The sequence below is a fragment of the Bradyrhizobium sp. C-145 genome (assembly GCF_023375135.1).
Lineage (GTDB): Bacteria > Pseudomonadota > Alphaproteobacteria > Rhizobiales > Xanthobacteraceae > Bradyrhizobium > Bradyrhizobium zhanjiangense.
In genome coordinates this window covers 7,011,792-7,069,462 of the sequence record NZ_CP088150.1, presented here as the reverse complement: position 1 = coordinate 7,069,462, position 57,671 = coordinate 7,011,792, and the positions used below count along the sequence as shown (strand labels likewise).

33 protein-coding genes and 5 pseudogenes (1 of these 38 only partly in view) are annotated in these 57,671 nt (G+C 58.6%); 28 read left to right on the top strand and 10 right to left on the bottom strand.

Annotated elements, in window-relative coordinates; translation table 11 throughout:
• From LRP30_RS33240 to LRP30_RS33205, 8 genes are all read left to right on the top strand, one after another.
• Positions 1-226 carry the final stretch of a S8 family serine peptidase gene (locus tag LRP30_RS33240; protein WP_249757535.1) on the top strand. Its footprint begins 2,972 nt before the window's first position, so the window shows 226 of its 3,198 coding nt (coding positions 2,973-3,198); the start codon falls outside the window, past its left edge; the stop codon is at positions 224-226.
• Entirely contained in the window at positions 226-1,380 is a 1,155-nt protein-coding gene (locus LRP30_RS33235) for a serine protease (RefSeq protein WP_249757534.1), read from the top strand. The genes LRP30_RS33240 and LRP30_RS33235 overlap by 1 nt, the downstream gene beginning before the upstream one ends.
• A gap of 123 nt (positions 1,381-1,503) precedes the next feature.
• The gene (locus tag LRP30_RS33230) at positions 1,504-2,073 is read left to right on the top strand and encodes a histidine phosphatase family protein (RefSeq protein ID WP_249757533.1); all 570 of its coding nucleotides are present in this window, start codon (positions 1,504-1,506) and stop codon (positions 2,071-2,073) included.
• 210 nt (positions 2,074-2,283) lie between these two features.
• Positions 2,284-3,279 (top strand): matrixin family metalloprotease, encoded by a 996-nt coding sequence (locus LRP30_RS33225; protein WP_249757532.1) that lies wholly within the window; start codon positions 2,284-2,286, stop codon positions 3,277-3,279.
• Positions 3,280-3,362: 83 nt separating this feature from the next.
• Positions 3,363-3,851: a hypothetical protein gene (locus LRP30_RS33220; RefSeq protein WP_249757531.1), complete on the top strand. Its 489-nt coding sequence runs from the start codon at positions 3,363-3,365 to the stop codon at positions 3,849-3,851.
• A 1,063-nt stretch (positions 3,852-4,914) separates the two neighbouring features.
• Entirely contained in the window at positions 4,915-5,523 is a 609-nt protein-coding gene (locus LRP30_RS33215) for a hypothetical protein (protein ID WP_249757530.1), read from the top strand.
• Between the two features lie 234 nt (positions 5,524-5,757).
• Positions 5,758-6,855: a hypothetical protein gene (locus tag LRP30_RS33210; protein WP_249757529.1), complete on the top strand. Its 1,098-nt coding sequence runs from the start codon at positions 5,758-5,760 to the stop codon at positions 6,853-6,855.
• 36 nt (positions 6,856-6,891) lie between these two features.
• A complete protein-coding gene (locus LRP30_RS33205; RefSeq protein ID WP_249757528.1) occupies positions 6,892-8,019 on the top strand; it encodes a protease-like activity factor CPAF in 1,128 nt (375 codons plus the stop codon).
• Positions 8,020-8,227: 208 nt separating this feature from the next.
• On the opposite strand, the gene LRP30_RS33200 is transcribed toward LRP30_RS33205, so the two are convergent.
• The 4 genes from LRP30_RS33200 to LRP30_RS33185 form a co-directional block, all read right to left on the bottom strand.
• Positions 8,228-8,881, bottom strand: coding sequence for a hypothetical protein (locus LRP30_RS33200; protein WP_249757527.1), 654 nt, complete (start codon positions 8,879-8,881; stop codon positions 8,228-8,230).
• Between the two features lie 23 nt (positions 8,882-8,904).
• Positions 8,905-10,596, bottom strand: coding sequence for a hypothetical protein (locus LRP30_RS33195; protein ID WP_249757526.1), 1,692 nt, complete (start codon positions 10,594-10,596; stop codon positions 8,905-8,907).
• Positions 10,597-10,824: 228 nt separating this feature from the next.
• Positions 10,825-17,487: a hypothetical protein gene (locus LRP30_RS33190; RefSeq protein ID WP_249757525.1), complete on the bottom strand. Its 6,663-nt coding sequence runs from the start codon at positions 17,485-17,487 to the stop codon at positions 10,825-10,827.
• 29 nt (positions 17,488-17,516) lie between these two features.
• Complete coding sequence (locus LRP30_RS33185; protein ID WP_249757524.1) at positions 17,517-24,629, bottom strand: hypothetical protein; 7,113 nt, start codon at positions 24,627-24,629, stop codon at positions 17,517-17,519.
• A gap of 157 nt (positions 24,630-24,786) precedes the next feature.
• On the opposite strand from LRP30_RS33185, the gene LRP30_RS33180 reads away from it, so the two are divergent.
• Positions 24,787-26,592 carry a S8 family serine peptidase gene (locus tag LRP30_RS33180; RefSeq protein WP_249757523.1) on the top strand — a complete coding sequence of 602 codons (1,806 nt, stop codon included), beginning with the start codon at positions 24,787-24,789 and terminating at the stop codon, positions 26,590-26,592.
• 411 nt (positions 26,593-27,003) lie between these two features.
• Complete coding sequence (locus tag LRP30_RS33175) at positions 27,004-27,276, top strand: hypothetical protein (RefSeq protein WP_249757522.1); 273 nt, start codon at positions 27,004-27,006, stop codon at positions 27,274-27,276.
• A gap of 2,007 nt (positions 27,277-29,283) precedes the next feature.
• Here LRP30_RS33175 and LRP30_RS33170 read toward each other — a convergent pair.
• Positions 29,284-29,379, bottom strand: a pseudogene (locus LRP30_RS33170) (IS5/IS1182 family transposase); the annotation flags it as partial.
• A gap of 1,059 nt (positions 29,380-30,438) precedes the next feature.
• Between LRP30_RS33170 and LRP30_RS33165 the strand changes: the two are divergent.
• The 12 genes and pseudogenes from LRP30_RS33165 to LRP30_RS33110 form a co-directional block, all read left to right on the top strand.
• Positions 30,439-31,051: pseudogene (locus LRP30_RS33165) on the top strand (IS3 family transposase); the annotation flags it as partial.
• A gap of 597 nt (positions 31,052-31,648) precedes the next feature.
• The gene (locus tag LRP30_RS33160; RefSeq protein ID WP_249757521.1) at positions 31,649-31,921 is read left to right on the top strand and encodes a hypothetical protein; all 273 of its coding nucleotides are present in this window, start codon (positions 31,649-31,651) and stop codon (positions 31,919-31,921) included.
• Positions 31,922-32,018: 97 nt separating this feature from the next.
• Positions 32,019-32,591 (top strand): hypothetical protein, encoded by a 573-nt coding sequence (locus LRP30_RS33155; protein WP_249757520.1) that lies wholly within the window; start codon positions 32,019-32,021, stop codon positions 32,589-32,591.
• An 83-nt stretch (positions 32,592-32,674) separates the two neighbouring features.
• Positions 32,675-33,154, top strand: a complete 480-nt coding sequence (locus LRP30_RS33150; protein WP_249757519.1) for a hypothetical protein — start codon at positions 32,675-32,677, stop codon at positions 33,152-33,154.
• Positions 33,155-33,401: 247 nt separating this feature from the next.
• The gene (locus LRP30_RS33145) at positions 33,402-33,809 is read left to right on the top strand and encodes a hypothetical protein (RefSeq protein WP_249757518.1); all 408 of its coding nucleotides are present in this window, start codon (positions 33,402-33,404) and stop codon (positions 33,807-33,809) included.
• 139 nt (positions 33,810-33,948) lie between these two features.
• Entirely contained in the window at positions 33,949-37,146 is a 3,198-nt protein-coding gene (locus LRP30_RS33140) for a hypothetical protein (RefSeq protein WP_249757517.1), read from the top strand.
• 43 nt (positions 37,147-37,189) lie between these two features.
• Complete coding sequence (locus LRP30_RS33135; protein WP_249757516.1) at positions 37,190-38,560, top strand: hypothetical protein; 1,371 nt, start codon at positions 37,190-37,192, stop codon at positions 38,558-38,560.
• A gap of 71 nt (positions 38,561-38,631) precedes the next feature.
• Positions 38,632-40,878: a di-heme-cytochrome C peroxidase gene (locus LRP30_RS33130; protein WP_249757515.1), complete on the top strand. Its 2,247-nt coding sequence runs from the start codon at positions 38,632-38,634 to the stop codon at positions 40,876-40,878.
• Positions 40,879-42,642: 1,764 nt separating this feature from the next.
• The gene (locus LRP30_RS33125) at positions 42,643-43,062 is read left to right on the top strand and encodes a hypothetical protein (RefSeq protein ID WP_249757514.1); all 420 of its coding nucleotides are present in this window, start codon (positions 42,643-42,645) and stop codon (positions 43,060-43,062) included.
• A gap of 80 nt (positions 43,063-43,142) precedes the next feature.
• The gene (locus LRP30_RS33120) at positions 43,143-43,718 is read left to right on the top strand and encodes a hypothetical protein (protein ID WP_249757513.1); all 576 of its coding nucleotides are present in this window, start codon (positions 43,143-43,145) and stop codon (positions 43,716-43,718) included.
• Between the two features lie 49 nt (positions 43,719-43,767).
• Positions 43,768-43,950 (top strand): hypothetical protein, encoded by a 183-nt coding sequence (locus LRP30_RS33115; RefSeq protein WP_249757512.1) that lies wholly within the window; start codon positions 43,768-43,770, stop codon positions 43,948-43,950.
• 949 nt (positions 43,951-44,899) lie between these two features.
• The gene (locus tag LRP30_RS33110; protein ID WP_249757511.1) at positions 44,900-45,808 is read left to right on the top strand and encodes a TauD/TfdA family dioxygenase; all 909 of its coding nucleotides are present in this window, start codon (positions 44,900-44,902) and stop codon (positions 45,806-45,808) included.
• An 860-nt stretch (positions 45,809-46,668) separates the two neighbouring features.
• On the opposite strand, the gene LRP30_RS33105 is transcribed toward LRP30_RS33110, so the two are convergent.
• Entirely contained in the window at positions 46,669-46,866 is a 198-nt protein-coding gene (locus LRP30_RS33105; protein WP_249757510.1) for a helix-turn-helix transcriptional regulator, read from the bottom strand.
• Positions 46,867-47,333: 467 nt separating this feature from the next.
• On the opposite strand from LRP30_RS33105, the gene LRP30_RS33100 reads away from it, so the two are divergent.
• The 3 genes from LRP30_RS33100 to LRP30_RS33090 all read left to right on the top strand — a co-directional run bounded on the left by LRP30_RS33100 (position 47,334) and on the right by LRP30_RS33090 (position 48,547).
• Complete coding sequence (locus LRP30_RS33100; protein ID WP_249757509.1) at positions 47,334-47,606, top strand: DUF2285 domain-containing protein; 273 nt, start codon at positions 47,334-47,336, stop codon at positions 47,604-47,606.
• 163 nt (positions 47,607-47,769) lie between these two features.
• The gene (locus LRP30_RS33095) at positions 47,770-47,964 is read left to right on the top strand and encodes a DUF6499 domain-containing protein (protein ID WP_128931960.1); all 195 of its coding nucleotides are present in this window, start codon (positions 47,770-47,772) and stop codon (positions 47,962-47,964) included.
• A 46-nt stretch (positions 47,965-48,010) separates the two neighbouring features.
• Positions 48,011-48,547: a DUF2285 domain-containing protein gene (locus tag LRP30_RS33090; protein ID WP_249757508.1), complete on the top strand. Its 537-nt coding sequence runs from the start codon at positions 48,011-48,013 to the stop codon at positions 48,545-48,547.
• Positions 48,548-48,789: 242 nt separating this feature from the next.
• Here LRP30_RS33090 and LRP30_RS33085 read toward each other — a convergent pair whose 3' ends face one another.
• Positions 48,790-49,725 (bottom strand): LysR family transcriptional regulator, encoded by a 936-nt coding sequence (locus LRP30_RS33085; RefSeq protein ID WP_249757507.1) that lies wholly within the window; start codon positions 49,723-49,725, stop codon positions 48,790-48,792.
• A 135-nt stretch (positions 49,726-49,860) separates the two neighbouring features.
• Complete coding sequence (locus LRP30_RS33080) at positions 49,861-50,142, bottom strand: helix-turn-helix transcriptional regulator (protein WP_249757506.1); 282 nt, start codon at positions 50,140-50,142, stop codon at positions 49,861-49,863.
• On the opposite strand from LRP30_RS33080, the gene LRP30_RS33075 reads away from it, so the two are divergent.
• Complete coding sequence (locus tag LRP30_RS33075) at positions 50,141-50,431, top strand: hypothetical protein (protein ID WP_249757505.1); 291 nt, start codon at positions 50,141-50,143, stop codon at positions 50,429-50,431. The genes LRP30_RS33080 and LRP30_RS33075 overlap by 2 nt on opposite strands.
• Positions 50,432-50,718: 287 nt before the next feature.
• On the opposite strand, the gene LRP30_RS33070 is transcribed toward LRP30_RS33075, so the two are convergent.
• A complete protein-coding gene (locus tag LRP30_RS33070) occupies positions 50,719-50,973 on the bottom strand; it encodes a hypothetical protein (protein ID WP_249757504.1) in 255 nt (84 codons plus the stop codon).
• A 498-nt stretch (positions 50,974-51,471) separates the two neighbouring features.
• On the opposite strand from LRP30_RS33070, the pseudogene LRP30_RS33065 reads away from it, so the two are divergent.
• Positions 51,472-52,297 (top strand): annotated as a pseudogene (locus tag LRP30_RS33065) (IS5 family transposase).
• Between the two features lie 1,158 nt (positions 52,298-53,455).
• On the opposite strand, the pseudogene LRP30_RS33060 reads toward LRP30_RS33065, so the two are convergent.
• A pseudogene (locus LRP30_RS33060) lies at positions 53,456-54,728 on the bottom strand (IS256 family transposase).
• A gap of 1,305 nt (positions 54,729-56,033) precedes the next feature.
• Between LRP30_RS33060 and LRP30_RS33055 the strand changes: the two are divergent.
• Positions 56,034-57,478, top strand: a pseudogene (locus tag LRP30_RS33055) (IS1182 family transposase).
• Positions 57,479-57,671: the final 193 nt, after the last annotated feature.

Here is a 57,671-nt window from a genome sequence, read left to right as displayed (position 1 = left end):
GCGCGCGAATGCCAATCCACGCGAGCTCACTATCTTTCACAAACGATCACCGGAAAATAGCAGAGCGTCTCTGTCGAAGGATGCGCGCGTGTTCGCCAAATATGGGACGCTCAGATTGGATGTCAGGGAAGAGCTCCCCAGTGGTGGTCTTGGACCGTTGGAGCAGGGGCGCGCGTTTGTGGTCAAGGATATTGTTCGATACGTCGCTCCGATGGTGAAGCGGTAGTGTCGCTGAAGACGGCCATTTGCAAGGAGGACGTTCTTGTCATGCGGACAGGCTGCGTCGCTGCCGTTTTGACGGTGATGCTTGGTTGTGAGGTCGTCGCCCAAACTGTCGAGGAAGGGCGCGCGCCGCTAATTGACGGCCAGTTACAAGACGTCAAGCGAGAGCTTTCGTCGTTGGATCGTACGCCTGACGGCAGAATAGCCGTCATGCAAGGACGCGCAACGGCCAGGACCATCAAGCTTCGCCTGGAACATATTCTCGGATCGAATGCTCCATCCGGCGTTGCCGTGGTCGTTCGTGACGCCGCCAACAACGAAGTGGTCCGATACACGGCCGGGAAACTGGCTGAGGAACGCTATGTGTGGACGCCAGAAATCAAGGGAAGGTCGGCATTGGTCGAAGTGACGGAATCGACAACGGCCGGAGCCGAATTCCGCGTCCTGATTGCTGCTATTGCATCTCACGTTCCGCCATCAAAACCGACGCTCAATATTGTCAGGGACTTCGACCTGGAAAATATCGAGTACATCCGCGCAAATCAGCCCGAAATTTTTGTTGCCAGTCGTCCTGTAGCAAAGATCTCGTTTGTGAGCAGCAAGGGGCCCGCAGCTTGCACGGGGTTTATGGTGAGCGACGATCGGATGCTCACCAACTATCACTGCATCGGTTCCGATGCGATTTGCAAGTCAGCGGACGTAATCTTCGGCTTCAACAAATCCGACTCTCCGCTCGGGGACGAGATGCAGAAATGCCTGCGACTCGTCGACAAGGACGAAGACCTTGACGCGGCCCTGATAGAGGTTGCCGGTTCGCCCGGCAAACGATGGGGCTCTCTTGCGCTCAGCGACGCCATTCCAATTCTCAAAGAGCCGGCTGTCGTGGTCCAGCACCCCGCAGGCTTTCCAAAATTTGTTTCACGCATAGACTGCGTTGTATCCACAATGCCGGCAGAGGGAGTGAAGGTGGGCGAGGAAAGCGACTTCGGTCACTCGTGCGACACCATGGATGGCAGCTCCGGATCTCCGGTGCTCAGGCGGGCAGATCTCAAGGTGATGGGTCTCCATCACTGGGGGTTTGTCGATCACGGGGGAAAGTGGAGTGCGGAGAACAGGGCGGTGCAAATACACTTCGTCAAGAAAAGATTTGGTCTTTAAGTTGGTTGAATCGACGCGCCTGGGAACCGTTTTGCGGCGAAGTTTTCAGCGGGCCGACGAGACGAAGAGAGCGGTGCGCTCGCCACGAGAGCAGCACTCTGGAGAGACAATGTGAAGCGAAGCATGCGCGTGAAGAGTTTCATTGTTTTGGCAGCGGCCAAGCTCTTGGCAGGATTTGCATCGCCCGCGCTCGCGCAACCGTCGACGGACCTCGCTCCGTTGGTCATTCTCGTCCGGCACGCGGAAAAGGCCTGCACGAACTCAGAGGATCCACCATTGTCACAAGCTGGTAAGAAACGCGCAGAGGCTCTTGCGGCTGCGCTCGCCAGCGCCGGGGTGAGGCACGTGATCACGACGGATTTTCGGCGTACGAGCGAGACCTCGAGACCTTTGGCGCAGGCGCTTGCGCTTCAACCCGTTGTCATAAATTTGAAGGACGGTCCGATCGATTTTCCTGCTCACATCCGGAGGGTTGTGGATGCCGCCCGCGCATCGAACGATGGTGCTGTGCTCATTGTGGAGCATACTGTCACAATTCCGGGCATTATTACCGGTCTAGGCGGACCTGAGATAGGAGTGATTTCGGAGTCCGAGTATTCCAACCTGTTTGTCCTTGTTGGAGGCCCCAAGGTACGGGTGGTTCGGTCTCACTACGGAGCGCCCGATCACAACTCGCAGCCGGACTGCAATTGAGCACTGCTTTGTCGTCGGACGGGCGGCATATTTAGCACCCATTTGCGTCTGGACTCGGACGAAGTGAGCGTTTCTTTGTGGGCTTGCCGTGCGTGGTGCGCTGCCTGGGCAACATGCGCCGAGAGCGCGCTGGCAGAACCTCAGTATTGTGATAGGATCATTAAGGTTGTTGTTGACCAGTTTTACGACTCGATTTTAGAGGAGCGCACCATGGTTGTTGGATTGTCTTTTTCATCAGTATTGCCCCAACGAGCTCGCTGGCTGCTAACCGCGACGGTGTTGGGTTTGGCCGTTTCGGTGATTGCTAGTTCCGATGCTCTTGCGCAGGACAGCACGCCGCCGTTCAGCCCCGACCAAGGCAAGCTCTTTTTGCGCAGTGCCGCCGAAAAGGCGAGAGTGAAGCAGAAGGAGGCCGCCAAGACGTTTGAGGAATTCAAAAAATCGGTCACCAAAGAGCCGTTTCAAAATGGGAAGTATATTGTGAACGGGGACACGCCCATTTCCACGGACAAAGGGCTCGAAGAGTTCTACAAGCAGAACATAGAGGTCCCAGGACATGCGACCACTGAGTTTGCCGTCATGACCATACTGGGAGTAGACGTCATTTGGAAATCGGTAGATAAGAAAGCACTCACATACTGCGTGAACAATGCTGCGGCTGATTCTGGCGGATTCGGAAACCGCTATAATACAGTTGTGAGCGCCATGGCCGATGCGACGCGAGCTTGGGAAGCAGTTGCCGACATCAAGTATGTGCACGTAAATGCAGAGGATTCAAACTGTACGCCGGCCAACTCAAACGTCAAATTTGATGTCAGGCCGGTCAATCTCAACCAATATTTGGCGCGCGCGTTTTTTCCGAACGAAGACCGCGTGACGAGCAATGTCCTCATTGATAACTCAGCATTCGAGCTTCCGGCTGGGGGAAAGCTCTCGCTAACGGGCATTCTCCGGCATGAGCTCGGACATACGTTGGGCGCACGGCACGAACAAACCCGGCCAGAGTCGGGAACTTGTTTTGAGGACAACGATTGGAGAGGTGTGACCGACTATGATGCCTTCTCGGTCATGCATTATCCTCAGTGTAACGGAAAGGGCGATTGGTCGCTAGTATTGACGGCCCAGGACAAGAATGGAATCGCCTGCCTGTACGGGCCGGCACCCGGATTCACGATAGACACGACTATCTGCAAACCGAAGCAGTAATCCAGCGACCTGTCGAATGATGCCGTTAGCAGCCTTGGTCAAAGCCTGGGCTGCTGGCGCTGAGGTTTACCCAAGGTACCACTATGAAAACGGCGTCTTTGCTGCTCTCGGGACTTGTTGGTTTATCGTTCCCCTGGCAACTCGGCCACGCCTACAAGACGATTGAGACTGCACAACTGCACAAGACGCTGGAAGCCAATCGCGCCGCGAACATTGCGGTTATCGACGACGGATGGATTATGCGCACGGCTGGATCTATTGACGCGGGTCGTGACACCGGTCCGCCGGACGCCGTTCTCGAGCTTCAGAGCTTTGCCTTTTACGCGCTGTCTCGGGGCAAAGGCCTGTCCGAGAAGGGACGGCAGGTGCTCGAAGATTTTCGTGAACTCCTGCGTGGGATGAAGGCCGAAGGTCAGGTGGTCGAGGTTTCGGAGTCGAGAATCGGGCTCGAGGGCGAAACGAGGATATGCGCCAAGTTCGTGAGTTCAGAGTCGACCGGGAAAGCGTGGATGCAAATGCAGCGCCTTTCAGCCGGTGTGGACCTCGTGCAGCTCAAGCCAGAGAAGTGCTGAATATCACCTCAACTGTCAGGCAGATGTAGATTTGGCTCGGGAGGCCGGAAGTCGGTTCTTTGCAGGTGCGTGGCTCAGCCTCGAAGAGCGTTGCTGTCGGGACGGGCCGGCGCTAATTTGTCCGGATGGCGAAAGCCGATCTAGGCTTCCGCAACAGTGACTTTCGCTGGCCTCATCATTTCGACGGGCGGACACTGCTCCCCCGTGGAACGTCAAGAAATGGGCGGGAGCCGTCGGATAGCAGGGCTACAGCGATAGCGTCGCCACACGGGGAAAGATCTTGACGCAAATGTCGAGAGTTTGACGGTCGTACGAACAGACAGCGAGACAAGCTTTTTGCTGGCGGATTGATCGGGGCACAAAGCTCATCAGTTGGGTCGGGAGCTATGTATTCGCATGATGCGATTATGAAATGATAAGTAAACCAGGTTCTTCCAGGACTCTGTCGTCCGTCCTTTGAGGAGAGACCAGACAGTGGACCGATTAGTTCCAAGACGGACAGCGCTTCGTATACGCCTGCAGTAGCTGAGACCCGCGGCTAGCGATTCCTAATTGGGTCTGCACCTGACAACAGGCAGACAGTTACCGGCCGACCAAAGGACAAGGGCTGGTTTGAGAATATCCGGGTATCGTCATCGAGATATCAGTATAAGGGAAGGACCGTCAAGCCTTGCGCGACTTGCAATCCGGTCTCTTAACTTCAGTGATCACGAAGAGCATTGCTGCGGCGCGCTGCTTTCGGTCGTCGGGATCTTGAACTTGGCAGCTTGCTTGATCGAATTCCGGCGCTATTCTAGGCTGAACATCACGGCCGAATGATAGCGGTAGAAAGCGACATTGCGTGCAGAAGCCTTCGGCACCGATCGCCGGATGTGCCAATGTCTTGCCGAGACAGGCTTGTTGCCCAGTGGTGTTGGCAGGACGTCGGCAACTTTAAATAGACTGCGCTAAAATCTCGCGATATTCTCGATCTGCGTTTGGGTCTTTTCAACTTTGCGACATTTGCGCATCAGTTCGACTGAAGACGGCCTGGACTCTATTTTGGATCTCTTCAGGGCGGAAAATGAGCTCTCGATCCGCTTTATTCTGGATCTTTATTGCGTCACTGATGTTGCCGGCTACCGCATCGCCGCTCAGTCCGTACGCAGTCCAGATATTGCCAGGCTTGGAAGGGGACGCATCTTCCATCGACGTCCTTGATGGAGGTGATCATCTCATCGTCCAAGCGAGGCTTATCAACACCAGCGAACATTTTTTTGCGGTGGCGCTCGTGCCGACTTTTCCAACCGTCTGGTCCAATGACGGCACGACCTATACCATGCAGGAAGCAAGTGGCATCACGAAGTGTCCAGCCGACAGTCCGACCATGGCGCATGCCTGCATCGGCGATCCGTTCACCCAGAGCGTGACGATTGGCCCGGGCGCATACACGGGTCTACCACCCGGCAGAATTGCGGCCATGAATTTCCTTATGAAAAGAGAGCGTGGTACAGGCCGCGGTACCGACGCTGTATTTTCGGCGCGTTTCGCCATACGGATGTTTTCTGATTTGGATGAAGACGCAGCGCGCGGCGATAGTGAGAACTTCAAACGGACACGCATCCTAAGTGTGCAATTTAAGAAGGCGGTAATCGTCGATATGGCTGTCGTTCGGGACAAGCTAACGAAATGATGTACGGAGTGTTCGCAGCCAGAGTCAACCCTTGCTCGAAGGCGCATGCTTTCCTGAAATCATTTGTGCCCGATCTGCATCTCTTCAGAGTAAATTGCCGGCTCATTTGCTCGCGGTTCGTGTCTAACTTGTCCCCGGTGTAGCGGATCGAAGTGCTTCTTGGACGTTAGAAATGTTAACACCCTCTGCACTATCGTCTGCGCTAGTATTAATTTTGTCAGTTGGAGTGGTAAAATGCAAATGCTCAGCCGCCGTAGTCTGGTCCAAAGCTTTCTCGCGGTTGGTAGTGTAACGCTTGCGGGAGTGCGATCTGCAAGCGCTCAGCGTTTCGATTGGCTTGCAAGATTGCTTGTTGGTGCCTCAGGAGCGCCACCTGTCGATTTGACATTTATTCCTTCAGTTCAGGGCGCGGAATCTATCGTCCCCGAAGTCGCGAAGCCTATTGAACCGGATGCATGCTACATTGAACTCTACTTGGAATCGATCCGGCTGGCGAAAGCCAGGCGGTTCGCAACTCGCTTTCATGGAGTTGCCTATTCATTTGTAACGCTGGCCCGCGAAGGAGATGCGCGCGCGCAACTCGCCGCTATCTCAAAGCCCGATAAGCTCGCTGAACTCGACCGCGGTGCGATAGACAAAGTAATCGTGGTTTCTAAGCAGATGATGGGGCCAACCGCTTATCGTGGCGGTCCTGTCCTCCTCCAATTCGGTCTATTTTCAGTGAAGAGCGGCAATCTCTTGAGCCCGGTACTCGACTACGTTACTCGCGTATCCTCGGCTGCTGGGAATAGCTACGTCGGAGCAATCAAACCATTTTTGCCGCTTATTGCCGAAGGGATGGACCTGATTGCCGGCCAGCGCGAAGATACAGCCTTAGAAGTTGGCGTCGACACTGCAATAGATCTTAAAACCGGAAGTGTCTCGGCAATTGTTGATCTTCCGCGCGGATCGTTCAACATCGACAAATTGACCTTGGATAAAGATCGGAAGCTTCTCCTAGATGGTAAACCAATAGACGCCGGCTATGCGGTCTTTTCCTTTCGACCTTCGGCCGAGAAATCTGACTACGGGGAGATACCAGAGCTGAGAGATCGATATGCAGCCATTCAATCCGCACTAAGAGGTGGAAAACTGAAGGATGCACAAGATGCGTTAGCTGCTTTTAGACTTGCGGCAATTGCATCTCCGGATCTGATTCCGGCCGATGCAAGCAAATTGGTCGAAAAGACAACCCAAAAGGTAAGAACGGCATTTCCGCCGGGCGGGGTGGGGGACGTCAGTGGTCCGCGGCCGAAGGCTGAGACCTTGTCAGAGATCCAGCTCTATGAATGAAACCAAGTTTTGGATGCCGACAGGACTAGGATCTCCATGTGCGAAGTCGATTTGCTCCAGAGGCTAATGAGACCCGTAACTCTATCGACGCTGGCGGGAGCCGTCTTAGCTTGCTCTGTGTTCGGCTCCGTCGCTGCTGTCTTCGCTCAAATGCGAAACGAGGAGTTTTCAGACCGCGCGTTACGGATAGAAGCCGGTCTGACCAAAAGACTGCCTGGGCGCTGGTCTGCTGTGAAGGACGAGCAGGATGTCAACATCATCAGCGGGGACCCGTATCCGCGCCGCGACAAAAACAGTTTTGTTCCGGCTCTAGGACAGCTTGTATGGGAATTGCCGCAAAGCGTGGCGAGCCAGGTTACGTTTTCTGCCCGAGTTACGTTTTCTGCCCGAGTTTATCAAACCGAAAACAACGTGCGCGTCGGATACGTTCGGCTTCCGCGCTTTGATTATCATCCCGAAGCTGCAAGAAAATTCGCAGAGGTGATAGCGATTTTTGAAAGAGAAACGCAGGCGTTGGTGGTTGATGAAATCAACAATCCTGGCGGGAGCATGTTTCAAATGTATGCGCTGCTTTCCTATCTCACGGATAAGCCGCTTAAAGTGCCTAAGCACCAGTTCAGGTTTCAGCAGGATGACGTGGATGCTGCTTCGGAAGTGGTCGATCGTGTGAATGCGAATAGTTTAACATCTGAAGATACACCTGAATCGGTCGCATACGCGCGCTTCGTACTCTCCGAGGTAAAGGAGGGCCGTGGACTTGGGACGAAGAACACGAGACCGGGTTTCGTTGGAGGCATCGCTGAGATTGCGCCAGCGCCAAATCACTACACGAAAAAGGTAGTCGTTGCTGTCAATGAAAATTCCTTCTCCGCCGCCGAATTTCTCGCAGCAATCATGCAAGATAACCATCAAGCTATCATTTTTGGTCAGCGAACTGGAGGAGCCGGAGGGCTAGTGCGCTCCGTTGAACTTTCGCCTGTTTTCAAGAAAGCCGGCATTTCAGATTTCAAATTAACTTGGACACTTGCCTGGCGCAGCAGCGGATCTCCGATTGAAGATCTTGGTGTGACGCCAGATATATTCTACAACATCACCGTCGACGACCTTCGTTCTGGTTACGTAGGTTATCGTGAGGCGTTGCTCGCGACTGCTGTCAAGCAGTAGATCAGTCGGCTTCTTCAGCGGTTTTGGAGTCTAATCTTTCCCAGGGTTGCCCGACCGCGAGGTGCTATCTGCGGCGAATAAATTAATCCAGTAGGTATCTGGACCGGTTTTCCCGGTCAGGCTTACGTTTGGCATTGTTGCTGCTTCTCCTCTAGGTAAATCGTTCCAGGCAATGACGGGATTGGAAGGCGTGTACGGCGTGACGTGTTCAGACGTTCTCTTTCGAACTCGTTTTGCGGGGAAGGAATCCATCTCTTCCGACGGGGCCGGCGCGACCGTAGCGTGCGAAAAGGCGAACGACAGAATTGAACTCATAGGCTCGAATGTACTCCCAAAGCGCGGCACGCCCCTCATTGGAGAGATGATTGATCCTGTCACCGGGTTGCGGGATTTCGCCGAGCAGGACCAGCCAATACGAGAAAAGCTCGCCGAAGCCGATGGTCCCGATGACGTCGTAGCGAATGAGATGTTCGATCCGCTCCAGCCAGAGTAAAAAGTTGTCGAAAGCGGAGCGGACGGCCAGATTTCGGTCCGTGAATGTTTTCTTTTCGATTTCTTCAGTTGGCTCCAGCTTCCAGTGGACGGCGAGCGCGGTGGGCAGGTCACGGACGTCGAAGGTCTGGCCCTTCAGCGTGTCTTCCTTCCAAAACTGGGCGTTGCCGTAGTCCAAAAGGCGCATGACGAAACGCACGTCCCCATCTTCGAAGAATTCCTTTGTTTGGTCGGATGCCGCCAGCGCGCGCTCGCGCTGGCGGGTCAAGTTCGCCTGCTCACTATTCATCCGATACTGATAGAGGCCGAAGGCAAAACCGGCTGCGGTCAAAGCCAGACCTATCAGTGCTGCCGCATTTGAGTCGGGCATAGCAGGATCCTCAATGGTGAACGCTAGTGAGCGGTGTCGCCTTTCCCGCTCCCCTTGTAGGCTTTCGTCCCTAGGTAAGTCGCGTGGCTGATCAGCAGCACCGACGTGAAGGCACCTCCGGGGTCGGGCAGGCTCTGGATTCCAGTCAGCAGCACGTCTGGTGCGATTCCGCGGAGTTGCTCGAGGAGCATCGCGAAATAGCCCAGGACCAGGGTGACAGTGAGTACGACATTTTGCAGCCGGGAAATATCGACGTCGCCCGAGTCGGCCACGTGTTCACCTACGAAGACGTCGGCAAGAGACGCCATCGTCGGGTCCGAACGGACTTCGACGGCTGAAGAGTCACTCGACACCGTCAGCAGGCCACGATCGGCCTGGTCGTTACTGTCCTTTGGCCTGCCACCGACCGTCGTGATCTGATCCGACGGAGAGCCGACCATTCCGAATGCCTTCGTATTCAGGATTAACGCGGAGATCATCGGTGAGGCAAAGGCGATCCCGAGTGCCGCGGCGATGGATGCCGGGATTTGGGGGAACGTACCTGGTCCGCCAAGGCCAACATTGAAAAGCGCCGCGGTGGCGAAGCCGCCAAGTGCGACGATGGTCCAGAGCGTCACTTGCGCCCGTGCCAGGGATACCCGGTTACGCTCGTCGACCCAGATGCCGACCATGCGCCCCTTGGTCCCCAGGCCGAGCGCGATGGCGAGTCCGGCAATACCGATGGTCATCGCCAGAAATTGCTCGATGATCGACCGCGTGCCGGGAGTGTCTCGCAGTCCGAGAAACGCATTCGCGATGCCGGACCAAATGGACGTATTCGGCATGATCGCGATAATGCCGGCATCGACTGCGCTACGCACCACAAGTTCGCACGACAGCGTCGCGTCCGTTGCGGCCGCGCCATCTGTTTCTGGCGGCTTCTTCGACGGTGCAGCCGCATTTGTGTCCGCCGCGGAAGGCCCATGGTCGAGGCAGCTCCGGATCGTAGCGAGAGCCCCTCCGACCTTCGGGCCGTACGGAACGATCGGCTGGGCGGGAGCGGCCGGCGCAGGCGATGCGGCGGCCGGCGGCACCTGCGCGGCCGGTGGGGCGGCCGGCGGAGGCGCGGCAGGGGCAACTGCGGCTGGCTTCACGTACTTGCCGCCGGCATCAAGGAAGCTGCAAACGCTCCGCTTCCAGTTGGGAAGCAGAGCTGCATCCGAGACGCAATTGTCGGCCAGCTTGTCGAGCACACGATACTGGATGTCGACATTTCGGAGTTGGCTCCGTGCATTGCCGTCGCTCTGTCCCGACCATATGGCCGAGATGCCACCGAAAAGGAAGATCAAGGCCGCGATCGAACCGAGCCACCATGCCGCTATCCTCATCGGCTTGGGAACGCTCCATGATCGCGGCGCCAGGCCGGTAAGGCTATACGACGAGGTGAAGCCAAGTTTGCCGGGAGCCTCTTCGCTCGTTCCATAGAGGCGGTACGTCAGGCCTGATTTGTCCTGGAATTCGAGGTCCTCGGTCCCGCCGGTCTTGTAGATCCAGTCGGGCGGCGTGCCGACGTCCTTCGACGGCGCGCCATTTCGATCGATCTGCCAGAGCGTTGCTTGCTTGGGCAATGCGACGGCACCGTCGTAGCGGTTCTGCGAGATCTTTTCGGCAACGGCCTTCATGATCGTGTAGTTCGCCGCTTCGTCGGCAGGCAGCATGTTGCCGGCGATTTTCATTTGATCCTGAAGCCCGTTCCAGCGCGCAGCTACTGCAATGCCTGCGACGACCGACCAGAGGCGTTCCAACGATTTTGCTGAATCCGTTCCCTTTGCGGTCAATCCGCTCGTTTCTCCCAAAATGATTTTGGCGAGCCTTTCCACGCCCCCGTCAGCCATTTGGTCCCCCGAAGATTTCTGCCGCTAGTCTCGCGATCGTAAGTCACGATTGACGAATGCCTGAACACGTCACGCGTGTTTCCACGGGATCGGCATCGACATTCCGAGCACCATTCCTTTGGCGTCCGGAGGATTCATGTCGAGGTCCCCTTCGATCGTTTCGTACTGAAAGAAATCCAACGGAAACGACGGCGCGGTATCGAGATAGCCGCCCCTCGCGCGCGTCTTTGGACGCAGAATGCGGAGGAAGCGGATCTGCCCGCCATCGCCGAGCTTTGGCCCCTCGTTCGGATCCTCGAATGTTGGCCAGTCGGGTTTGGCGAGGTCCAGCGATGTGGACGTGCCGTCCCAGAGCTTGACCGCGACTGGACGCTCCCGAACGCGATCGAGCGCATCGTGAATGTTGCGTGTCAGCACCAGCACGAGGACTTCCTCGAGCTGTCCCGCCTGCTGATCCACCGCGGGCGTGAGCGACTGCAGTTTCTGCAACCGTCCTTGCGCGGTGGGCTTGCGCTCGATTGAGACTATGGTCCCCGTCACCGAGGCGGTGAGATCATCCGTCGACACCGTCGACGCAACTCCATCGACGACAGCGTCGAACAGAGACATGGGCTCGGCAAACTGCCACCACAGCGATGGTGTAAACGAAGAAAGCCTTGCCGGCGAAACGGCCGCCTGAGCTCCCGTCGCCTTCATGACCATCGTGAGGGGCTGATTGATGGGAACCTCGATAGCACTGGTCAGCGGCAGGCACGCCACCGATAGCCAACGATTTTCGTTCGGTAACAAAATCTCATCCGTCGTATCGCGTGCGATTCGGGCGCGCACCGCGATGTCACCGGCCGGCTTGTACGTTTCGCCTTTCTCTGGTTTGTCCCGGGCCGACACGATCAGACGTAACCGCACGTCGCCGCCGGCCGGGACGTCCAGCGTCCAGGTGCCGGCATCGCCTAACTGCGTGAAGAATTGGAAAGCGATGCTCCGTTTTGCGCCGTCGCCCTTCACGCTGAATGTGATACGAACGAACTCGCTGTCGCTGTCGTCAGTGAATTGAAAGCGGATCGCCGAGCCGTCCAGGTCTTCCGTGCTGGCGATGTCGATCGCGAGCCCTTCATGCTCGGCGGGGAAGATGCCCTTGCCGACGACGTCCTTGAGGTCTTTGAAGTCTTCCGGCGCAAAGTCCCGCATAATCTTGCGGCTGTTGGACAGCCGGAAGCGGTTGGATGCATCGTTCATCGCCAGAAGGCGCGGTTCGCAATAGAATTTATTGTACGATGCTGGAGCGAGGCCCTGGCCAGTGAGGGCGGTCGCAGGGTCGATGCTCTCCGGAGCCTCAAAACGACGAAACTTCAGTTTCACGAACGACCAGGGAACAACGTCGGGTTTGACGGGCGTTATCACCAAACCGGCGTGATCGAAACGCCCGGCCTCTGTTGCGAGGTCGAAGGTGTAGCCGATGGGACCGTCGATCCGCAGCGGTATGATCGCGCCGCCGGACCCGATTCCGCTCCGGATCGAGTCCGGGCCGTGCTCCTGCCAGTATTTGAGGGCATCTGTCGGCCCGTCGGTACCAGCGTCGATATTGCGTTGAAGCGCGGCTCGTTCCGCAACCAATCTGTCGAGCGTTTCTCCGGTCGGCGGAGCGGTGCCGTCCGATGGATTCAAGAGCTGATCGATCGTCGCGACGCGCGTTTTTCGTTCGGCTCGTGTCATCGGATGCCGGGCCATTTCGACCATGGCGTCGATGCCATCTCCGACATGGAAATTCGGATAGAGCGGTTCGTTAAACAAGGCCAGGAGCGGAGGAACGGTTCCCCACGCCATGGCGCGTTCGGTCAGTGGCAGAACGATTGCCAGACCCGGACGTTTAGGACGACGGTCATTGGAACGATCGGCCAGCACCTTGTTCTGCCAGATCGCGCTGCCGTTCGGCCCCCGATGACTGGAGCGCATGAATTCCGGCCGTCCAGGTCGCATCGCCTTGTAGCGGCTCACGATGCGAAGACCGAAGCGCCACAAATTCATGCCGCCACGCCAGTCGAGGCTCTTGTCGAACAGGCGCGGAATGGGGTTGCTTGGGCTAGGATCGCTGCGCCGCCTCAATCCGCCATAGACATGGGCACGCTCGATGCGACGTTCGAAGATTTCGCCGACGTCATCGTTGCGGCGGTCCGAGAACGATGTGTCGAACAGCTCCCGATACCGGGGTTGGTCGATTGCCTCGGCTCCGGTCGTGGCCAGCCGGTACCATTGGTCGTCCTGCGGCCTGCCGCGCCAGCTCCAGCGTTGCGATTCGAGCGCAGCGAGATGGCAATAGCGCAAGGCCGGATACGTCGTCGTTCTTCCTGTGAACGCCGCCGTCAATGAAATCCATGCCTGCTCGGCATATTCGGGGGCCCGGCGCAGGTCGATGTTCAGCGGCTGTGTTCCCAAGATCTCGGGCACGTTTTCGGTCGCGACTTCGAGCGTCAGCACCAGGGGGCCCGCCAGCCGCATCTTCGCATCGATCGGACAGTGCCTGAGCGTGGCCTTAACGGCAGGCGAAAGCCGCTGGTCGCGCGTGAAGGGGCAAAGCTTGTCTTGCCTGTCCGGCAATCCTGCATAGACGCGCAACTCGTAGATGCGACCCGGCAAGAGTGTGGCAGTATCGCCGGTCAGACCTTCCCGTCCATTTGGATCGACCTTGATGGTCATGGACGGCATCGGCGCGACATGGCGACGGCCAGAGCCATCGAAGCCGAGCACGTCCTCGAGGGAGGTCCAGGCAGCTCCGACTGCTGCCATCTTGAACTTCTGAAAAGCTGGAAAGATGCATACCAGTTCACCGTACAATTGTGTCACGGCCGGATCATCGAGGGACCGATCGTCCTTGGTCTTGTTTGGGCTCGTTGCTACGCCGAGCGCGGCGTCGAGCGCCTTGGCAACGACCGGTCGGCTGGCGACAACTCGATCGTCGAACAGGGGAGGGTTGATCCATCGCCCGTAAGTACCAAATTCCACCGTCGGTCGTTGCAATCGGATCGTCATCTGGCGAGCGCCCGTCGCGGCGCCGACCTGGATGCCGTCGAGCACGTAGGTCGCGCGCATTTGATGGCCCGATTCCGGCGCAATTCGCGGCTTACCGACAGCGACGCTTGCGAAGTTTCCCGCACTGTCGAGCTGAGTGACGATCGATGTGACGATCGGGGGTTCGATGTCGACGTCCTTGTCCGTTGCGATAATGATCAGGACGTCTCGCCATTGCGCGATGTCGCTGGCGGGCTGCTGCAAGTCTTGCGTTGCCGCCGAAAAATCAAACTCATCCTCGGCCCATTCGGGCTCGTCAACTCCCGCGGCGATCGTCGTTATGGCCGTGAACACTTCGACCCGAATCGCTCCGCTTCTGCCAACGTCGTGCGTCAATGTCAGCAGGTCGGTGATGGCTTCGCTCGGCCCCGAGCGGCCCCGGAACGTGATGGACAGCTTGCGCGCTTCGTTTGTTTCAGGCCACTCCATGCGGCCGATGTCGATCCGCAAACCCGGGTCGGGACCGGCGCGCACTTCGAGGACGCCGGCACGTCCTTCCCGATTGAGGAAGAAACGTCCTTGCACATCGCCTCCGATGGTCACGGGAGCCGGCCGTATCGGTAATTCACCGGCGAGCGGCACGACGCCGTCGGGAATTGCTTTGGATCGGTCGCCCGCAAGCCTTGGCGCGCCGATTGGACGTGTTCGTCGGTAGAGCGCTGACCGACGCACCGCATCCGTGTTTGTTGCGATCTTGACCTGTCCCTTGAGCGGCCCGGTCGTTTCAATCGGCCGGATCGTCAATGGATCATTGGGATCATTCCGCAACATCGGAGGTAGGGTCCCGCCGTGACCGATGACGTATGGGACGACGTGGAAGGCATAACCGAATGATAGCGCGAACAGGCGATAGTCGGTGGCGCCATCACCCGTGGTCGGCGGAAACCGATAGGCTTCGATGCGGCGCGCGAACGAGGATGGAACGTTGTCTAGCGCGGCATCGGTGACCATCTCGGCCACCGGCGAGCGATTGTCGTATGAAATCAAGGCAGCCCGTATGCCGCCGATCTCTCCGACCTGCAGTGGGACCGGATCAACGATGGCTCCGCTGGCCCAGGCAAGATTACGGACCATCACCGCGTTGGCTTCACGGAGCGCAGCTCGCGCCGAACCTTGCGACGAAGTGTCGGGGGCATGCAGCGTGGCAACGTTGAGGCTACGCCACGCTTGGATCGGATCGCTCAAGGTGTCGGTACGGGCCATCAGGACTCCCACACCAGACAGCCGGGTCCAAAGGTCGGCGGCACCGGCAATGCTCTGGAGCTGGTCGAAGCGGAAAACCAGTGGAGGCGAATCGACGGTGAGGCGGCGGCTGGAATCATCGCCGCCTCCTGATTCGTCTGTGGTTGATGGCACGAGGCTGCCGGCGTGACGAACGGCATCGCGGCGAGCGGCCTCGACGATGGCTTTCAGCAAATTAGCAAGTTTCTCCTCATCACTCCCGGGACTGGCAGCCGCGAGGCCCGCATCGGTGAGCGCTGCACTGATGATCAGATCATACAATGACGCGGCGGGACGGCTGCCGTCGACACGCTCGGCGCCAACGAGGGCGGCAACGCTGGCTACCAGCCGCTCGTCGAGGGGAAGCTGCGCAGCCGCATCTTGCTCGTTCTGGGGCTGGGGCGCGTCCCATGTCAATCGTCCGGCCGTCAGTCCAGGAATGTACGGCCCGATCACGGCCAATGCGAGATCGGCGCGAAGGCCGGGTCCGGTCGTGATGCGGTCCAACGCGGTACGCAGCGGCGTTGCAGTCGCGTCGGGCATGACGATGGCAACGTCCGGAATGTCTGAAACATCTGCCTTCATCGACAGATAGAAGGCTGCCCCGAGCAGACGGTCGGCCGGCACAGGCGCAGAACCGCCGGCCGATAACGTGACGCTGACGGCCGCATTTGCGTCGGGGCGGATGATAGCAATCTCGACGCGGATCGCCGCTCCACGCGCGAGCGTCGTTGAGATGACGGAGGCGCCATCCTGAAAAATGGCAACGTCCAACGTGGCGGACGCCGCCGTCCCGGCGACACGAATTTCGGGTGGGATGGGGCGACCTGGCGTCGTCACGAACGCCACGACCAGCTTGAAATCGCCTGCAGGTGGCGTGAGAGCGAGATTGAACGCCACTTTCGTCGGTGCCGCCGGCGCGATGGGGGCCGCGGATGCTGCCGGCCCAAGGTCCAGCACGGCGCCCGATACTGCTTGGGTGGCTCCAGGGCCGAACGCTTGAGCGTCGGGGGGAAAAGTCAATGTCCGTGCGGCGATCACGCGAGGCGCAGCGATCAGCAGCGGATGAGGACCGGCGGACGAAAGATCCGGTCCGCCGAGCCAATTGCGTGCCACGAACTTCCGCAGGCCGTCGTCTGACTCGATGCTCTCGATTTCGGGGGCGATGGCCGAGCCCGGCGGATCGAGCGGCAAACCGAGCAGCCCCTTCAACCTGCGTGAATTGATGGAAGCAAAGCGGGCGCGAAGCGGATTGTTGCTGACGCTTCCGGGGTCACGTTCAGCGGCGCCCAGGATCAGGGCCGCTGTGAGATTCCAGAAGTCGGCTTGGCGGAGGGAGAGGCCTTCCAGGATCGAGAAGCCGGGTGGCAGCGCAATCGCGGAAGCGGCGCTGCGCCTGCCCACGACCCACCATGAAATCGAATCAAGGGCCATGAGAAACTTTGGCGTCGGTTCTGAGGCGAGATCCCGGGCAAGCGCGCGCCGCAGCTCGTCGCCGCCCGCCACCTTCGTAATTTCGCTGGTCACGGTTGCATCCAGCACGCCGAACACACGGGCCCACGGATCAACGACTTCGGCGATCCGTCGCGAGAGGGAGGCGGCCCAGTCCTCATCGGTCAAGCCATGCCCGACGGTTGGCTTCTTGATCAGCATGGTCTCCATGTCGATGAGCCGCTGGGGATCGCTGGACGGACTGAGATCATCCCATGACAAGCTCGGTCGCATGTCGACGGATCCGTCCGCGAACATGGGCGCGGGACCAGGACCAGGCGTCGGTACAAGGTCGACGCGACAGAAGTCGCCGTTTTGATCCGACATCACGGTGGGACCGGCCGGATCGAGCGTATAGGTACCGCCGCCGGTCGGACCGAACAACGGTGCCGCGATGAAAGTGGTGGTCTTGTCAGGCGCCGGGTCGATCGTGAAGACGGTGAACACCTTGTTGGCAACCGGAACCGGGTTCGGCAATCCTGTCAGGCTTTCGACAAGCCCAAACACCGTGCGCCCAGTCACCTCTGCCGTACCCGCCGGCATGCACAGGGCAGCTTCGAGGCTACTCGTGTTGACGATCGAGGCGATTTCCTCCTCGAGCCGGCGGTGAAAGCACCTGCTTCCGTCGGCGCCGGGAAGATCGAAATCCACCGGCGCATTGGCGGCCACCGCGACGGTGGTTCCGGCATCCAGATCTTGGACGGTAGGAACTCCTGCCATGTCGACGATGCGCCAGAATCGCCAGGCGGTGACGTCATGCGGATTCCAGGTCCCGCTGCCATCCGCCAGGCGCCACTTCCAGGGCAGGATCTCACCGATCGCGTCCGTCAGAAGCGCTTCGTCGGAACCATCGATGACCGCGCTTACCCGTAGCGAGATCTGAGCCTTGTTGCTCACGTCCGGCAGACGATCCGCCTGGACCTTTATTCTGAGATTGCGCGGATCGGGAGCCATCGACGATCGGTCCTTGGGGTACGACAAAATCAAGCGTAAGAATCGGAATAACCTTCAGACTGCTTTTTCTCGCCAGCAAACTGATACTCGACGTGCTGGGAGACGCGCAGTGTGTAGAAGACGCTGATCTTGAAACTCAGCCGGAGCGTTCCGGACCCGATCATCAACGAGCCGTCGTAGGTAACCTCCAGCAGCAGCGAAATGGCAGCCGTGATCAGGCCTGCGACGTCGACGTTGCCGCGCGCGAGTATGAAAACTGAAATTGCAGTGGTGTTGCCACCGGGGCCGGTCGACCACGTCATCGTTATCGAGCAGCCGACCTGAAGCCAGACGCCGCCCGATACCACGCCAAAGTTGAAGCCTAGTCCAACGCCGGCGACGATACCCACCTCGAGCGAATAGGTCAGGATCGGGTGAGGTTTGGCGATTGGGAGAAACGATAGCCGCTGCGTCAGGAATCCGCCGCCGTTGAGGATCCAGACGCTCAGCGTGAATGGCATCGTTTTGGTGGCGACCGACAGTTCACACATCAACTCGAACTGAGGAACTGCGGCGATACCGAACAGAATGTGCAACGAAAGGTTTGAGATTCCGAACACGCCGAGCTGCAGGTCCGGCAGGTCGATGTCGAGCGTGGCGGCGATGCCGGCGGGCACGCCGCCGCGCATCAGCGGTTCAATGACCAGCCCGTCCCCCTCGCCGGAAGCGGCGAGAAAATCAGTCAGGAACGCGAGCGCGTCGGCGAGTTCGACACGTTCCGGGTCGATCTTGAAGTCGATTTTGCCGGAGTCGTCGAAATACAAGCCGGTCTGACGGAATGTGAGGATGTCCTGTCCGCTGGTCACGACCCGCCAGTCACCGAAGATGCGGCCATTGAATATCTTTTGGGTCCCGTCGCGGCCCACCGACATCCGCGCCTTGGCATTGAACTTGGCTTCGTCGACGACGATCTCAACGGGGCCGAACGACAAGAGCGGCGCGGGCTCGGTGAAGGGGACGTCGATGTCGGTCTGAAGCCAGGCGCGCATCTGGACGTTGTCGAAACCGTGCTGAACCTTGATGGCCTTGGAGTCGTCAAGATCCGGGAAGGCAAATCTTTGAAGCAGTCCGCGGAAATCGATACCGCCCATATTCGGTATGAGATCCGCCACGGACAATTGCTTCAGTTTGTCGGGAATGAACTGCTCGGCAACGCCGCTCGAGGGCAGCCGCACGCCGAACGACTGAAGCATGTCGCCGACCGCCCTGCCGGCCTTGTCGGCCGCCGCAAGCGTATCCGAAACCCGGTTGACCAGCGCAATCGCCGGGGTCATGTCGACGACCTTGTTGGCCTCGGCGAGCACGTAGGCGACTTCTGGTCGATTGAAGCCGAGCCGATCCGTTTTTGGAGGGTCACCGACGGCACGAAGGAGCCGCAAGGTATCGCTGCCTTCCTGATAGAGCCGATTGGCCTGGTCGGCCAATTCCACTGGATCTGTTCCCAGCGCATCGCGCAAAGTCTCCTGGACCGCGCCGGAGATCTGTCGTGCACGATTTTCGACCTCGCGCGTGACGCGTTCGGCTTCTTCCGCGGCACGCCGCTTCAGGTCTTCGATGGACCCCTGTGCATCGTTGATGGCTTGCTTTACCGCATCGTCCAACCGTCTCTTGTAACCGTCGACGTCGAGGGCATTCTGCAGCCAATCGGCGACCTTCTGCGCGTCCTTCCGTATCTCTCCTATAAAGTTGTCGAATACCGCGCAGGCATCCTTGAGTTCCTTCCCCACGTCATCGATCGCGGCGGTGATGCCGGCAGCGAGCGCGTCGAGTGTCTTCCGTAGAGCGGTTGCGACAATTTCGCCCTGCGCTACCACGGCCTTCTCGATCAACCCGCTGGCGTCAGCTATCGCCGTCAGCGCCCGATGGATAGCGCCGGTGGAATCGGCATCGTCGTCGGGATCTTCGGGAGCCGAGAGGGCAATGATCGCATCGGCTATCCGATCGAAGATGCTGGTTGCCTCATCAAGGCCCGCGTCGATCGTGTCTTCGAGAAACACGACGAGGCCACGCGCGGCATTCTGTGCCGCGGCGATGATTTGATCGAGTTTGGTGGCGAGCGCTTGGAGTGATCCGCCGGCGGTACCGAGACGGGCTTTCAATGCGTCCTCAAACTGCTTGAGCGACGCCTCGTAGGAAGCGAGAGCCGCCCTCACGTCGTCACTGATCGCAGCACCGACGTGAGTAAGACTATCGGCGTGGGTGATTGCCTGTCCCAACGTGTCGTGGATGGCCGGCAGGATGCGGCGCGCTGCCATGAGCGCTGCCGTATCGTCGATATGCGAAAGTTCGGTGTCGATTTGCTGCGCTTGCTTGCGAAGCTCGTCAAGCGTCGCGCGTGCGGACGCCGCGATCGAATCGTTGACCACCGTCGCCGTGCCAACGGCGTCCTTCAGCGTCTTGAGCGCATCGTGGATCTTGCCGAGTGCGGCCGGAATTGCCACGTCTTGCGCTTCACCGAGCGAGGCGCCGGCGACTGCCTTGACGGCCTCGAGATCCGCCGTTACCCGCTTTGACAGCAGCTCGATGTCCGCTCGCACTTCGTCCGCCACGGTGGCGATCCGGTTCTGCAGTCCCGACAGCTTGTCGATCAGGTCGGCGCGTTCGTCCGGCGATAGCCATGCATCCTCGCTGTCGAGGAACACGCTGACGTCGCGAACGATGCCGGCGATGTTGCGGATCGGCCTCAGGCCACCGTCGAGTGTGGAATCGATCGCTTCGCCGGCGATCTTGCGCAGACGGTCGACCTGTCCCTCGGCAGCATCCTTCAGGCGGTTGACCAGCGAGGCGCAGGGCGATTTTGGGTCAACCTTGCTCAGATCGATCGACCTGAGCGAGTTCTTGATGTCGGAAGTCGCGGACCTGAGATCGCCGACGAAACTCGGATGGTCGAGCGCGGCGCCGATGGCTGCGACGGCGTCGTTTTTGACATCGGTGAGAGGCTTCTCGGGATCCAGTTTCTCGAGGACGCCGAGCGCTTGGCCGATTTTGGCATCGATGGCCGCCCGTAGGTCGGAACTGTGTTGCGTCAGTGACTGCCCGAAAGTCGTCACTGGGCTTGGGGCGCCGACGGCGGTTAGTGGTGCGGCGCGAGCAATTGTTATGTTCTTGAGTATCGTGCCCGGGCCGCTGGGAGCCCGGCCGTGGGTGAGGACAGCCGCCTCCTTCGCACGGACCAGGCCGACGGTCATCCGCTCGAAGCCTGGTGCGTGCGCCGGCTCTGACGGCATCATGGCATCGGTGAGATTGGCGCTATTGGGCTTCATGCGGCCGGCGGCCGGTGGCGGTAGATCGATGAAATCGATATCGCGCACCGATCGCCATGCATCGGTGTCGTCGCCACTTTCGCCGTCGACCACGGAAGTGTAGAAGACAAGCTTTTCCGGCTCGTCGACCTCGACGGAAATTTCGCCGTCGCCTTCTCCCGCCAGCAGGAAACGAATCTGCGGCTTCGGATAGATCAGCGAGGGATCGTCCGGATTAATCGGGGGATCGCCTGGCCTCGTGGGGGCCAACACCGGAGGGAGGCTCGCGAAGGCCTTGTTCCACAGAGGCACTTGCCAACCTTCACGGCGCACATCGCCGCCCCAGCGGCTATCGACTCGGATTTTGCCCGACTTGAACTCCACGCCGACGAGAAATCCGGCGGCTGCGATCGATTTGCCGTCCTCGGGATAGCGGCGCACCGGCTGCAGCAGCTCGACGTACTCCTCGACCTTGCGAAGGATCGGGCGTCCGACGTGTTCGTCCTGCAACAGGCCGATCGGGTCGAAATTGAAGAATTGCGCGGAAGGTACGACGGACCGCTCATAGATGATGACATGTTTGGCTCGATTCCAGAGGCCGCCGATGCGCCCGATGCGCTCGAGCTTGTAACGGTGGACGCGGCCCTGGCCGGTCTCGGTCTCGACAACGGTCTTCTTCTCGTCGAACAGCGCCCGCTGGCCGCCATAGCCGCCGTGCGCGGAGAGGTGGACGCCTTTCGCCGAACCCCCGTCCGCGTCCGGTCGACTGTAGACCTTCATCAGGATATTCGCGCTCTCGAAAGCCCAGGCGACCCCGCCGGGAAAACTCTCCCGGTCGTCCTGGCTGGTCGAAAACGTCTGCGCGAGCTTCTTGGATTCGATTAGACCACCGGTATCTGCCGGGATTTCGCCTTGTACGGGCCAGCGAAGAGGGGTCGCGGGTCCATGCGCCGGGCCCAATCCTCCGGTGCGGAGCCTGAAACTTACGCCGTCCTCGATCTTCAGCTCGGCATCGGGGTGACCGCTCCAGAGCTTGTCGACGGCAAGTCGCCTGCGCTGGGCCCGCAGCACGAGGCTCGCGAGTTGCAGATGGCTCTTCAGTGTCGCGCGAGACGCGCTCGCCGTACCTGACACGGGAGATACGGGCGCGCCGATCGTTGCGCCGATCTCGGTGACGAAGGCCTCGGTGCTCTTGTCGGTGGTGCTGATCCGGGTTGTCAAACCGTAGAGCAGCTCGAGCCGAAGCTCCTTCAAGCGGGAGCCCGGCGTTCGCATGGTCGGATAGCCCATGTTACGACGGAGATTCCAGCCTGGCTCGCGGAAGTTGGTGTCCGCAAAGGTGGGGTCGACCTCGAGACGTGCGTGCGCGCCAAACCGCGCGGCCGCCGGGCGGCCTGGTTCGATATCTTTCGGTGCGCCGGCGATTGCGGTTGCGTTCTTCTCCATCGCCTCGCCGATGACCTGAGGCGGCAGTACCATCCGTACCGCCTCGGAAGGATCGAGCACGCGCCAGGACACGTCACCTTCGTCGCTCCATATCGCGACTTCGTTGCTCTGATCGGTGGCAGCCCGAGCGGGCTCGACATACTCCACGGCGGCGACCCGGAACGGCGTCGGGTCGATCACCAAGGCGAGCCGCCTTGGAGCGGCGCTGGTCGTCGTGGTCGATCTGATCGCGCGCAGCGAAAGGGAGACCGACTGATTTTCACCGGGCGCGAGTGATTCCGTGGCGACCAAGGCCTGAATGAGCTTTTCGTCATCGGGTTGCTCGGAGCCGCCGCGGTAGTCCAGTTCGAGCAGGAGCGGCTCGTCAGGGTCATCCGAAATGGGCGTCGGGCGACCGAGCAACTGCCTGCGGATCTGAGGAGGCAGGTCGTCCTGGCCGATTGGCTTCACGCGCTCGATCGGGAACTTAACGACCGCCTGCAATTGCGCATCTGGCAGATCGTCACCACCGGATCGGGCAAGAAGCCCGGTCAGATCGGCCTTGGTGACCATCGTGAGGTCGGGGGCCTTTAGAAGCGAGAGGCCAAGCGCGCCGAGTGCTATCTCCGAGCCATCGGTGCTTTCGAGCGAGAAGCCAAACTTGATCGTCGGCACAGTCCCGAGATCGTCGGTCTGCGTGATAGCGGGCTGCCATGCCGGTCCGTCCGTGCACGCGCCGGGCTGGACATCGGTGCTCGCGGCGACGAACGGCGCGGAGATGCGCGCCTTGCAGACCGGCGCCGTGCCCTCCGTTGCGATCATACGAGCGAACGTCGCCGTACAAGGCGAGGCGAAGCGCGGATCCTGATCCGACTTGCCTTTCTCGACGAGCTCGAATGCGGTGACCCCCTGCCACATATCGGGGATGAAGCGCGGCTCGAAGGACAGGAAAGCCGTTTGGCGCCGCTTATCGGCCGCATCCTTGACGGTGCCGGTCGTCGGCACGATGACACGGCGCCAGGCGGAATTCTCGCGCAGCAACCCGACTGCGTGCCACGGCGTTCCGCGTTCCGACTTGCGTTTGGCCAGTGCGGGCATGACGCTCAGTGGCGTCCCGTCACGGACCTTGCGTAGACTATCATGCTCATCCTCGATGACGGCATCGAACGCGTCGATGACGAAGTCAGTTATCTGATCGGGTCGCCGAAGCTTTGGGTCCGCTTTAGGATCGACGTTGAGTGGATCGAGGCGGGCGGCGACGATCCATTGCACCGGTACGAACGGCTTGAGGCCGCGGGCGCCGATGTCACCGACGCGTTGCTCTTGGGAGAAGCGGACCCGGCCTTTGACCGGCAGAAGCTCGGGTTTGGAAAAGAACCGCTTGAGGGTACTGCCGATCTTGCCGCTATAGTTCCAAAGGGTTAGCTCGAAACGCAGAGCGACACGGATGATGTCATGGGAGCCCGTGTCCTTGTTGAATTGGTGCTCGACCGCACGAAGCCCGAATTCGCGGCGCGGACGGTTGGCCGGTTGACTGGGAATGCCCTGATCGACGAACAGAGGTATTACGTCGACCTGATCGGTGGAGAGATTGCCGTCACCGGGTTTGACGATCGCGTCGATGAAATCGCTATTTGCATAGCGTAGTGGAACGATGCTGAGCGCGGGTTCTCCACGATCCCATGGACCAATCGTGAGGGCGATCTGGATAAGCCGGCAAAGCGCGCCTCTCGGCGCGGCGGCGGTTTTCCACAAGGATTGTGTCGTTGTCGCCTGGACCACATCGAGGCCCACGTGAAAGCGGGTGTCATAGCGGTCGCCTGAGGTGGCGACTTTCGGCCTGATCCAGTGGCCGTTCAACGCGAGGCGAACTTGAAGCCTGATCGCGAGCGCTTTGAAGTTGCCGGATTTTCCGGTCGCCGGCGTAATGACGAGCTTCGAAACCTGCCATCGCGGCGCCGGCTTGTCGGCCAGCGTGCGGGCCAGGGCGATCGTATCGAAGCGGGCGAGGGGACCTTCGTCGAAGACGTCCCAGGCCTTCTGCTGCCGCTTGACCGGATCCTTCTCCGCCGCATAGTTGGTCGGCGCGCGATATGCCGTGAACAGAGCGATGCCGCGAAGTTCGATCGCAGATGCTGGCGGGGTTGGGTCTTGATCGTCATCGACGGCGGCGTGACCCAGATGCGGGTCGTTCGCGTCGCTGCCGTCGTGATAACGGGCATTCGCCGCGTAGAGCGGGTTCTTCGGAACGAACGGGTTGTCACGATCCCTGAGAAGGTTTTTGAAGACCGCAAGATCGTAGCAAACGTAGCGCCAGTCGGTTCCGTCCAGATCGTTGGTGCCGATGACGACGGCCTCGAGCGGTCCATCCGACCTGTCTTCCATCGCGCGAATGGCGATAAAGGAAATTCTAGCCGGCCCAGCGACGCCCGCCATGGTCCAATCCCCTAAGGAAAAACGTCGTGCCCGAAAATAGGAAGTCTAGAAATGCGGTCGGACGAAATGGTCCAAGATCCCCCTTGCAACTTGCCGTAGAACGCTTGATCGGTCAATATCGAACGTGTCTTACCCTCCACCGATTGCGAGAAGCGACATGACGGTCATCGATCCGCATCTGCAATGGATGTACGACGACACGCCCGCACACGAGCGGGCGACGACACGGGTGCCGGTCACGTTCGAATGGCATGGCGATCTTAAGGAACTTGTTGCCTTGGGAATGCGCCTGCACGCGACGGCCGGTGGCATCATCTCTGCCGAGATGCCGCTGTCGAGCCTACCCGAGGTCCACCGCCTGGGCATCGAATATATAGAGCTCGCGCGCACGCTATACTCGCCATTCGACGTTAGTCGATCCGACATCAAGGCTGACGTGCTGCAGCCCGTGATCGGAAGCGAAGTGGGGAAGGGGGTGATCATCGGCATCGTCGACACTGGCATCGATTACACGCATGCGAGCTTTCGCAAAGCCGATGGCAAGACCCGAATCCTCTCGATCTGGGACCAGCGCCTAGAACTCGTGCCGGCACGACCGGGTCGCCCTCCCCGCTTTCCCTCGGAAGGTTCTCCCGGAAACAATGTTGACGGTACGGCTCGCAGTGGTGTGGAATTCACCGAAACCGCCATAAATGACGCGTTGAGGCCGGGTGGACGGCCGCTGCGCACCAAGGACGTGCCCGACGATCCACACGGAAGCCATGTCATGGGAATTGCCGCTGGCAATGGCGCCCCTTCGCCCGGCGGCCCGGCGACAGCTTTCGTCGGAATGGCTCCGGCCGCGGATCTGATCGTTGTCGCGACCAAGTTCAACTTCGGGCTGATACGGCAGGGGATCGAATACATCCAGGAACGAGCGAGAGCGCGCAACTGTCCCTGCGTTATCAATCTCAGTTTGGGCCAACCGTTGGGCGCGCGCGACGGTCGTAGCCTGGATGAAAAGGCGATTGATGCTGCGCTCGGGGCTGAGGGGCGCGCCATCGTCGTCTCAGCTGGCAACGATGGAAACAAGAACAAGCACGTTCGGGGCACGGTCGCGCGCGGCGCCACGGATCGAATCACTTTCCGCATCGATGACAGGCAGATGGCCAAGGAGCTCGACATCGAAATCTGGTACGGCCTGAAGTCGACTGCGGAAAGGTTCGATGTAGTTGTCACCGATCCTTCGGGAGTTTCAATGTCGCTCGCGGCAAGCGGGGGCTCGGTGCGGCGCACGCTAGGCCGCTCGACCGTTAGTCTCGCATCCGCCATTGCCGTTCCTCGCCACGACAAGAACCGGATCAGCATCGCCATTCGTCGGGACGGTCTGCGGATTGCTCCTGGGACATGGTCGATTACCTTGTCGGGTGTCACGGTGGGGACCGGTGCCGACGCTGGCGTTTATCATGGCTTTCTGCGTGCCCCGAAAGGACGCAAGGGGATTCCCGCAACCGCGTTCACCTCGTCGCAAACGAGCGCCGCAAGTACCGGTACGATTCCGGCGACCGCGCTCAAGGCCATCTCGGTTGGAGCATACGTTACGAGACCGTCCGCCGATCTGCACAAGCCCGCGGCGTTCTCGAGCCAGGGACCGACGTTGGACGACCGTCAATTTCCCACCCTGTGCGCGCCCGGTCAGTTGATCATTTCGGCGAAGGCCATCAACGCCGAGCCGCACCCGGAGCTCGATGTTGCTGGCAAGCCATTTACGGCCAAGCAGGGTACCAGTATGGCGGCTCCACATGTTGCGGGCGTGGTTGCGGCAATGCTGCAGGTGAAGCCCACGCTCAAGCAAGATCAGGTGGCCAAGCTGCTCGGTGACCATGCCGACGCCCCGCCTGCGCCATTGCCGAACATTTGGGGGCGCGGACGCGTCAATGCGCTGAATTCCGTGACCGCAGCGAAAGCACCGGTAGGAAGCTGATCGCAGCACGAGTTTGGCGCGACGGAACGAATTCGACCTTGCGGCACGCTTGAGCCTGCCCCGCCCGAACACAGCTCCAAAAAGCTATAGACGACCGCCAAAGTTGGCATTCTCCCATTTGAGCTCGATATGGTCAGCGACCAAGTCTCGGCGGGTGCGGCGTGATCTGATCGAAGTAATACTTGAAGTCGACGTGTACGCTCATGTTGTCGGGACGATAGTTTCCCGTCCGGTCGTACATTAGGAACGGCCCTGGCACCAAGCGTGTATTGACGGTTTTGTGCAGCGGAGGTGGACTCGACCGTGTTCGGATCCACGGGGAGGCAACGCATGCCGGCCTTGAGCAATCCGCCGGCCTGCTTGTTGTGCTGGGGCCGGCGGGGTCCGGCGAAAGCTGCAGGAGCTTTTGCCATGCTTGAGCCCGTCCGGGATAAGCGAGGCGTCGGCAACCATCCAGTTCAGGGCCACATCCCACCCGGCTTCGTTTTCCAAATCGCCGCCGCCGATATCGGCGTGCACGCCCGGGAAACATACCTGCTCGAAATACAGGCTGCCGTGGACTCGCGTTCGCAGTTAGCGGCCGATTCACAAACAGCACCCTCTCGGTGCAGGGCGAAGCTAGGCCCTGAACGTGAGGAAGACGCAGCCGAATGCGGCATTGCCGAGCAGGACGGAACTAACTAGCAGTTTGGTCAAGCAATGTGATCGCTCGGGCTTTGCGGCGCAGTCATTTCGAGAATCAACAATCTGATCTCCGCAATTTTGCGCTTCTGATGACGTAGGCCGCCACCGGTAAGCCGCGCCTTGTCCCGCTACTGCTTCCCTCGGCGGTAGAGCCGGCATCAACGCTCAGCGGGTAAGCCCTAGTCGTAACGCAAAGCAAGAAATGAGGTCATAGGACGGGCTTCGCCCAAGGCCAGTTCTTGGCCCGGGCAGGAGGGGGCAGTTGCTATTAAGGCCCCGTCACCGCCTTTCTTCCCAATCCGCTACGTCGCAGGCTTTTATCCTTGATCACAGCAGGCGCGGTGCTCGAGCATCGCGCTCTGCCGCCGCAAACCGATAATCCGTGCAACAAAAACCACGCAAGAAGCCGATAAACGGCCGAATTTAGGCGCTGATCCTGGATTTATTGCATTAATCGATTTTCATTGAGCGCTACAATGTCAGCGCTGAACGAGATTCCTCACTTAGTAAATTTCGGCGGTCTGCGAGGCAACGGGACAATTGGCCACATCTAGTTTGGTTATTGCTGCACAGGAGCAGAACATGGCTAAGCATTTGTACCGGCTCCGTATGGGCTCGTATGTCGGGGCCCTATTTCGGCGCAGCAAGCATGATTTACAGCAGAGGCTTTGGCTGCAATGTAACCTGATGCGGCTCGGATGCGAGTTAGCGGGATCTCAGCATCAGCCCCGCCTTGAACAAGGGAAGCTACCGCTGCCATTTAAGCCGCTCACCAAATTCGACTTCAACTACAAGAAAGCTACCTAGAGGCCGGACTGGTGCCGCCGTGGGTCTTTGTTGACGCTAAGACGATTTTGAGTCGCGCGACCGTGACCAACTCAGGCACTGTCGAGGGAGAGGGTAGCGATGGCGAGTGAACAAGGTGCTTTCGACCGGATTGATGAGATCGAACTTAACGCTCCGCGGCGGCGGTTATAGTTGAGTCGAGCAGGCCGATGACGAAATCACCGTTGTTTTCGCACGCGTGGTCGGCGTTCATTTTCAGCTAACGCCAGATCAGGCGCTCAATCTCTCTCGGGCCTTGGCTGTTCCCGTTGGGAATGCGAAGAAATTCCCACATCAACCGAGGCGCGGCCAATATGACTCATGGTCGGGCCTGGAACGAGCGAAAAGCTGCACAGTTTGAGGAATTCCTGCTGCTTCGAGGAAGGATCTGCAGTCATTCCTCCCGCCTCGCTAATACAACCCCAACACTGACGGTTTATGCAAATCCCGATCTACTGTTTCTGGTCCTGGGTGGTCTCAACCTCGGTGGCTGTGTTGGCACCCTGATTAAAGCTCTGATCGGCCACCGGGAGCTACGCGACCGTGGACGATGCCCTCGGCAGGACTTGAACCTACACCAGGAGACGTAGAATTTTTCCACTGAGCTACGAGGGCACATGACAGAGGTGAAAATCACGGCCAACCGATCGGACGAAGAAATCTGATGCATCGAGCGGCTCGAGGAAGTGCGCGATACTATCCTCGAGAAGGGCGTGATGAACGTCCTCGCGGCGCTTCACGATCACAAGGGCAATCGCTACGTCGATTGGTCAGAGCGGCCCAGCACCTATGCTCGCGCCACCGCAGCAAGATCTGGTCCGATAAAAGGCGAACCGCACTCAAACCATTCTGTGCGGGGACGTCCCCTTGTATGGGATATGGGTGGCGACAATCCTTTCGGCGACCTTAATTTTCCATCTTCAAGATCCGCCGCTCCATTGGAAACGATAACGGAGTCGATTACCATGCCAGAACTTTCGGTTGGGTATGCAATTGGAGTCGATGTCATCGGCTCTTCGCCTGGGACGAAATACTGCATAGGATGCATTAGCCAGCTACGTGTCGTCTGCCAGCGTCTACCGTAAGCTATCTTAAACAGAGGCCGCCTTGGTTGGCGACCTTTGTTTTCAGAGCCGGCAGAGGTCTTTCTCGACCGCAAGTGATGCCAGCGCTGAACTCCGGCTAGGACGCGAACTCATAACGCGCGGCCAGCCATAGGCGGATAGATGCGAGTTGGACGAAGGCGAGGTAGTTTCCTGCAGGCCTGTCGTAGCGCGTCTGCGAAGAAGCCGCCGAAAGGAACTGCAAGAAGGAAATTGCAGGCTGATCTCTTCTATCTTGGCTTTGGACAAATCAGGCGCCTCGATCGGCGTTGACTGGCGGACAGATTTTGAGACTGCCGCAGCGGCGTCAAGCGGCTGAGAAAGACAGGTCGTTGGCGTCGCCATCAGACCGAAGCCCGATCCCGCGACAAGCACCAAAGACAGGACGCTCTCAGCTACAACCGGCAGGGATCCTGATCACATAACCCCAAGTGGCGCGGTCGTGACATGGGGAGGAGGAATTATTCTCGGCCCGACATCTGTCTTAACTCCGGCTCCCAACCCCGAGTGCGTAGGAAGCGTAAACGTGAGACGCTCACCGCGCAGGAGCGGGTGTAGACCGGTCCGCGCGCCGGAGTGTTCGAGATCACCAAGCTCGCCGTCCGGCTGCTTCGCGATCAACTCCGCCATGATCGCACACACGGTGCTCTTGTTGTTGTTGAAGCGGTGCTTCGGCAGAGCGCCCCGATCTCCTCGTCGGTCGCAGCTTGCGCACACGCTCTCTGCCGCCAACCAGGCGTTCAGTGAGAAAGCGAACATCAGGAGCGCCGCGGCAAGAAAGGTCGCGGCCTTTACTCTAACTGCATTTAAAAAATTCTATTCTGAGTTACTTCTGGTCGGTCAGGCCCGGCTATTTTGTTTGAATTCCGAAATTGTTGGAGGCGACTTTGGACAAGAAAGCTTCCGCCAAAGAAGGCGATGATCCACCCGATATCGCCACGCTCCTCATCAAGACGATTGCTTCAAAGTTCGTTCGGAAAGTTGGGTATGCGCCTCAATCCACGTGAAAGGCGTGCCAAATCGCGCCAATTCTTGGACTCACAGATCCAACGTTCAGTCCCTGAAGCTGGGTCTGTACATGAAGGGGGCGCCAGGGTTTGGCTTGCGCGTCGGCAAGCGTCGAAAGCCTGGATCGTTCTCAAAGAGCCCAACCGCACTAAAATTGGGCTGGGTTGAGCTGCTGCCGGTTTGATGGACACCGAGATTGGGTGTTTTATCAAGCCGGAGGTTGGTCATGCAGAGACTGAAGTTCAGCCGAGAGTTCAAGATCGAAGCGGTCAAGCTTGTCAGGGAGCGCGGGGTGTCGGTGGCGCAAGCCGGCCGCGACCTGGGGGTTCATGAGAACGTACTGCGCAAATGGGTGAAGGAGTTCGGCTCTGACCCGGTGCAAGCCTTTCCCGGCCATGGTCAGATGAAGCCCGAGCAGCAAGAGATCGAGCGGCTGCGCCGCGAGGTCGCCAAGCTGAAGGCCGAGCGGGATACCCTAAAAAAGGCCGCAGCCTACTTCGCGAAGGAAGCGACATGAAGTTCGCCTTCGTCGCGAAGCACCGGACGATCTGGCCGGTGGCATGGCTATGCGATGCGCTGGGAGTGTCCCGGTCGGGCTTCCATGCCTGGCTGAACCGCTCTCCCAGCGCCAGATCCCGCAGCGACGAGGAGCTCGGCCGGCAAGGTCAAGGCCAGCTTCGTCGCCAGCGACCGCACCTATGGCGCACGCCGGGTGTGGCGTGACCTGCTCGCCGACGGGGCGGATTGCGGCCTGCACCGGATTGAGCGGCTGATGCGCCTGCAAAGCTTGAGGGCACGGCCGCGACCGTCGGCGCTTGCCGAAGGACAGCGGCGGTCGACAGCGGGAAACATGTGCAATCCGCGGTGGAGGCATACAACCCATAGATGGCATCCATAGGCGCCACGCAAACGTCCCATGCTTTGTCTTTCGGGTTGGTTTCGCTTCGAAGATTCGGAGCTGCAGGCTTAATACCGGGGCACTCTCGCGCGCTGCGATCTCTCAGGCGTGGTAGTCCCCTTCTGCCTTACCGGGCCCGACGTGTTCTGGGCTGCGCGGCGCATGCGGCTTGTCTCGAAGGATCGCGACAAGCCGTTTCGCGGCGGAAGACAGAAGCACTGGATCAAGGTGAAAAACCGAAGCCACCCCGCGATGTAGCGAGAGCTGTGACCACCCATTTCCAGTCGGCATTGGAGCCGAGCAGGCCAACGCCCTCGGCGCAGCGCGCGGATCGCTCATGTGCATCAGTGAACTGAACCTTTCCTGGCTCAGCAATCACAAATTCATTCCCGATTTACCATCGTCGAATACGATCCAGCCTGTTGCGGGAAAGCTGCAGGCGTCCTACTTACGATTTGCCGGACATTCAAAAGTTGCAGCTTCGCTCGACGCAACCACCGTAAGTCGCTGAAAATGCGAAGAATTTTCGATTTGAACCATGCGGCTGATCTGGCGTTACCTCTTCAAGTTGCGTTTGACAAGCGGCCAGCGCTCTGTCACTGAAAACCCTGTCAAGTCGAATTCTAGGGAATCGGACATGTCGGCCTCCATGAATAGCGCATCCTCGAGCGGTGACCGCTCGCTCGACCGCGACGAATCCCGCTTTAGATTTTTTTCCCCGAACGGCAAAGCCGTCATTCGGATTGATTACGAGCGCTTTCTGACTGTGAAGACTAGTTTCGAGCGCGCCCAAGAGGCTGCGGGCAATTGAGCCTACGGGCTTCAACAGAATTGTATCGCTAACGCTTTTGTTCTTGCAGAACTTCTGGTAGCACGACCGGCCCGCCTTTCGCGGACCGCGAGTCGCTATGATTAGCTTTGAACCGGATACGCTTTATGATTGGCTGTCGGACTATGACAGCTTCGCCTATGCCTTTAAGCGCTACTGCTTTCAGATCACACGGGCGTTGAGCCTCGCCATTGATTTTGACAGTAACACGCTGAAGCTCGTCCACGAAAAATGGTCAGCGGACTGCGAAATTTGGCGGACACAGCATTTCCCTCAGGACACCGAAGCGCTCTCTCATGCTAAGGTTGGAGCGCTCCTTCTCTATAACCTTGCGCTGAACCCCTACATTTCGACAGTTCGGCTTCACGACTTCAATGAAGAGTTGCAATATCGCTTCACGGGCAATGCGGCGCAGTTAGAAGCAGCCCGCGCCGATCTAATCGCGGCTCGCGAAGTAGTTCTTGCCTTCGACTTCTGCTTGGCTGTGATTTGTTGGTACGAAGAAAATCGGGTCGACCGTAAAGAGCTGTTCGTGCTTCGTCTCACGCCCGAGCTGCGACATGATATCCTGTCATATCTCGTGTCGCGGCAGACTGATCCGAAGGCAATCTATCTTATCCTCGAATGCCTCTTTATCCGCAGCTCAAATTAGGCCGCTGCAGGCAAGGCGGAAATTGGTACTACCGGCCATGTTGCCGGCCGATGGGAGCATGGACCTCGTTTGATCCCGGCTGATTGAGCAGAAAGACAGCGGATCAGAGCCACTCTACGCCGATTATCACCGCGGCTGAGTTGCTAGTATTGGCCCGCTATTCGTCCGAGTTCAACATGCCTTCGCATAAAATTTCCACCCAGTCGATCGCTGCAGCCGATCGGGATCCGATCTTCGTAGTGATCGAGCGTCATCGCGAGCTGTCGGCGTACTACGATGCGGCCTTGTCGGTATCGGCGAGGCTCGAGGATGAAGCCGAATTTAATGCCGCCGACGAAATCAGCGTCCAAAGGAATCAGGTTCTCGCAGAGCACGCGAATGTACTCATCCGTTCAACGCCAACCACGATCGGGGGCGTTATTGCTTTGGCCCGTTACGTCGGCAGCGTACGTGACTGGGAGCTTCCCGACGACGATGCGTGGTATCGGGTCTTCTTAGAAGGTCTGGCAGACGCGATCGATGGAATCACCATGGCGCAGTGGCTTGGACGCGACGGCGATTAACATGGCGCTCGCTTTCATTGTCCGCGGCACACTTTTCTGGGGAGCCATTGCTGGGCTTCTCTATTTCCTGTGGAAGTTGCCATTCTGAAGCCCGAGAATCAGGGATTGGGCCGCGCCAGTGTCGAGGAAATGAGGAGCGGCGGCTTCTCAACCCCGGTCATCCCCGATTATCGTGCGGCCGCGCTAAAGGCCTTTTTCGCTGACCTTCTGAGGGCCATTTGCCGTCCGGCAAACTATTCGGCGTACGATGATCGGCCTAAAGCGCAAACAGGAACAGTTCTGCGATCTCTATCCCGCAGACGCCGCGGCCGCACTCGATATCGCGATCGCGCAGGCGATGCGCGAACGCTACCACCGGGGGGCCGGGAACAGCAACTCGACGAGCCGGCGGGCTTACCAGGATCAGCCCGCGTCCAGCGATGACTATCTGCGATCGACCAATCACGAGAGTGAGGTGCGGTCAGCGGCTTTATTGCGCTCTAAGCGAATGAGTGAAGAAAAAGTGCGGAAGGTGGGCGGATCGAGAGCGAAAAACACCGACATCGCGGGTCTTGATCCTCAGCATCGAAAATCTCTTGACGATTCAAGAGAATGTTCGATAAATCGCGCCACTACTGTAGGTTACGTTTACAATTTTCAGAGCGACGCCCGATAGGAGATCCCGGCAATTTGTTGCGGGCCGCAATGTTATCTATCACGCAGGCCTTCGACGAGGGCTGGTACGAAGTTCTAGCATTCACGCCTATTTGCGCGCTCAGGACTGTCTCCGATAACGGTATGGGAAATTGGACGCGATGACTGTGCGCGATCAGCTCTTTACATTGTTGCGCAACCTCCGGTGGATTGCCGTCTTTTCGGGGGGCATTTCAATTTTGCTGTACTTGCCAGATCAAATTCAGGAGCTCTACCGGATAGCCGCTGACGACCTTGGATGGGTAACGCTCAAGGAGTTCGCCGCTGTGGGCGCGATTGCGCTAACGATCTGGGCGGCCGCTTTTCAGCTTACTGCCGCAACCCTGCCTCATATTCCGCCCGCTACGGGGCGCTTGGCCTTCTATATCAAAGTTGCACCCATTGTGCTCGGAGCGTTGCCGATCATCGCCGCGACAGCAGGTCAACTCGCCTCGCGGCCGGCTGAAAAGATCGGTGAGGTTGAGGAGGTCGGGAGCATCTTCCGCATTCAGGACCAAGCGCTCGCCGTCGAGCGGAACATGCTGCTCATCCTTGCGCTTGCCATGTTGATCCTGCTTGCCTCGTTTGTTGTATTCACTTGGCAGATAGGGTCAAAACATCGCTCGGTCGCACTCGCGAACCGGGCCAACATCGCCTATTTCATCCGCTACAGATTTCTCGCGCTCACGATCGGCGGCATCGCCCTCTTGACGACCGGGTTCGTTTTGTTTCCGGACAGGCTTGCACAATTCGTCGGATCGTTCGGTGTAATCGCTCTCTTTGCGATGTGCGTGGCCGGTCTCACCACCCACTTTGCGCTACTGACGATCAGGTTCAATTTTCCTTTTATACCCGTTGTGTTTGGCGGTTTGTTCCTGGTTGCCTCATTGTTCGGAGGCGATGACCACGGGCTGCGCAGCGTGGCCGGAGCAACAGGCCCGCCAGAAGAGATTCGCATCTCTGCAGTCGAAGCATTTCGGGATTGGCTTCGGCAAAAGCCGCGCCTGGCCGAGGCCGAGAGGCTCGGAGAATATCCGGTATTCATTGTGGCTGCCCAAGGCGGCGGCATCTACGCAGCCAACAATGCGGCGCGCTTTCTTGCTAGGATGCAGGATCTCTGTCCGGCATTTCGGCAGCATCTGTTTGCGATAAGCGGCGTCTCCGGAGGGAGCGTCGGCTCGGCTATCTTCGCAGCTGCGCTTCATGCCGCCAATGCGCCGCTTGATACGATCGCTCCCGACGCAAAGACGTGCCCGAAGATCGCCGACTTTCTGGCCGGCGTCGGCCGGGCTGAGGATATCGATGCCCCTGGGCAGGTAGAACAGCGCGTTGCAAGCGTCTTGGAGACGGATTTTCTCTCGCCCTTGGTTGCCGGTTTTCTATTTACTGACTTCACGCAGCTGTTTTCTCCGCTCGCTATCCCAAGTTTCGATCGCGCGCGGTTTCTGGAGTACACGCTGGAGAACGCTGCAGATAGAATGCTCAAGAACCAAAAGGGCGCCGGCGACCAATCCAATCAATTAAAGGCCGACTTTCAGTCACATTGGACACCTTCCAACAATATGCCGGCGCTGTTGTTGAACACGACAGATGCCGGTAGCGGCAAACGCGTTGTCATCTCTCCCTTTGATATCGACCCGCTCCACGCCAAAGACAAAGATCTCTGTATTCTCTCGATGCTTGATCGTGCCGGCACCGGCGTCGATCAAACTGTCAAGAGCCACTCGCTGCGGATTCCACTTAGTGCTGCGGCGTTTACTAGCGCTCGGTTTCCATGGGTGACGCCGGCAGCGACGGTCTCCTTGCAGAATGATTGTATTACGGCCAATCCGCAGGCGCGCCTCGTGGACGGCGGATATGTCGAGAATTCCGGAATAGAGACCGCGCTCGATTTAATTGAGCGGCTCAACAGCATTAAGGGCACCTCTGACGCGCCAAAATTCCGGATCTATCTGCTGTCGCTGGTGAGCGGTCAGTTCGGAGATCACGGCTCTTTCATGTTCGGTGAGCTCATGGAGCCGGTGCGCGCGCTCTTGAGCACGCGAAGCTCTCGGACCTATGTTGCCCTCAACCACGCGAACAATATTGATCGTCGGCCAACAAGCGATGTGACGCCCAGCGTGCAACGGTTTCCAACGTTCGGCCGAATAGACATAACAGGCTCGTTTTACAACCTGCCGCTTGGTTGGACGCTATCTCAGAAAACCGAAGATATCATCTCGCTAAGTAGCGGCCGCTTTTGGGATTGTGTGCCGAACGATGACTTCGATCAATCCCGCAAGAAGCAGAGCAATGCCGATTGCCTGCAAGTGAAGTTGTTTCATATCTTGAACGGCTCCGTCGCATCCGCCTTTGAAACGCTCAAAGAAGCCAAGCTTGCCCAGGCGGCTTACGCTGACGAGTTAGACCAAGAATACAGGCCCGCTCCAAAGATCAAACCGCAGCCGTTACTTGCCTGCTATGAGAGCAAGTGGTTGCAGGAGCGCGGCTATCAGAAATACCAGGATAAAGTTTCTGCGTACGAGCACCAGCTAGCGCAGTCGATCAAGGACCATTCGCCGGCTCCTGCGCCAGTGCCGCCATATCGAAGGAGCTATATGGCGTATTTCCAGGCCGAGCAGGTCAAAGCCTTGCTGCAGGAGTGGGACCGCATCGAAGAGACGGATCCGCGGATCCTGGCCTATATCCTGGGGGCAATCTCCTACGACAGCGCCGACTTTACACGCAGCAGCGAAGACTTCTCTTACAGCGCGGTCTCGCAACTGCCGCGCAAATGGCGCGATCGGATAGAAAAGAACAACGCCGACCTAGCAGCCGCGAACAAGCCGCCCGTCGGCCTGGATGCATTGCTCAACCATCCCAAGGAGTTGGCCAACTTTGTTCTTGGTTACGAGGGCAACCCGTTCGGAAACCAAGTGGGTACGGACGATGGTTGGCTGTTTCGCCCCCGAGGAATGTATCAACTAGTGGGACGCGAGCAATATCAGGAAGCGCAGAATCAAATGCAAGAGATCGGAGAACTGGCGGGGCTTGATCTCCTCACGCTTCCCGACGCACTGCGCGATGCGAAGATCTCAGCCAAAGTCGCTTTCGCTCACTTTCGGCTTCATCCCTATCAGAACCGAACCCTGTTTGAGTTGCTCAAGGATCCCTCAAAGGACTGGATCGCCGTACGCGCGTTGCAAACAGACATGGAGCATGGCCCTCTCGATAGGGAGCGTGTCAATGCAAGAAGCCAGATGTTTCTCGGCTGCATTGAAGAGGCGTTACATCCGACGCAACTCAAGACATTGCAGAGCAAATTTTACGGCAGCGAGTAAGCATCACGTTCGACTTTTCGATCTTACAGGGGAATTGCCAACGATGGCAAAAGATGAAATCCGCCGGTCAAAGCTTGGTCGGCTGTTTACAAGTCTGTCCGCAGCGGGACTGATCGTCGCGATTGCCTCGGCAGCAGGAATAGGCCTGGCCGAGACGCCATCCAAGCCGCTTTCGGCCAACGATGTGTCCATCCTGTTTCCTCCACCGAAAGCGCCAGCAGACCTCGTCAATCTGATCGCGCTGTCCGATCTCGCCGGCCCCACTGGGGCTCCGCAGCGGCTTTTGTCCGATGAGGATTTCGCGCGTTTTATCGCAAACGCCGAAAATCCAGAACGCGACGGCGTGCCGGACTCGGGCGCGCGTCGCATTCAGCTGCCTGATGTCGTGAAAAAGGTCGATGCCTGGTTCGTTGCGGGTATCCGGATCGATCCCGGAGCCCCGGGATTATCTGCCGATGTCATCGCTCAGTTTGGCCGGCAACCGCAAATCCGCCTCATCATTCAGCCGGTGACAAATGGTCCGCAAGGATTCAAAGTCCATGATACTGCCGGTCATCTTATCTTCAGTTTCAACCTCGAACCCGATCCACCTCTTGATGGTTGTGCGCCATTCCCGCGATTTAAACCTGACGATCAAGCCTTCAAGGCAATCGTTCGTGACGTTGGATCTTTGCGTGATCAACTTGCGGCTGGAAAGTTCGGCGATGTCAAGGTCTCGACTGCCGGTGACATGAACGTGCACCCGGGCCTTGTCGGTGCATCCGCAAAACCATTTCGTGATGCCGTCAAAGCTCTGCTGGAAAAGCATCTCTCGCCGCAGCGCCTCAACACCATGGCTGTCATGGGGATTTCACCACCCGAACCCTGGGTTTTCGTCTCGATGCTAAGGGTCCCGCAGGCCGGGTTGATACCAGTGCCTGGCCCGACGCTCGATGGCCTTCATGCCGCGCAGATGTTCAGCATCGTCGGCGGGACGCACGTAGTCCCGCGGCCTACCACGAACAACCAGAGTCCGACAACGTGTCGCCACGCGGCGCTGCAGAAGCCCCCCCTGCCTCTTGCCAATCGTAAGGGTGTTTCGACAGCCGATTTCATCGATGCCAAGGTGCCAAATAGCCGCGTACTCGAGATCGTCAATGTCATTTCCGATACGAAGAAGAGCCATTTCTTCAATACGGACTGCGTGAGCTGTCACACCGAAACCGCGCAGCCACTCGCCAGGAAAGTGCAAGGCTTCGCGGTGTCCGGCGTGAACCGAGCCGTTCTACCGAAAGAAGACTGGAATGTTCGCAATTTCGGTTGGTTCCCCTCGTTCTTGCATGGTGGCCCAGCGGCCGCGACCATAACGCGACGCGCGGCAGCCGAGACCGCTGACGTCGTCACCTTCATCAACAGCCAATTGATGAACAAGTAATCAGCGCCATGTCGGAACTGGGCAGGCGCTCGCGCGGCGGCAGGCGCCTTTAAGTTTAAGGAGAGGTTGCTATGGGGTCGCGTTCGTTCAGCGCATGGATCGGTGGACTGGTGAGGCGGTGGCCTCATGTCGTCGCTCTCTTGTTCGCCATTGTGTTCGTCGTGGTGGCGTCAATAGGGATGGCGTACTTCGCACCCGAGAAGCTTCGCGACGCGGCGCTCAAGGTCAAGAATGACGCAAATCTGGCTGCCCAATTGCTGCCCGCGACACTGCCTGCGCCATCGAAGATCGAGAGCGCATACTGGCTGCCACAGAACTGGAGTGCGCGGCAGCGTTACTGGTTCCACCACACGTCCCAAGGCACGGCGACTATTCCTGTGCCCTATAGATGGTTCCTGGCTTTAGAACGTCCTGAGTTGTCGGTCCGTTACACGAGCCTGGCGGACAGCGAGTACCTGCGACGCCTTGGTTTCATCCCAAGTCCGAGCTCAAAGGACTTTGACGCTAGCTCACCTGCGTACGGCTACCAGGAGGATGCCAAGGGCGTTAGCTCCACTTGGCCAGCGAGCACGCCTGACAATGCAAATGGTTTGCCTGTAGGTTTCGCGATCCTGAAGGGGGGCGTCGACCCGACAACGGGGGGCTTCTACGAAGATCAGATCGGACTAACCTGCGCCGCCTGTCATACGGGTCATCTGGAGTACAAAAATGTCAGCATTCGCTACGATGGTGGGCCAGCGATGGTCAATCTTGGCGAGGTTGAACGGGTTATTGGTCTATCAATCGGCTATACGCTGATCTTGCCGTGGCGGTTTGAACGCTTCGCCGACCGGCTGGAGAGCATTGAAGGTCGAAGCCTCGACCGCAAGAAGCTTCGAGGTGATCTGGAGCTCGCATTTCAAAAGATCAAGAAGCAAAAGGCCGCAAACGATAGCCTTTTGACGAGGCAGGGCGTGACGAATCTCGACGAGGGTTTCGGTCGACTTGATGCCTTGAACCGGATCGGCAATCAGGTCTTTTACACCAATTTTCTCGACCCTGTGACCGGAGAACTCCCAGATCCGCTCCTCAAGGGCAACTTCGCGCGCAACGACGCTCCTGTGAGTTTTCCGCCAATCTGGGACACGCCGTACTTCCTTTGGGCGCAGTATGACGCCTCTGTTCTCAACGAGCTTGTTCGCAATTCTGGCGAAGCGCTCGGCGTCAGCGCGAAAATCAATATGAGGGCACCCGCGCCGGGCCGGCCGCTTTTTGAATCATCCATCCATCTGTCGGATATTGCGGTTTTCGAGGAGCTTTTGCGCGGTACCGATCCCTTTTCGTCGGCGGAAGCAAGCGGCAGGAAATTCAACGGGCTTGTCGCGCCACGATGGAAAGATGCGCAGGACAGGTTTCGAGGCGACCCGGCCTGGGCCATCGACGAAAACCTCGTTGAGAAAGGGCGCGATCTTTATCGCTCGCACTGCTTTGAATGCCACCGAGGGCCCGTCAACGATCCCGCATTCGACGCAAAATGGCCGGACGATTCGTTCTGGAAGCCCGAGAACCCAGATCGCTCTGCCAAGGGCGAGAAAAATTGGGTGGAGATCGGCGGACGCCACTATTTCAACGTCGCTCAGCTACCGGTGAACGTCATCGGCACCGATCGTCAACAATCCAATGTCCTGATGACGCGGCGTGTTCACTTACCCGAGGCACTCGGTCTCAATCCGATCGATGACTTGAACAAAGCCTGGGGGTGCGGCCTTCCGGCCGATAAGGCGGCAAATCCCTTGTTTGTGCTCGCCCTGATGGATGTCGTGGGTAAGACGATCGATCAATGGAACCTCGCCAACAACTCTTCCGAAAAAGCCAAGCAGCAGATGTGGGGGCCGCGGAAGAACTGCCAAAACCCGCGAGCATACATTGGAGCGCGTGTGCGCCGTAACGGGAAGGACGAAGATGTCCTTGCTCTTGAACCTCAGTACCGGGCACGTCCTCTGGACGGAGTTTGGGCAACAGCTCCGTATCTGCACAATGGATCGGTGCCGACGCTGAAGGACATGTTATTGCCGCAGGGCCAGCGGCCAAGCTCTTTCTGTATTGGTAGCCGCAAATTCGATCCTGTTAGCGTCGGGCTCGTTGCGAAAGTGCGAGCGAACGACGCCTGCCCGGCCGGCCTGACGGACTTCAACGTATCGCTGCTTGGCAACAGCAATCGCGGGCATTCCTTTCAAGGGCAGGAAACCGATTTAATGAAGCTGCCTCCGGGTGTCATCGGGCGAGAATTGACCAACACCGAACGGCGGGCGCTTCTTGAGTATTTGAAGACGCTGTGAGGTGGCCGTCGCGCTGGATGCCCGGCGCTCTTCGCCGGGCTAGGTGAGGCCGAATTTTGGCAAGAACATTATCGACGTAAGTTCGGGTGCGCACTGAGGACACGTCACTCACTGTCCTGAAAGGGCGTGGCCGGACTTCGACTTCCCTCCGAGGATCAGATCGCTGCGCCGCTTCTTCAGTCGATTGCAGTCATGCCAAGCTGCGCCGGGCTTGGTTGATGAATTCAGGCAGAGCAAGGCTGGCCGGCACTAGAGCCTTGATCACGAGTAGAGCCGTGATGTTCTTCGGTGCTGCTACAGGAGTTGCTCACGCGCTGGAGCTGGGAATGCAGGTTGCGCGGACACTTCGGAACGTGAACTGGATCGCGCACGCGGTCATCCGCGTCGCCAACGCTTGTTGGGTTCACGATATCGAATAAATCGCCGATCATTGGTGAGCGCCGCGAGCAGATCTCTTCAGCCGCGCGGCCCTGCTTGGCATCGAGAAGATCAAATTAGTCGAAACAATTTTCCGAATTCGTCGGCGATCTTGCTGAAAGATCAGGGAGAAGACACGCAACACAGTTTATTGTATGGTTTGGCAACGATAAGTAGGGAAGTACAAAAAGCCATTTCCTTCCGTCGGCGCCGCCCATTCTAATATTTATGGCGTGAAGTTCGCGCCTGCAGTGGGGTCATTGCACCCCTCCATTGGAGAAGACCTTCTATGCTCGACTCCGAAACAACTGCCTGCCTTCGTTGAGTTCTGGACGAGGTTTGCCAAGGACTGTCCCCTAACGAGACCGGCACCCGGACGCATGTCGCTTCCAAAATTCTAGAGGCCGCCTGGCGAGGCGAGACGTCCGTCGAATTTCTCCGGCAAGTCGGACAGAAAGCGCTAACTAGCGCTCCTTCGATGTGGCTTCAGCAAGCTCGTCGTCGATCACCCGAAAGTAGCGATGCTGGCGAACCCGCCGATAGCTCAACCAAACAGGATTAAGCACGCCGGTCTCGATCCATGACCAAGATATACAAACATTCAAGGAGCGCGCCGTCCTGGAAACTGATCCGCTAGGCGCACGAGACTGCATGAGCCGCGCTAAACCGACTAATTCATGGACTGGCCAACCGCTCTTGCGGAGCGGGATCATCATAATCGGATCCGCCGACCGACAAGTAGCCCGCAACGTACCTAGGCGGCTTGGTTAGCATAGAACGCGACGAGAGCGTGTAACTATTCTAGCTGAATAAGACGAACGGAAGCGCGCGCCGATATTCTGTTTGGCTTGGAGAGAGAGCAGGCCTGAATCGTGCAGAGACGCAAATTAACAATCGTGCGCTGGTGCAGTGCTGTGAGACTATTGCTCGAATGCTTCGGTGTTGCACCGTCAAAGGCTGGACAAGAGGGTGAGTTAAGACGTGGGGTCGTTCGCGGCTGAAGCGACTTAAGTACCTCTTGCCCAAAGGGTTGAATCACGGCAGTCCGGCCAAACGCAACGCTCCTGGCCCGACCCTGGTACGGCGCTTACGGCAAGGAGCGGACATCAACCTCTCAATCTTTGCCAAATCCGTCAACATGACCCGAGTCGGAAGTCGATCGACCAAATTTGCTGTGATGCACAACCGGTCGCGACACGAACAAGCGCAAAAGAATAGGATTGCTAGCGTCTGTGCTATTATATCTTCGGAAGCCGCTGTGGAATTGATCTGGAATCTCCAGGGTTGAGCGGGTGTCCTGGGGACGCTCCAGAGGAAGAGGAATTCGGGGTGCCAGCGATGGGGGCCATGCGTGCGTTTCTTCAGCGCGCTGAAGTCCGCCTATCCACCATGCATCGCATCGGCGGAGCATTTCTCAGTGGTGCTGGATTGCTTTTCTTGTTACCGGTGTTTGCCAAAGATGCTTTCGTTGCGATTAGTGAAGCAGTTGTGCACGTCTGGCCGTTTATTCAAGCAACGAAGTCGCCGGACCTCTGGCTCGTGATTTATGGGATTCCTGTCGCCACAGCGTTCGTGATTCCAGTGGTCGCTCTTTGGGCTCTACTACGCGACCTTAGTCTCTTCTATTTCAGCGCAAACCTTCCAAGCCACGCCAGCAGGTTCCATCCACGATTTGCGCCACGGCAATTCCGTTTCGTGATGAGCAGCCCAGGGTTAAGCGAAGGCTTCGCGAACTGCAGTTCAATGGCCAGCTCCGGTTCTTTTTGACCCCACGAAGCGAGACGAGAAAATATTGGCTGACCAAGCAAGTCAAAACAGAGGACGGTCACTGTGGCACTCCCAGATTCGTGCTGGCTGCCGAAGCAAGGGGGCAGGATTTCAATGAGCTTCGGATGGCCTTTGGGTTGGCCGGCGCCTACGACCGTAGCTTGGTGGAAGAAGTCGCGAAAAGCGAACTCTCCCTCATCCGACACAACCTGCTTCTGCGCCGGCTGGTGATGCGTTACATGAAGGCGCTACTATCCCTCATTTGGACCGCCATAGTCTCTTTCGCGCTCGTCGCGCTGCTACGAAACAAGCTGCTAATTCCAGAAACCGGATCACCTGAGAACACGCTCTTGGTTGTCACGCTTAGCTTTTTCCTCTGGGCTACGCTGACGCCTGCAATCATTCGATCGCCGGTACGCTGGACGTACTCAGAATATGATCAAAATACGAGCGATAGCACGCGCGATCCACACCTCGTTCATTTCGAGCGGGGGGTAACCGTGGTTTGTATCATCGCCTGTGTTCTGGGAACAGTGGGCCTGTTCCCCTTCTGGGAATATCGGAGCCTGTATCTTCTGGTTGGGCCCTTGTTTGCCGCGCTCGTACTTGCAAAGAGCTTTGGCCGTCTAGCGACGGGGCCACTTCGCTGGTTGTGAGCTTCCTCAGGAAAACTCGGGGGCATTACTCGAATAACCCTCGAGATAGATGTCCTCGTATTTGAGCGAGCGCCACAGCCGCTCGATGAACACGTTGTGCGATGAGGACCACGGAGTGGTCCGGCGCCCTTGCGTCATCGACGGCTGTAAGGGTGACGTCATCAGCCTCGACGGGTACCGCCAGGCCGAGGTCTGCAACACCTGCGGGCAGCCTCAACTGAAGGACGAGTGAGCGAGGTCGAGCGGCAAGTTCGCGCGTCCGCCGCCACGGGCGGGGACCGACCTCGGCGCCGTCGGCATGTATCAAGCGCGCGGACGTGCCGATCGGAAGGCCGGCGATCCGGCGCTCGTCCGACCGGCATGCTCGAACGACGGCTCCGGTCACCCGTGCCGTCGACTTACTTTCGTTGTTTCAGAAAGCCAGTGAGGATCCACGCCAGATGGCTGGCGATCCATGTCCGGCAAGGCGCTCAAGTGTGATCATTTACGTGCTTCGCAATTGTGGACGTGAGTAAGAGGGAGCGATCATGAGGAAGATGAAAGCCCGGCTTGTGATCTGAAATCTGGCGTGACGTTCGGTGTCGTGTCGCTCATAGTGAGGCAAAAATAGCCAGCAGGATTTTGCGGCTTGCATTCTGAGAGCGCAAAAGACGCCTTGTTGTCTCAGGGGAGCGATATTCCTGAGCGGTCGGCGCTCTGTTCCTATTATGTGTGGTCAACTGCCACAAAGCCAAACGGCATGCACTCAGTAAGGGAAAATCTACGTCTCCGGCAGAACCAAAAGCAGCTCACCGCCGGGACACCTGCATTCGTGCCAAGTGCAAATTTCGGAGAAAATCGAGGGATTGAGTCCGTTGTTAAGCTACATCGGAAGTTGCAGCCTTCTTGCTTTGCGCGGCTCTCCCGCTAGTCCAAGTGATGACAGCAAAATCAGCTGATCAAACAAGCCGCCCGGTGAACAACTCGAAGTCGCAAAAAAAGATCATTAACCCGTTGAAGTGGTTATATTGGTGATATACATCTAGAGATAGAGATATTCGGGGCGGTGGGTCCGATCCCTTCGCGAGTGCATGTCGCGGACCGGTTCTTCAGCGTGCGCATGAGGCCGTGCGGGATGAATGAGGTACGACGCAGTCGTTGTCCGAGGATTTTCCAAGCATGAGTTCCGAGACGAGGCGAAGTTGCGCGAGCTCAAAAAGAAAGCTGGTGGAATAATGGCTGTTGAAAATGTCATTCCGCGAGCCGATATCGTCAAGCACGCGGAGCGGCTTGGTGCCGAAATCAAGAACATTGCGCTGTCGGACGATTTGCCTGACGATGTCATCGTAGCGTTCAACCGGCTTCTGCTAGAGCATAAGGTCATCTTCTTCCGTGACCAGGGACATCTCGACGATGCACAGCAGCAGCGCTTTGTGCGCCGGCTCGGCTCGCTGATACCGAATCCCACAATGGCGGACACATTGGGCGGTTCAACGATCCGGCAGGAGCTGTCTGATCGCGCCTGCAGTCATCTCAACCAGATGAACGATGAGCGGGTTCGCACAGCCATTTCGGTGCTGCGGCTTGCAGCGGATCCGCCTTTTGGTGGCGACATTGCTTGGTCGAGCAGGGCGGCGGCTTATCTTGATCTTCCCGATCCCCTGCGGATGCTCGCAGATAACCTCTGGGCCGTGAGCTTCGTCGCATCTGATCTCACTGCGACAGAGAGGGCCACCGAAGCCAACAAGGGGCTTTGGTGGGGCGTATCCACCGGGACGATCTACGAAACGACATATCCGATTGTTCGTGTTCATCCCGAGACCGGCGAACGCATGCTATCGCTCGGGCGTTCCGTGAACAACTTCGTCGGCCTGCAGCGCGATCCCAGCCAAAGACTGTTTGAACGGCTGCAATCCTATCTCATTGCGCCAAGTAACACCCTGTGCTGGAACTGGAAATCAGGCGACGTCGTAATCTGGGACAATCGCGCGACTGAGCCGTACCCGGTCAACAAAATCGGCAGTCCTCACTGGGCCATGGACCAGCTTGCGATTGACGCCGGCGTACTGCACGTGAAGAGGCCAAAATCAAGGGCCGCAAAGGCGGCCTGACACGGTCCGCATCTCCCGGATTTCACAAGACGCCGGGAGACCTAACGCTAAGTTGCGGCCCTGCAATGTCGAGCGAAGCCGGGCTTCTTATGCGCCAGACCGGCTAACGGGCGCAGCTGCTACCTGCTCAACTTCTTCCAGCCCAATAGCATTAGTGTTCAGGCATCGTCTCTGCTCGCCGGAACTGGCTCTCGCTCGGCGAGCAGCATCCGCTTCATCGTATCGGGATAGTCAGGCCCGGCGTAGCTCACACCCAATTCAGAACATATTCGCCACCATCCCACGATGCGTCGGATGGCCTTGATTCACAGCGTCCGGCGCCGGCTGAAACTATCCCGCTCACGACCGTGCCGGCGTATTACGTGTCCCATAAACAAACCACCACTCGAGCTTTTCAGGAGCGCCTAAATTGCGCCCCTGCAAGGGCGCCACACCTTCCCGATTTTCGGCCAGCGAGAGGTCCCATCCTCAAGCCGCACCAGCTTGATCCTCGGTCCGACAGCTCTGGACGAGGGATCTGCTCTTATCCTCTTGCGCACCAGGGTCCCTTGCGGAAGTCTCTTGGTTGGGCGTTGCGATCACCCGAACCCCACCCGACAAACCGACCACAGCTCCAAACAGACTCTTCGAAAACCGCTGTTTCAAGCAACCGTCGATAGGTTTACGGCGAGCGGGGCAAGCCTTCGTTTGAAGATGCTCGGCCTTATGACGGGTGCCCCGGGGCTCGCTAAGCGGGACCCTGCCGGGACGACATCGGCTGGAGCAGGAGATCGGAAGCGTCGGCTGTAGATCGATGAAGCATGCGGGCCGCTCCGGCTCGCTCCTTCCCGTCGTTAGCTGAAACATTGCTCCCGCAATAATTACCTCCTGTTCGGACAGGGGCGCGCCGGTTTGCGTCCAGCTTGCGGCATCGCATCCTTGGCCGGCTCAGCGAGCAATTCGGACAAGTGAATACCCAAGGGCACGGCGATACGGTCCGGGAGATCAATGGTCGGGTTCTCTTTCTTCTGCTCAATGCGGCCCATGGATGAGCGGTCGATCCCGGCATCATTGGCCAATTGCTCTTGCGGAATGCCGCGCTCTAGCGGATCCGGCGCACATTCCAGGCCACAAGCGCACAAGCGTTCATGCGCAGAGGCAGCCATTCCGATGACTATGAAACCACTGGTTATAGCCAGACTGTTACGATAAGCTCGCAGCAGCAGTGGTTGTGCTCCCCAATTGCTTCGAGACGAATGCCACCGGGCCGGTCACCGCGGACCACCGTGCCTTCGGCCGAGGAACAGAACAGCAAGGACAACCTTGTTACCGGGCACATCTGCAATCGCTTCCGGTATGGACTGCGACGAAAACGTGAAAGCGCAGGATGGCGGCCACCAGGTCAGTGTAAGCCGATATGCGGTTGCCGTCTTGGCGCGAAAAGGAGGTTGGCGTGCGACCATTGGGCAGGTACCAAAACGACTTCAAACTACTTATCGTTGCTCTGATTGCGCTAGATTTTTCAGCTGGGTAGGAGTTTCAGGCAGTGCCAGCCGAGCCGAATATCGCAGAATTGGCGCCCAGCGTCGACGAGCTGACGTCATATGACAAGGAGCACGCTGTTGCCTACATGCGACTTCTTGATGCGAACGCGGACAAGGCAGATTGGCGCGAAATCGCGCGAATTGTGCTTGGGCTTGACCCTGCCGTTGAACCGGATCGTGCGCGACGCACATTCGACAGTCATCTGACTCGGGCCAAGTGGCTAGCGGGCCACGGCTATCGCGATCTGCTACGTAGCGGTTGGCCAAAACAATGATCAGCGCGGATGTCAGGGTCGCCGGAATGCCTCGCGATCGCAAAAGTTGATCATTCCATCGATTAAGTGCCGGCAAGGCGCGCACACCGTAAGGAAGCACCGGAAAGTGCCACAATCATCGGATGCATTTCACCGCGTCTGAAGATTGTGCGGGAAAGGTGCAATGCCGGATACTGACTGGAGATCTGAGGAAGCGTACAGCGGCCTGAAGAAGGCGGATGCTGCCGACCTGGCCTGGGAGTGGCTGCGCCGGGATCGCGATTACCAAGAGGATTATAAGCGGCTATCTCGCCGCGAACGTTCAAGCGCAGCGGCGGGCCAGTTCCGACGCAAGTGGGGGCTCTCGTTTTCCTGCTGACCCGCAAAGGACTTTCGACAAGCATTCAGTCTTTTGGGCACCCGAGGTGCTGCCGACCGTACTGGCTGTGCGGGCGGCCAATTGCATTGTGCCCAAAAGCTATCAGCTTGATTTCGGCAATCTGCCCGGCGGCGAGCTTCGCCGTGCGCCGGATGGATGGCATGCGATCGTGCCGCTCGGGGGTACGCAGCATCGCCTTTGGCTAAAGGAGCCTCCAGCGAGCGGATATGCTGTCGTCGTTGATCTTACGCTCGACGCCGATTTCGAGCTTCGCTTGGGGGCCGCACGTCGATTTTGGCTGGCCCTCGAGCGTCGTCCGCTCGGACAGCCTCCTCTTGCTATGCCTGCTTTGAAGCAGCGTCGGCTGATCCTAGCGCTGCGCGCAGTGGATGGATGGCATGAAGGAAATAGCTATCGCCAAATTGCGCAAGGCCTGTTTGGAAGTCATCGTATGTCCGAGCGCGCCTGGAAAACAGATGATTTACGCAGCCGAACCGTTCGACTTGTTAAGCTGGGGCGGCGCCTCATGCGCCTTCGCTGGCGAGCATTGCTGGGCAAACGCAGGGGCAGGGATGACAAGTAGAGGGTTGCGGCGCGATAAGCGGCCTACCTTCCGTTCTGCCTGCCAATTCTGCTGCTGCCATGGCACGATGTCGGATATGACAAAGACTTTGCGCTCAGATCTCTCATTGTTGGCGTCTTGATTACTGCACCCGAGCGGCGCCATCTGCGTCGGCTTTGACCACTGTGCTGGAATGGTTTCTTAACTTGAGCGCTCTCGACTTGAGCATTGATCTCCTGCTGTACCGGATTGAGGCTTAAACGTCAGGCAGCCTGCGCGGGTGCGACCTTTTTGCAAAGACGAGCCAGCCATCGGCAAAAAGAACGTGCGATCTCGGGGTGCGCGCTGCGATCCACAGCATAGGCGCGATATTGCATGCCACTTGGAGCACGGGAGCCGGGGACGATTTGCAAAGCGCCCCCTCGCACCAGATCACTGACGATGATTTCTGGTGCGACCAGAAGGCATTTTCCTGTCATGACCGCCGGCAAAGCAAGATAGTTGTGATCATACCGTGCGCCCGCTCGTATGTCACTTGAAGACAGGTTCATGGCTCTCAGCCATGTCGGCAGGATGTCGGGACGGGACGTGATGTTCAGTATAGGGGTTGACCGAACAATCGAGAGCTCTCTGCCCGCGACCAGATTTGGCGGGCCGACGCACACCAGCTCCTCTTTGTAGATCTCCCAGCTGTCGGCGGGCTCGATGACGGAAAGATCCCGTGTAATCAAAATATCAAAATCATCCGAAGATACCGGTGGCGAGAGCGAGCTCACGACGTCCACGATGACGCCGCCGGCTTCAGCAGAGAAAGCCTGCAGATTTGGAATAAGAAGAGAGAAAGCAAAGGTCGATAGTGACGTGCGGACCACAATTCGATTCGTTCCGGCGCCTGCACGGCGTCGCATTCTCTTCGCGGTGAAGCCGACCGTTTCGATCGGTTCAGAGACTGCGTTTGCGAATAGCCTCCCGAACTCGGTTAAGTCACTGCGCCGGCCCCGCCGCTCGATCAGGTCAGCACCCAGATAGTCCCGCAGTACGGACAAATAGCGGCTGACTGAACTCTGTGTTGTTCCCAAAGTGGTGGCGGCGCGCGTGACGCTGCCTTCGCGAGCGACGGTCACAAAAGCGCGGATGGCGTTTAAAGGAACTTCGTCGTCTTGAGCCGCCACTGTCTGCTCCGGCGCCACAATGAACATTCATCACATTACTCGATGTCCACAGGGGGATTGCAGCTTATTAGGGGGCGGTTGCGCTTAAAGTCCGCACGGAGCCACTGATACTGGTCCGGGATCGCAGAAGATCTGCATCAATAGCTCGGTACCGTAACGGGGCTATGTCCTTTTGCGACGTGCCGACTTCGGCTTGCGACCTTTAGGTAAGGTAGCGGGCGGCGGCGCACCCTTGGACGGCCGAACAAACAGCTCCGAGACAGCAACGCCGAGCGTCTCGGCCAGGCGATCCAGAAGATCGATTGTCGGGTTTGCCTGTTGACGTTCAAGTCCGCTCATGTAGGAGCGGTCAACACCTGCATCGTAGGCCAATTGCTCTTGCGGAATACCGCGCTCGACGCGGATCCGGCGCACATTGTAAGCCACAAGCGCACGAGCTCTCATGCGCGAAAGCAGCCATTTCGATGGTCATCAAACCACTGGCTATAACCTACATAAAAACATCACCAAATGTGGGCTTTGGATCGAATTATCCCATGCGTGCCACCGTGTCGGCTTTCCTGGACGCTACTGGGACGGCCCGCACAAGCGCTGGTATGTCGACGGTCTATCAATTCGCGGCGGCGTAGGTTTTGCGGGGGATGACCGGCCCTCACCCGAACTGCTGCCTCGGGTTCGATTCCGCTGCCCAACTCGCACGAACGGCCTCGAGGTGAGCAAAGATGGTGGCTGAGGCGATGGTGCTCCATTGAACGAAATGGAATCGTAGCTCCGATCACATGCGCCGGCGCAAACCATCGCGATCGCAGCGACAGACGTTCAGGCAAGGTTACAGTGGTCTTTATGCCTGGATCAGGGCAAAAAGCGCGTTTCAGCGACCCTAATCTCGTTCATTCCATGGACTCTGAGAATTTCGTCTACCGGTACAACATCTTTGTTGACGTTACGCACGCCGCCATTAGCCATGATACGGAGATTTAGGTTCTCTCGTCCGCTCAAGAGGCACGACCGCGAACTCTCTTAGCTGAGGCTCAACGAACGCGCGCCGGTCAGGTTATCAAGTATAACGGCCAGTTCAAATAAAGCGCAGTACGGCAAGTCGTAACCTACTTTGGCAGCAGCCATTGACTGCACAAGAGTGGCTGCCCAGAGAGCAAAGTCTCGCAGTGTCGACTTGGAACGCGCGGACGATACCGCGAGGGAAAGCCGCGAGATGTCGCGAATTGGATCGGCCACTATCAAGTCAAACAGATGGCCACGCGTATCATTGCCCATGATGTCTGAGCCCGAACGAGTTGGGAGTCGGCGCGCGGTTGACGCTAGCTGAGAGGTTTCGGCTTGGGCGTTGTCCGGACCATTCGAACGCCGCGGGCCCATATCCCAAGGTCACTCAGCTGAGAGCCTCGATTTGCCGAGCAGTGCCAAGAGCGACGAGGGTGTCAGGAAAGAGTTGTTGCAGAACACGGAGAGCGGCGCAGACGCGACTGGCGCCATGAAAAAGTCCGATGCTAGCTCTTGATAGCCGGCATGCTAGCGAGAACTAGCCGGTGGCTCGGCCATCGGGTAGTGAAACGGTGAAAGCGCTGTGCCTGACAGATGCCGCAAGCCTCGGTGGTCAGCCAAAGCTGGCCACCTTTGCTCCCGTGAGGGGCACGCCCCTCACGGCGCTACTAAGTGGTATTTTTGAGGAGTACCGCAGGGCGCCTAGCTGGACTAGTGGACAACCCTGCGAAGACGACGCTGTCCCTAGAGGCTGTTAGGGACTGATTAACCATGGATGTTGAGGCTTGCGGGGCGTCGATTCCCCGCGAGCCTTATCCTTCTGACGTTTCCGATGACGAATGGGCGCTTGTTGCGCCGTATCTGACACTTTTGCCCGAGGACGCCTCGCAGCGGACGCACGCGCTTCGCGAGGTGTTCAACGGCCTGCGCTATATCGTGAAGATCGGCGCGCCCTGGCGCTGGATGCCGAACGATGTGCCGCCGTGGGAGATCGTCTATCAACAGGCGCAGCGGTGGTTGCGCGCGGGTTGTTTTGAGGCCCTACCCGAGGATCTGCGCGTCATCCTGCGCCTTGCGGCTGGCCGACCCGCGCAGCCGACCGCCGCCATCATCGACAGTCGAACTCTACGCTCGACGCCCGAGAGTGGCGCCCGCGGCGCCTACGACGGAGCCAAGCGCAAAAAAGGTTCGAAGCTGCATCTGGCCGTCGATACGCTCGGCCATCCTCTGGCGCTGCATGTCACGCCCGCCAACACCGACGATCGCGCCGAGATTGGCCGGATCGCCAAGACGATTCAGGCAGAGACCGGTCAGAGCGTCGAAGTCGCCTTCGTTGACCAGGGCTACACAGGCGACAAGCCTGCAACGGCGGCTGCAGAACACGGCATTGCCCTCGAGGTCATAAAGCTGTCGGAGGCCAAACGAGGCTTCGTGCTGCTCCCAAGGGGTCGTCGAACGATCCTTTGCGTGGGCCACACGCTTCCGAAGACTTGTCAAAGACTACGAGCGATGCGCTCAGACCCTCGCCGATCTCCACCTCATCGCTTTCGCATGCATCATGCTCAAAAACGTCGCTAAACTCGCTGCAGGTTCCTAACAGCCTCTAGGGTGCCAGGGACGAAAAGGGTTAACGGCGACGTGACTCGGCGCTCAATCCCTGCAAAGCGCTGTCCCTGCCACGCGCCGCTAACTTTAGTGCCGGCCCTGCCCGTTTCGGTATCCAGCCTGACACTTTGCCCCCTGTAGGGTGCTCCAAGTTGTACACTGAGAACGACTGCCAATCACCTACCTGAATTGGTTGGATCGTCCGCTACTTTCTACGCTGATACGCTACCTCACGGAGAGATTGGAGATGCCCAGCATATTAAGCGCTCCGCTGCGTGAAAAAGGCTTACACGCTGCCGCTCATGTCAGAGCCCGGGAAACGTTGACGGGATAAGACGGGAAGTGTGGAAGCGATCGCTTGAAAGTCCACGCGCGCCGCTAAATTTAACGTCGTCGATCTCCCTCGGCACAAGCGACGGGTGTCCGTGCCTGAAAAAGCACGACAGTGCGGCTCGTTTCTCCGACACGGAAGCAGCGCGGGCGCGACTCGACGCCGGTCGGTTGGGGCTGGATCGGGGGCTGTCCCTGCCGCGCCTGCGCTGCAGATTGAGGTTAGCAGGAACGTGACTCGGCGCTGTCCCATTCTGGTAATAGCGCTGTCTCTACCACGCCTCGCTAACCCTAGCGGCTCTGTACTCACGCTAGCTTTCCAAAAGCTGACGAAACCTGTGCGGCAATTCACAAAAGAACAGCACCTGTCGTGGCCGATTGCGGACCATGCTCACTGGCGGCCGCTGACCGCCCGAACAGCGCGCGCACCCAAAATGAAACCGATCGCTCCCAAGGCTGGCACAAAGGATCTTCTCTGCGGTATAGGCGTGGCAAGTACAGACTTCCTCGAACCCGGTCATCGCGACCAGGAAATTGGTCTTAGAGCATGCGTGTGCGCACAGCATGATAATGCATTGTCTGCTCAGTTGAAGGATGGTCCCCAGAGAGTGGGAGGTGCGCGCCAAATTCGTATTCGCTTGGTCTCAATATTCGTGAAGGCCGCAACAGGCTGCGCAACGCGCTGTCGACCGTACCGGACCCGTGTTGTGGGCGGGCCGCTTTGCTGCCTTGGCTATATCGCGTGTCCAATCGGTTAGGTGGTCGGGGGGATGTCCCGATCGCTGTTGAACTAGTCGGGCCGACGTTGCCGGAATGAATGTTACGCGGCCCTCGTGACGTGGGCAACGGGGTTGATCGTCATGCGATTGTGGCGAGCTTGAAGAGCCGCACGCAGAACCAACAATTGCTTATGCGCCTTCAATCGTCGGAAGCCCTTGTTGGCCTCGATCATGCCGGCCGCGACCCATCGCAAGGCCATACCGGCATCCCGCCAGCGTTTGACGTTGCGCGTGACGCGGCGAATGGTGCCATCATGTTCTCGGCGATGTTGGTACAGGCGAGCGATCGACAAAGCTCCTTCGGCAGCTTCAACCGGACGACAGTCAGGATTTCGTCGAGGCCTTCGAGGATGCTGGCCGCTACGCCGGGCCATTGCTGGTCGAGTCGACGCGCGAGATTGCGGATCAATTTTTCGGCCTTGTCGGCGTCATCGAGCTCCCAGGCCTGGCGCGGCACTCGACGGGTGGCCGCATGATGCTCTTTCGGCAGGCGTTCCATGATGTTGCGCGCCTTGTGGATCTGGCAGCGCTGGATCGCAGCGGCCGGACCGAAGGTGCGGCGGATCGCCTTCGACAACGCCTTCGCGCCGTCGGCGATGAACAGTCTTGGCACCGTCCGGTCGAGCCCGCGCGAAACCAGGTTGTCCAGCAGGGCCTGAACCGTTGCGGCATTCTCGGTCGCCCCTTCCACCAGCGCCAGCGGATGCTTGTTGCCTTCGCCGTCAACCCCGATCGCGGCGACCAGCACGAGATCGTCGCCGAGATGCAGCCCGTCGATTTGGACCACCAGAAGGTCGAGCGCGGACAGATCGGCAGCCATGAAGTCGGCCAGCCGCGCCGCCGACAGCGCTACGAACGTCCGCGAGGCCGCCGACTTCGAACCCCCCGATCCGGGCGGTGCCGGCACGTCACCCTCGGGCAGCCGGACAGCGCGCCCGAACCGGCGCGTCGACACATTGATCAGCACAGGTTCATCGCCCAGCGACCGAGCCAGTCCTCCTGCGCCGCCGTTTCCCAACTCGGGATCGTGACCTCGCGGCCGTCCATGCCCCGGACCCGCGGGCGCTCGACCTCGATCTTGCCGCCGTGGAAACCGATCCGGACCCGCGTTCGGCCCCAACGGTGCGCCCGCCGCGCCGCATCGCGACCGTGGCGCGGCCCACAGGCCGCCGTGACATCCGCCTCCATCATCGTGCCGAGCGCCTCGATCCCTGCCGCAAGGCAGAACCGATCGAAGCTCGCCCGCACTTCTGCATACGCTTCGTCCACAGCCCCAGTCGCCGGCGAACCAGCCGGTGTGATATCTCTCGTCATGGCGTTGCTCTCCTTTGTGGAATCAGCACCCCGAGCCTACCGGCTCAAGGTGGGCAACGCCGACCTCTTCAGAAATTCAACAGAACCCGGGACATCCCCGTGGTCGGCCGGCGAGTTGTTCAAATGACGAATACACATTCGTTGACCGCATCCCCACAGCGGCAGGAAGTCGCAGTGGATCACCGTCTCCAATTAACGGCCAGTCGCGAGGAGCGGGTTCATCAGGCGCAAATAAAGCTCAGGATGGGCCACCGGCCATCGACAAGTCGAGGCGATATCACATGGCTCCGGACCCGCGCTGCCCCGTTTTCCGAGGTGCAGCCAACGCCATCGACTCCGATCGGTTCGAGGCACCAGCATCGGGTCTGCGAACTAACGCGCGCCACCGCGTAACTATCGCATAAGAGTGCTGTCAATTGGCACTACCAGATCTGGGTGTTTGGGGAAGCAGTACTTGCATCGTAAGGTTACGGACAGGTCGGACACATATGTGTTCCCATCAAGATTCCAGATGCGCAATTCCATGGCAAACATGAACCTCAGCTCCCAATCCTTTGCCGACGCAGGCGCGCGACAGCGGACCGTCACCGACCAAGAACTCACAAAATTTAGAGCACCGGTCCCGAGACGTTCAGGTCTCCAGATCAGACGTGTCATGAAGCCAATAGCGCTGGTCGCAGCCGCAATAGAGCGCGCTCGGGCACTCTCCGATGTCGACCGGTGCTGCGCAATCTGGTGGCTCTATCGCCTCCATTTCGGTATCAATCGCGACGTGATGTTGGGCCTTGACCCGGTCACGATCGCCGAGGATAGATCCCGCTGCGGCATTTAGGCCTCGTGACAACGGCCACCTTTCATGCGAGCGCTGGCACTGCCCCACCAAACCTGCCACCAGCTTGCGCGTTGGCTGGCGCACAAAAAATCTCAGCCTAAGCCCAAACGTCTCAAGTCTCCCTCAGCCCACTAAGGTCGCAATCACATCTAGTACCGGCGGACTGCCTGAGGGCACCTCAATGGCGCCTGGAAATACGTGAGCAGACCGCACAAGCCGGACTAAATTTAGTGCTGGGCGTTGGCAGCATCAGCAGGCTGAGATTTGTGGCGTGGATGATGCTGCTCATGCAGTTCAGCCGTTGAATTGAGGGGCCCGAATAGTTGAGCGGAGAGCGCCAAAATCGAACGGCTTGATTTGTAAAGTCTGCCGATCGGGAAAGGACGCGACGCTCGCATTTCACCAGATGATCCTGGCTGTGTGAAAAGCCACGAGTCGGTTACGATTCCTCCGTTTCCTAATGGGGGATACGGATGGGACGCTTCGTTGAAGGCGCGGACAGATCCCAGCTGACGCTCTTGCCGGAATGTCTGGAGGATTTGGTAGACGAGGGCAACGCGGTCCATGTGATCGATGTGTTTGTCGAGGCGCTCGACCTGCATGGAATGGGATTTGAGCGTGTGATCGCCAAGGAGACGGGCCGGCCTTCCTATCATCCAGCAGTCCTTCTGAAGCTTTACATCTACGGTTATCTCAATCGGGTGCAATCCAGTCGCCGCCTGGAACGTGAGGCGTGCCGCAATATCGAGGTGATGTGGCTGATCGGCCGCTTGGCTCCCGATCATAAGACGATCGCCGATTTCCGGAAGGACAATGGTGCGGCGCTTCGGAAGGTTTGTGCGAAGTTCGTTGCGCTATGTCGGCAAATGGGCCTGTTGCAGACCCCAAGCGTCGCAATCGATGGCAGCAAGTTCAAGGCAGTGAACAACCGCGATCGCAACTTCACGCATGCCAAGATGGCGAGGCGGATGGCGCAAATCGAAGAAAGCGTCGGTCGATATCTGCGTCAACTGGATAGCGCCGATCGGCAGGAGCCATCGGAAGCGATCAGCATCAAGACAATGAGGATCAAGGAAAAGATCGCTCGGCTGAAGCAGGAGATGGACCGCCTGGAAGTGCTTGATGCGCAGATGCGCAACACGCCTGATCAACAGATATCGCTCACCGATCCGGATGCCCGTTCGATGGCCACCAGTGGACGCGGATCGGGTGTCGTCGGCTACAATGTCCAGGTCGCGGTGGACACCGAACACCATCTGATTGTTACGCACGAGGTCATAAACGTGGCAACGACCGTGGGCAGCTTGCTCGGATGTCGAAGCAAGACAAAGAAGTGCTCGAAGCGGACAAACTCGAGGCGGTCGCCGACCGTGGCTACTTCGACGGAGAGGAGATATTGGCCTGCGAAGAGGCTGGCATTGCAGTCACGCTGCCCAAGCCCATGACGTCGAACGCCAAGGCGGAGGGTCGGTTCGGCAAACAGGACTTCGCCTACCTGCCTGATGAGGACGTCTACCGCTGCCCGTCCGGCCAGCTGCTGCCCTATCGCTATACCAACATCGAGCATGGAATGACGCTGCGCCGTTACTGGTCGACAGCAGCGTGCCAAGGCTGCGCAATCAAGAGCCAATGTACGCCATCCAAGGAGCGCCGCATCACGCGTTGGGAGCATGAACATGTGGTCGAAGAGGTCCAGAGACGGCTCGATTCCAATCCCGACGCCATGCGGACGCGGCGCGAGACGGTCGAGCATCCCTTCGGCACGATCAAAGCCCGTATGGGGGCGACCCACTTCCTGATGAAGCGCTTACGGAATGTTGCCGCTGAGATGGCGCTGCATGTTCTCGCTTATAACCTCACGCGGGTGATGAACATCGTCGGCAAACCTCGCCTGATTGCAGCTATCCGGGCCGTCTGAAGGCCGGAAAGTACGTCCAAAGCGCAATACCGGCTCGCGATACCCGCTTTGGCCGTCATTGGGCGATCCGACGCGAGAACATCAGCCGCCTGTAGTGGTTGGCGACCACGGCCGCGTGCCGACCATCCGTTTGTACACGGCCAAGATCCTAAGCGGAAAGGAATATGCCGCCCCCGAGACCACAAAGGCCGTA

Excerpts from the sequence above, each read along its gene's own strand:
- LRP30_RS33070 (WP_249757504.1), bottom strand. The coding sequence starts at position 50,973 with ATGGGCAATGATACGCGTGGCCATCTGTTTGACTTGATAGTGGCCGAT.
- LRP30_RS33175 (WP_249757522.1), top strand. The coding sequence starts at position 27,004 with ATGCTTGAGCCCGTCCGGGATAAGCGAGGCGTCGGCAACCATCCAGTT.
- LRP30_RS33125 (WP_249757514.1), top strand. The coding sequence starts at position 42,643 with ATGCGTGCGTTTCTTCAGCGCGCTGAAGTCCGCCTATCCACCATGCAT.
- LRP30_RS33185 (WP_249757524.1), bottom strand. The coding sequence starts at position 24,629 with ATGGCGGGCGTCGCTGGGCCGGCTAGAATTTCCTTTATCGCCATTCGC.
- LRP30_RS33145 (WP_249757518.1), top strand. The coding sequence starts at position 33,402 with ATGATCGGCCTAAAGCGCAAACAGGAACAGTTCTGCGATCTCTATCCC.
- LRP30_RS33220 (WP_249757531.1), top strand. The coding sequence starts at position 3,363 with ATGAAAACGGCGTCTTTGCTGCTCTCGGGACTTGTTGGTTTATCGTTC.
- LRP30_RS33075 (WP_249757505.1), top strand. The coding sequence starts at position 50,141 with ATGCGCGAAAGCAGCCATTTCGATGGTCATCAAACCACTGGCTATAAC.
- LRP30_RS33230 (WP_249757533.1), top strand. The coding sequence starts at position 1,504 with ATGCGCGTGAAGAGTTTCATTGTTTTGGCAGCGGCCAAGCTCTTGGCA.
- LRP30_RS33215 (WP_249757530.1), top strand. The coding sequence starts at position 4,915 with ATGAGCTCTCGATCCGCTTTATTCTGGATCTTTATTGCGTCACTGATG.
- LRP30_RS33085 (WP_249757507.1), bottom strand. The coding sequence starts at position 49,725 with ATGTTCATTGTGGCGCCGGAGCAGACAGTGGCGGCTCAAGACGACGAA.
- LRP30_RS33140 (WP_249757517.1), top strand. The coding sequence starts at position 33,949 with ATGACTGTGCGCGATCAGCTCTTTACATTGTTGCGCAACCTCCGGTGG.
- LRP30_RS33210 (WP_249757529.1), top strand. The coding sequence starts at position 5,758 with ATGCAAATGCTCAGCCGCCGTAGTCTGGTCCAAAGCTTTCTCGCGGTT.
- LRP30_RS33115 (WP_249757512.1), top strand. The coding sequence starts at position 43,768 with ATGTCCTCGTATTTGAGCGAGCGCCACAGCCGCTCGATGAACACGTTG.
- LRP30_RS33080 (WP_249757506.1), bottom strand. The coding sequence starts at position 50,142 with ATGAGAGCTCGTGCGCTTGTGGCTTACAATGTGCGCCGGATCCGCGTC.
- LRP30_RS33155 (WP_249757520.1), top strand. The coding sequence starts at position 32,019 with ATGATTAGCTTTGAACCGGATACGCTTTATGATTGGCTGTCGGACTAT.
- LRP30_RS33095 (WP_128931960.1), top strand. The coding sequence starts at position 47,770 with ATGCCGGATACTGACTGGAGATCTGAGGAAGCGTACAGCGGCCTGAAG.
- LRP30_RS33195 (WP_249757526.1), bottom strand. The coding sequence starts at position 10,596 with ATGAAAATCGCCGGCAACATGCTGCCTGCCGACGAAGCGGCGAACTAC.
- LRP30_RS33205 (WP_249757528.1), top strand. The coding sequence starts at position 6,892 with ATGTGCGAAGTCGATTTGCTCCAGAGGCTAATGAGACCCGTAACTCTA.
- LRP30_RS33135 (WP_249757516.1), top strand. The coding sequence starts at position 37,190 with ATGGCAAAAGATGAAATCCGCCGGTCAAAGCTTGGTCGGCTGTTTACA.
- LRP30_RS33160 (WP_249757521.1), top strand. The coding sequence starts at position 31,649 with ATGCGGCTGATCTGGCGTTACCTCTTCAAGTTGCGTTTGACAAGCGGC.
- LRP30_RS33130 (WP_249757515.1), top strand. The coding sequence starts at position 38,632 with ATGGGGTCGCGTTCGTTCAGCGCATGGATCGGTGGACTGGTGAGGCGG.
- LRP30_RS33180 (WP_249757523.1), top strand. The coding sequence starts at position 24,787 with ATGACGGTCATCGATCCGCATCTGCAATGGATGTACGACGACACGCCC.
- LRP30_RS33225 (WP_249757532.1), top strand. The coding sequence starts at position 2,284 with ATGGTTGTTGGATTGTCTTTTTCATCAGTATTGCCCCAACGAGCTCGC.
- LRP30_RS33200 (WP_249757527.1), bottom strand. The coding sequence starts at position 8,881 with ATGCCCGACTCAAATGCGGCAGCACTGATAGGTCTGGCTTTGACCGCA.
- LRP30_RS33190 (WP_249757525.1), bottom strand. The coding sequence starts at position 17,487 with ATGGCTCCCGATCCGCGCAATCTCAGAATAAAGGTCCAGGCGGATCGT.